The sequence below is a fragment of the Methylobacterium sp. P5_C11 genome (assembly GCF_054049775.1).
This window is the reverse complement of the sequence record NZ_JBFULS010000038.1, coordinates 1-50627: the sequence shown is the minus strand read 5'-3', so window position 1 is coordinate 50627 and position 50627 is coordinate 1. Positions and strand designations below refer to the sequence as shown.

At 69.2% G+C, this 50627-nt stretch carries 54 protein-coding genes and 1 pseudogene; 37 read left to right on the top strand and 18 right to left on the bottom strand.

What is annotated here, in order from left to right; genetic code table 11:
* The 12 genes from ACXJKQ_RS18930 to rpsQ form a co-directional block, all read left to right on the top strand.
* A partial coding sequence (locus tag ACXJKQ_RS18930) for an EF-Tu C-terminal domain-related protein (RefSeq protein ID WP_457107264.1) occupies positions 1 to 248 on the top strand: 248 nt, incomplete at its 5' end.
* An 80-nt stretch (positions 249 to 328) separates the two neighbouring features.
* Positions 329 to 637, top strand: coding sequence for a 30S ribosomal protein S10 (gene rpsJ / locus ACXJKQ_RS18925; RefSeq protein WP_043351245.1), 309 nt, complete (start codon positions 329 to 331; stop codon positions 635 to 637).
* A 51-nt stretch (positions 638 to 688) separates the two neighbouring features.
* Positions 689 to 1414 carry a 50S ribosomal protein L3 gene (gene rplC / locus ACXJKQ_RS18920; RefSeq protein ID WP_043351246.1) on the top strand — a complete coding sequence of 242 codons (726 nt, stop codon included), beginning with the start codon at positions 689 to 691 and terminating at the stop codon, positions 1412 to 1414.
* The gene (rplD, locus tag ACXJKQ_RS18915; RefSeq protein ID WP_091783715.1) at positions 1414 to 2034 is read left to right on the top strand and encodes a 50S ribosomal protein L4; all 621 of its coding nucleotides are present in this window, start codon (positions 1414 to 1416) and stop codon (positions 2032 to 2034) included. Before rplC ends, rplD begins: the two co-directional genes overlap by 1 nt.
* Positions 2031 to 2327 (top strand): 50S ribosomal protein L23, encoded by a 297-nt coding sequence (locus ACXJKQ_RS18910; protein WP_243950844.1) that lies wholly within the window; start codon positions 2031 to 2033, stop codon positions 2325 to 2327. The genes rplD and ACXJKQ_RS18910 overlap by 4 nt, the downstream gene beginning before the upstream one ends.
* A 25-nt stretch (positions 2328 to 2352) precedes the next feature.
* On the top strand, positions 2353 to 3189 hold the full coding sequence (gene rplB, locus ACXJKQ_RS18905; RefSeq protein WP_457107263.1) for a 50S ribosomal protein L2: 837 nt from the start codon (positions 2353 to 2355) through the stop codon (positions 3187 to 3189).
* Positions 3190 to 3194: 5 nt separating this feature from the next.
* The gene (rpsS, locus tag ACXJKQ_RS18900) at positions 3195 to 3473 is read left to right on the top strand and encodes a 30S ribosomal protein S19 (protein WP_012319190.1); all 279 of its coding nucleotides are present in this window, start codon (positions 3195 to 3197) and stop codon (positions 3471 to 3473) included.
* A gap of 1 nt (position 3474) precedes the next feature.
* Positions 3475 to 3861, top strand: a complete 387-nt coding sequence (rplV, locus tag ACXJKQ_RS18895) for a 50S ribosomal protein L22 (RefSeq protein WP_012319191.1) — start codon at positions 3475 to 3477, stop codon at positions 3859 to 3861.
* A 10-nt stretch (positions 3862 to 3871) separates the two neighbouring features.
* A complete protein-coding gene (rpsC, locus tag ACXJKQ_RS18890) occupies positions 3872 to 4618 on the top strand; it encodes a 30S ribosomal protein S3 (protein ID WP_012319192.1) in 747 nt (248 codons plus the stop codon).
* Positions 4619 to 4629: 11 nt separating this feature from the next.
* Positions 4630 to 5043 (top strand): 50S ribosomal protein L16, encoded by a 414-nt coding sequence (rplP, locus tag ACXJKQ_RS18885; RefSeq protein WP_012319193.1) that lies wholly within the window; start codon positions 4630 to 4632, stop codon positions 5041 to 5043.
* A 12-nt stretch (positions 5044 to 5055) separates the two neighbouring features.
* Positions 5056 to 5271 (top strand): 50S ribosomal protein L29, encoded by a 216-nt coding sequence (gene rpmC / locus ACXJKQ_RS18880; protein WP_457107262.1) that lies wholly within the window; start codon positions 5056 to 5058, stop codon positions 5269 to 5271.
* A gap of 22 nt (positions 5272 to 5293) precedes the next feature.
* Positions 5294 to 5560, top strand: a complete 267-nt coding sequence (gene rpsQ / locus ACXJKQ_RS18875; RefSeq protein ID WP_457107261.1) for a 30S ribosomal protein S17 — start codon at positions 5294 to 5296, stop codon at positions 5558 to 5560.
* Between the two features lie 471 nt (positions 5561 to 6031).
* Here rpsQ and recA read toward each other — a convergent pair whose 3' ends face one another.
* From recA to flgB, 8 genes are all read right to left on the bottom strand, one after another.
* Complete coding sequence (gene recA / locus ACXJKQ_RS18870) at positions 6032 to 7093, bottom strand: recombinase RecA (protein ID WP_457107267.1); 1062 nt, start codon at positions 7091 to 7093, stop codon at positions 6032 to 6034.
* A 207-nt stretch (positions 7094 to 7300) separates the two neighbouring features.
* On the bottom strand, positions 7301 to 10057 hold the full coding sequence (gene cckA / locus ACXJKQ_RS18865) for a cell cycle histidine kinase CckA (protein ID WP_457107260.1): 2757 nt from the start codon (positions 10055 to 10057) through the stop codon (positions 7301 to 7303).
* Between the two features lie 208 nt (positions 10058 to 10265).
* A complete protein-coding gene (flhB, locus tag ACXJKQ_RS18860; RefSeq protein WP_457107259.1) occupies positions 10266 to 11333 on the bottom strand; it encodes a flagellar biosynthesis protein FlhB in 1068 nt (355 codons plus the stop codon).
* Positions 11334 to 11386: 53 nt separating this feature from the next.
* Positions 11387 to 12148, bottom strand: a complete 762-nt coding sequence (fliR, locus tag ACXJKQ_RS18855; RefSeq protein WP_457107258.1) for a flagellar biosynthetic protein FliR — start codon at positions 12146 to 12148, stop codon at positions 11387 to 11389.
* Between the two features lie 51 nt (positions 12149 to 12199).
* A complete protein-coding gene (gene fliQ / locus ACXJKQ_RS18850) occupies positions 12200 to 12466 on the bottom strand; it encodes a flagellar biosynthesis protein FliQ (protein WP_457107257.1) in 267 nt (88 codons plus the stop codon).
* Positions 12467 to 12530: 64 nt separating this feature from the next.
* Positions 12531 to 12845 (bottom strand): flagellar hook-basal body complex protein FliE, encoded by a 315-nt coding sequence (fliE, locus tag ACXJKQ_RS18845; RefSeq protein ID WP_457107256.1) that lies wholly within the window; start codon positions 12843 to 12845, stop codon positions 12531 to 12533.
* A 32-nt stretch (positions 12846 to 12877) separates the two neighbouring features.
* The gene (flgC, locus tag ACXJKQ_RS18840) at positions 12878 to 13285 is read right to left on the bottom strand and encodes a flagellar basal body rod protein FlgC (protein ID WP_457107255.1); all 408 of its coding nucleotides are present in this window, start codon (positions 13283 to 13285) and stop codon (positions 12878 to 12880) included.
* A 65-nt stretch (positions 13286 to 13350) separates the two neighbouring features.
* Positions 13351 to 13764: a flagellar basal body rod protein FlgB gene (flgB, locus tag ACXJKQ_RS18835; RefSeq protein WP_457107254.1), complete on the bottom strand. Its 414-nt coding sequence runs from the start codon at positions 13762 to 13764 to the stop codon at positions 13351 to 13353.
* Between the two features lie 411 nt (positions 13765 to 14175).
* On the opposite strand from flgB, the gene ACXJKQ_RS18830 reads away from it, so the two are divergent.
* A complete protein-coding gene (locus ACXJKQ_RS18830) occupies positions 14176 to 15438 on the top strand; it encodes a hypothetical protein (RefSeq protein WP_457107253.1) in 1263 nt (420 codons plus the stop codon).
* A 504-nt stretch (positions 15439 to 15942) separates the two neighbouring features.
* Here ACXJKQ_RS18830 and ACXJKQ_RS18825 read toward each other — a convergent pair.
* Entirely contained in the window at positions 15943 to 17247 is a 1305-nt protein-coding gene (locus ACXJKQ_RS18825; protein WP_457107252.1) for an MFS transporter, read from the bottom strand.
* Positions 17248 to 17536: 289 nt separating this feature from the next.
* On the opposite strand from ACXJKQ_RS18825, the gene dnaN reads away from it, so the two are divergent.
* Complete coding sequence (dnaN, locus tag ACXJKQ_RS18820) at positions 17537 to 18658, top strand: DNA polymerase III subunit beta (protein ID WP_457107251.1); 1122 nt, start codon at positions 17537 to 17539, stop codon at positions 18656 to 18658.
* Positions 18659 to 18867: 209 nt separating this feature from the next.
* Positions 18868 to 20022 (top strand): DNA replication/repair protein RecF, encoded by a 1155-nt coding sequence (gene recF / locus ACXJKQ_RS18815; RefSeq protein ID WP_457107250.1) that lies wholly within the window; start codon positions 18868 to 18870, stop codon positions 20020 to 20022.
* Between the two features lie 6 nt (positions 20023 to 20028).
* On the opposite strand, the gene ACXJKQ_RS18810 is transcribed toward recF, so the two are convergent.
* A complete protein-coding gene (locus ACXJKQ_RS18810) occupies positions 20029 to 21720 on the bottom strand; it encodes a methyl-accepting chemotaxis protein (protein ID WP_457107249.1) in 1692 nt (563 codons plus the stop codon).
* 414 nt (positions 21721 to 22134) lie between these two features.
* Here ACXJKQ_RS18810 and ACXJKQ_RS18805 point away from each other — a divergent pair, with 414 nt between their 5' ends.
* Entirely contained in the window at positions 22135 to 22566 is a 432-nt protein-coding gene (locus ACXJKQ_RS18805) for a VOC family protein (RefSeq protein ID WP_457107248.1), read from the top strand.
* Between the two features lie 5 nt (positions 22567 to 22571).
* Positions 22572 to 23159, top strand: a complete 588-nt coding sequence (locus ACXJKQ_RS18800; protein ID WP_457107247.1) for a histidine phosphatase family protein — start codon at positions 22572 to 22574, stop codon at positions 23157 to 23159.
* Here ACXJKQ_RS18800 and ACXJKQ_RS18795 read toward each other — a convergent pair whose 3' ends face one another.
* The 5 genes from ACXJKQ_RS18795 to ACXJKQ_RS18775 form a co-directional block, all read right to left on the bottom strand.
* Positions 23160 to 23876: a hypothetical protein gene (locus ACXJKQ_RS18795; RefSeq protein ID WP_457107246.1), complete on the bottom strand. Its 717-nt coding sequence runs from the start codon at positions 23874 to 23876 to the stop codon at positions 23160 to 23162.
* 60 nt (positions 23877 to 23936) lie between these two features.
* Complete coding sequence (locus ACXJKQ_RS18790) at positions 23937 to 24929, bottom strand: nickel/cobalt transporter (protein ID WP_457107245.1); 993 nt, start codon at positions 24927 to 24929, stop codon at positions 23937 to 23939.
* Positions 24920 to 25594 (bottom strand): DUF1007 family protein, encoded by a 675-nt coding sequence (locus ACXJKQ_RS18785; protein ID WP_457107244.1) that lies wholly within the window; start codon positions 25592 to 25594, stop codon positions 24920 to 24922. The genes ACXJKQ_RS18790 and ACXJKQ_RS18785 overlap by 10 nt, the downstream gene beginning before the upstream one ends.
* A 94-nt stretch (positions 25595 to 25688) precedes the next feature.
* On the bottom strand, positions 25689 to 26597 hold the full coding sequence (locus ACXJKQ_RS18780) for an amino acid ABC transporter substrate-binding protein (protein WP_457107243.1): 909 nt from the start codon (positions 26595 to 26597) through the stop codon (positions 25689 to 25691).
* A 31-nt stretch (positions 26598 to 26628) separates the two neighbouring features.
* On the bottom strand, positions 26629 to 27909 hold the full coding sequence (locus ACXJKQ_RS18775) for a dicarboxylate/amino acid:cation symporter (protein WP_457107242.1): 1281 nt from the start codon (positions 27907 to 27909) through the stop codon (positions 26629 to 26631).
* A 241-nt stretch (positions 27910 to 28150) separates the two neighbouring features.
* On the opposite strand from ACXJKQ_RS18775, the gene ACXJKQ_RS18770 reads away from it, so the two are divergent.
* The 10 genes from ACXJKQ_RS18770 (at position 28151) to ACXJKQ_RS18725 (ending at position 37457) form a co-directional block, all read left to right on the top strand.
* Positions 28151 to 29068: a branched-chain amino acid ABC transporter permease gene (locus tag ACXJKQ_RS18770; RefSeq protein ID WP_020094234.1), complete on the top strand. Its 918-nt coding sequence runs from the start codon at positions 28151 to 28153 to the stop codon at positions 29066 to 29068.
* The gene (gene livM / locus ACXJKQ_RS18765) at positions 29068 to 30462 is read left to right on the top strand and encodes a high-affinity branched-chain amino acid ABC transporter permease LivM (protein WP_457107241.1); all 1395 of its coding nucleotides are present in this window, start codon (positions 29068 to 29070) and stop codon (positions 30460 to 30462) included. The genes ACXJKQ_RS18770 and livM overlap by 1 nt, the downstream gene beginning before the upstream one ends.
* Positions 30462 to 31370: an ABC transporter ATP-binding protein gene (locus ACXJKQ_RS18760; protein ID WP_457107240.1), complete on the top strand. Its 909-nt coding sequence runs from the start codon at positions 30462 to 30464 to the stop codon at positions 31368 to 31370. Before livM ends, ACXJKQ_RS18760 begins: the two co-directional genes overlap by 1 nt.
* Entirely contained in the window at positions 31367 to 32164 is a 798-nt protein-coding gene (locus ACXJKQ_RS18755; protein ID WP_457107239.1) for an ABC transporter ATP-binding protein, read from the top strand. The genes ACXJKQ_RS18760 and ACXJKQ_RS18755 overlap by 4 nt, the downstream gene beginning before the upstream one ends.
* Positions 32165 to 32169: 5 nt before the next feature.
* On the top strand, positions 32170 to 32538 hold the full coding sequence (locus tag ACXJKQ_RS18750) for a DUF6867 family protein (RefSeq protein WP_457107266.1): 369 nt from the start codon (positions 32170 to 32172) through the stop codon (positions 32536 to 32538).
* Positions 32539 to 32587: 49 nt separating this feature from the next.
* Positions 32588 to 33709 carry a branched-chain amino acid ABC transporter substrate-binding protein gene (locus ACXJKQ_RS18745; RefSeq protein WP_457107238.1) on the top strand — a complete coding sequence of 374 codons (1122 nt, stop codon included), beginning with the start codon at positions 32588 to 32590 and terminating at the stop codon, positions 33707 to 33709.
* 391 nt (positions 33710 to 34100) lie between these two features.
* Entirely contained in the window at positions 34101 to 35024 is a 924-nt protein-coding gene (locus ACXJKQ_RS18740) for an amino acid ABC transporter substrate-binding protein (protein WP_457107237.1), read from the top strand.
* Positions 35025 to 35103: 79 nt separating this feature from the next.
* The gene (locus ACXJKQ_RS18735) at positions 35104 to 35826 is read left to right on the top strand and encodes an amino acid ABC transporter permease (protein WP_457107236.1); all 723 of its coding nucleotides are present in this window, start codon (positions 35104 to 35106) and stop codon (positions 35824 to 35826) included.
* 57 nt (positions 35827 to 35883) lie between these two features.
* Positions 35884 to 36576, top strand: a complete 693-nt coding sequence (locus tag ACXJKQ_RS18730; protein WP_457107235.1) for an amino acid ABC transporter permease — start codon at positions 35884 to 35886, stop codon at positions 36574 to 36576.
* A gap of 152 nt (positions 36577 to 36728) precedes the next feature.
* Positions 36729 to 37457, top strand: coding sequence for an amino acid ABC transporter ATP-binding protein (locus ACXJKQ_RS18725; protein ID WP_457107265.1), 729 nt, complete (start codon positions 36729 to 36731; stop codon positions 37455 to 37457).
* Positions 37458 to 37614: 157 nt separating this feature from the next.
* On the opposite strand, the gene ACXJKQ_RS18720 is transcribed toward ACXJKQ_RS18725, so the two are convergent.
* Complete coding sequence (locus ACXJKQ_RS18720) at positions 37615 to 38634, bottom strand: DapH/DapD/GlmU-related protein (RefSeq protein WP_457107234.1); 1020 nt, start codon at positions 38632 to 38634, stop codon at positions 37615 to 37617.
* Positions 38635 to 38801: 167 nt separating this feature from the next.
* Between ACXJKQ_RS18720 and ACXJKQ_RS18715 the strand changes: the two genes are divergently transcribed.
* On the top strand, positions 38802 to 39269 hold the full coding sequence (locus ACXJKQ_RS18715) for a molybdenum cofactor biosynthesis protein MoaE (protein WP_457107233.1): 468 nt from the start codon (positions 38802 to 38804) through the stop codon (positions 39267 to 39269).
* Between the two features lie 251 nt (positions 39270 to 39520).
* Positions 39521 to 40666 carry an AI-2E family transporter gene (locus tag ACXJKQ_RS18710; protein ID WP_457107232.1) on the top strand — a complete coding sequence of 382 codons (1146 nt, stop codon included), beginning with the start codon at positions 39521 to 39523 and terminating at the stop codon, positions 40664 to 40666.
* 178 nt (positions 40667 to 40844) lie between these two features.
* Here the strand turns inward: ACXJKQ_RS18710 and ACXJKQ_RS18705 are convergent, their stop codons facing one another.
* Complete coding sequence (locus ACXJKQ_RS18705) at positions 40845 to 42077, bottom strand: amidase (RefSeq protein ID WP_457107231.1); 1233 nt, start codon at positions 42075 to 42077, stop codon at positions 40845 to 40847.
* A 110-nt stretch (positions 42078 to 42187) separates the two neighbouring features.
* On the opposite strand from ACXJKQ_RS18705, the gene ACXJKQ_RS18700 reads away from it, so the two are divergent.
* The 6 genes from ACXJKQ_RS18700 (at position 42188) to ACXJKQ_RS18675 (ending at position 47979) form a co-directional block, all read left to right on the top strand.
* The gene (locus ACXJKQ_RS18700; protein ID WP_457107230.1) at positions 42188 to 43186 is read left to right on the top strand and encodes an extensin family protein; all 999 of its coding nucleotides are present in this window, start codon (positions 42188 to 42190) and stop codon (positions 43184 to 43186) included.
* 704 nt (positions 43187 to 43890) lie between these two features.
* On the top strand, positions 43891 to 44352 hold the full coding sequence (locus tag ACXJKQ_RS18695; protein WP_457107229.1) for a hypothetical protein: 462 nt from the start codon (positions 43891 to 43893) through the stop codon (positions 44350 to 44352).
* Between the two features lie 2 nt (positions 44353 to 44354).
* Positions 44355 to 45017 (top strand): ribonuclease T2 family protein, encoded by a 663-nt coding sequence (locus ACXJKQ_RS18690; protein ID WP_457107228.1) that lies wholly within the window; start codon positions 44355 to 44357, stop codon positions 45015 to 45017.
* A gap of 66 nt (positions 45018 to 45083) precedes the next feature.
* A complete protein-coding gene (locus tag ACXJKQ_RS18685; RefSeq protein ID WP_457107227.1) occupies positions 45084 to 45932 on the top strand; it encodes a 23S rRNA (adenine(2030)-N(6))-methyltransferase RlmJ in 849 nt (282 codons plus the stop codon).
* 223 nt (positions 45933 to 46155) lie between these two features.
* Positions 46156 to 47433 carry a porin gene (locus tag ACXJKQ_RS18680; protein ID WP_457107226.1) on the top strand — a complete coding sequence of 426 codons (1278 nt, stop codon included), beginning with the start codon at positions 46156 to 46158 and terminating at the stop codon, positions 47431 to 47433.
* A 267-nt stretch (positions 47434 to 47700) separates the two neighbouring features.
* Positions 47701 to 47979, top strand: a complete 279-nt coding sequence (locus ACXJKQ_RS18675) for a hypothetical protein (protein ID WP_457107225.1) — start codon at positions 47701 to 47703, stop codon at positions 47977 to 47979.
* A gap of 39 nt (positions 47980 to 48018) precedes the next feature.
* On the opposite strand, the gene ACXJKQ_RS18670 is transcribed toward ACXJKQ_RS18675, so the two are convergent.
* Complete coding sequence (locus ACXJKQ_RS18670; RefSeq protein ID WP_457107224.1) at positions 48019 to 48579, bottom strand: GNAT family N-acetyltransferase; 561 nt, start codon at positions 48577 to 48579, stop codon at positions 48019 to 48021.
* Between the two features lie 191 nt (positions 48580 to 48770).
* Here ACXJKQ_RS18670 and ACXJKQ_RS18665 point away from each other — a divergent pair, with 191 nt between their 5' ends.
* Both ACXJKQ_RS18665 and ACXJKQ_RS18660 read left to right on the top strand, forming a co-directional pair.
* Entirely contained in the window at positions 48771 to 50255 is a 1485-nt protein-coding gene (locus ACXJKQ_RS18665) for a peptidoglycan DD-metalloendopeptidase family protein (protein ID WP_457107223.1), read from the top strand.
* A 191-nt stretch (positions 50256 to 50446) separates the two neighbouring features.
* Positions 50447 to 50627: pseudogene (locus tag ACXJKQ_RS18660) on the top strand (IS481 family transposase); the annotation flags it as partial.

Genomic DNA, 50627 nt, shown 5'->3' with positions numbered 1-50627 from the left:
CCAAGGAGGAGGGTGGCCGTCACACGCCGTTCTTCACGAACTACCGGCCGCAGTTCTACTTCCGCACGACGGACGTGACCGGGATCTGCACGCTGCCGGAGGGCACCGAGATGGTGATGCCAGGCGACAACGTGACCATGGACGTGGCGCTGATCGTGCCGGTGGCCATGGAGGAGAAGCTGCGCTTCGCCATCCGCGAGGGCGGCCGCACCGTCGGTGCCGGCGTCGTCGCCGCCATCAACGATTGAGCTCGAGAAAGCATCCTTAGCAGGGCGCGGCGGGGTCCAGGCCCCGCACACCCCGCCGTCCCTCTCAAGGTTCCAGGATCATGAACGGTCAGAACATCCGTATTCGCCTGAAGGCGTTCGATCACCGCATCCTCGATGCGTCGACCAAGGAGATCGTCTCCACGGCCCGGCGCACCGGCGCGACCATCCGGGGTCCGATCCCGCTCCCGACGCATATCGAGAAGTTCACCGTGAACCGCTCGCCGCACATCGACAAGAAGTCGCGCGAGCAGTTCGAGATGCGCACGCATAAGCGTGTGCTCGATATCGTCGATCCGACGCCGCAGACCGTGGACGCGCTGATGAAGCTCGACCTCGCCGCCGGCGTGGACGTGGAGATCAAGCTCTGAGTCCGCTGAGGACTTAGAGCTTACCGTTTCATCGCGCGAGGGAGAGAACCTATGCGCTCAGGCGTCATCGCACAGAAGGTCGGCATGACCCGCGTCTTTACGGACGCGGGGGAGCATGTCCCCGTCACGGTGCTCAAGATCGACCAGTGCCAGGTGGTTGCCCACCGCACCGTCGAGAAGAATGGCTACGTTGCGCTGCAGGTCGGCGTCGGCAAGGCCAAGGTCAAGAACGTCTCGGCCGCCGAGCGGGGCCGCTTCGCGGTCGCCAAGGTCGAGCCGAAGAAGAAGCTCGCCGAGTTCCGCGTTTCCGAGGACGCGCTGATCCCGGTCGGCGCGGAGATCACCGCGGACCACTTCATCCCCGGACAGTTCGTGGATGTCACCGGCACCACGACCGGTAAGGGCTTCGCGGGCGGTATCAAGCGCTGGAACTTCGGCGGCCTGCGCGCCACCCACGGCGTGTCGATCTCGCACCGCTCGATCGGTTCGACCGGCGGGCGTCAGGATCCGGGCAAGACCTTCAAGAACAAGAAGATGCCGGGTCACCTCGGCGTCGAGCGGGTCACGACCCAGAATCTCCGTGTCGTGCGCACCGATCCCGAGCGCGGCCTGATCCTGGTCGAGGGCGCGGTTCCGGGCGTGGCCGGCGGCTGGATCCAGATCCGCGACGCGGTGAAGCGCAAGCTGCCCGCCGACGTTCCGCTGCCGGGCAAGTTCCGTGAAAACGGCGCGTCCGCCCCGGCTCCCGAGGCCGCTGCGGCTGAGGAGACCGCGTGATGAAGCTCGATATCACCACTCTCGACGGCGCCGGCGCCGGTTCGGTCGAGCTGAATGAGGCCATCTTCGGCCTTGAGCCTCGCGCCGACCTGCTGCAGCGCATGGTCCGCTGGCAGCTCGCCAAGCGTCGCGCCGGCACTCATGCCGTGCAGAACCGCTCAGACGTGAACCGGACCCGCAAGAAGCTGTACAAGCAGAAGGGCACCGGTAATGCCCGCCACGGCGCGGCCTCGGCGCCGCAGTTCCGCGGCGGCGGCCGGGCCTTCGGTCCCGTGGTGCGCGACCACAGCCACGACCTTCCCAAGAAGGTCCGTGCCCTGGCCCTGCGCCACGCGCTCTCGGCCAAGGCCAAGGCCTCGACCCTAATCGTCGTCGACGACATCAAGATCGAGGATCACAAGACCAAGGGTCTCGTCGAGCGGTTCGGCAAGATGGGCCTGTCGAACGCGCTGATCATCGGCGGGGCCGAGGTCGACGTGAATTTCGGTCGGGCTGCCCGCGCCATCCCGCAGATCGACGTGCTGCCCGTGCAGGGCATCAACGTCTACGACATCCTGCGCCGCGACACGCTCGTCCTGACGAAGGCCGCCGTCGACGCGCTGGAGGAGCGTTTCAAATGAGTGCCGATCCGCGCCACTACGACATCATCGTCTCCCCGGTCATCACCGAGAAGGCGACAAACCTGACCGAGCAGAACAAGGTCGTGTTCCGGGTCGCCCCCAAGGCGACCAAGCCTCAGATCAAGGAGGCCGTGGAGAAGCTGTTCGACGTCAAGGTCACGGCCGTGAACACCCTTGTCACCAAGGGAAAGAAGAAGATTTTCCGCGGCCTCCGCGGACAGCGCTCCGACGTGAAGAAGGCGATTGTGACCCTGGCCGAGGGCCACACGATCGACGTCACGACCGGGCTCTGAGGACGGGTTTTAGGGATCCAAGCCGATGGCCTTGAAGACATTCAAACCGGTCACGCCGAGCCTGCGCCAGCTCGTGCTCGTCGACCGCCGTGAGCTCTACAAGGGCAAGCCGGTGAAGGCGCTGACGGAGGGCAAGTCGTCCTCCGGCGGCCGCAACAATTTGGGCCGCATCACCGTCCGCTTCCGCGGCGGTGGCCACAAGCGCGTCCTGCGCAACGTCGACTTCAAGCGGCGCGAGCAGCTCGGCGTCGCCGCCACGGTGGAGCGGATCGAGTACGATCCGAACCGCACGGCGTTCATCGCGCTGATCAACTTCCCCGATGGCAAGCAGAGCTACATCCTGGCCCCGCAGCGCCTGCAGCCGGGCGACAAGGTGGTGGCCGGCGAGAGCGTCGACATCAAGCCGGGCAACGCTGCGCCGGTCGGTTCGATGCCGGTGGGCACGATCGTCCACAATGTCGAGCTGAAGATCGGCAAGGGCGGCGCGATCGCCCGCTCGGCGGGTAACTACGCGCAGATCGTAGGCCGCGACCAGGGTTACGTGACCCTGCGCCTGAACTCGGGCGAGCAGCGCCTGGTTCACGGCCAGTGCTTCGCCAGCGTCGGCGCGGTCTCGAACCCGGACCACATGAACATCTCGCTCGGCAAGGCTGGGCGCAACCGTTGGCTCGGCAAGCGCCCGCACAACCGTGGCGTTTCAATGAACCCGGTCGACCATCCACACGGCGGCGGCGAGGGTCGCACCTCGGGCGGCCGCAACCCGGTCACGCCCTGGGGCGTGCCCACCAAGGGGAAGAAGACCCGGTCCAACAAGCGGACCGACGTGTTCATCCTGTCCAGCCGCCACAACCGCAAGAAGTAATCGCTATGGCACGCTCTCTCTGGAAGGGGCCGTTCGTCGACGGCTACCTCTTCAAGAAGGCCGAGGCGGCGCGGGGCTCCTCGCGCTCCGAGGTCATAAAGATCTGGAGCCGCCGCTCCACGATCCTCCCGCAGTTCGTCGGGCTCACCTTCGGTGTGCACAACGGGCAGAAGCACATCCCGGTCTACGTCACCGAGGAAATGGTCGGGCATAAGTTCGGCGAGTTCTCGCCGACCCGCACCTTCCCGGGCCACGCGGCCGACAAGAAGGCGAAGAGGCGCTGAGATGGGCAAGCAAGCCACCCCCCGCGCGCTCCCCGAGAACGAGGCCAAGGCCGTCGCGCGCATGCTGCGCGTCAGCCCGCAGAAGCTCAACCTCGTGGCGCAGATGATCCGCGGCAAGAAGGTCGACACGGCGCTCGCCGAGTTGCAGTTCTCGCGCAAGCGGATCTCAACCGAGGTCAAGAAGTGCCTCGAGAGCGCCATCGCCAATGCCGAGAACAACCACGATCTGGACGTGGACGACCTAGTCGTCTCCCAGGCCTTCGTGGGCAAGGCGCTGGTTCTCAAGCGCTTTCACGCCCGCGCCCGCGGCCGCGGCGCGCGTATCCTGAAGCCCTTCTCGAACCTCACCATCGTGGTTCGCGAAGTCCGCCAGGCCGAAGCGGCCTGAGGAGGATCTGATGGGCCAGAAAGTCAATCCGATCGGTCTCCGGCTCGGCATCAACCGGACCTGGGACTCCCGCTGGTTCGCCAACAAGGGCGACTACGCGAAGCTCATGCACGAGGACGTCGCGATCCGCGCCGCCCTCATGAAGCAGCTGAAGCAGGCGGCGGTCTCCAAGATCGTCATCGAGCGCCCGCACCGGAAGTGCCGGGTCACCATCCACTCGGGCCGTCCGGGCGTGGTGATCGGCAAGAAGGGCGCGGACATTGAGAAGTTGCGCAAGCTCGTCGGCACGATGACTAAGGCCGACGTGACCATCAACATCGTCGAGGTGCGCAAGCCCGAGATCGATGCCACCCTGGTGGCCGACTCGATCGCCCAGCAGCTCGAGCGCCGCGTCGCCTTCCGGCGCGCCATGAAGCGGGCCGTTCAGTCGGCCATGCGTCTGGGCGCCGAGGGCATCCGGATCAACTGCTCGGGCCGTCTCGGCGGCGCCGAGATCGCTCGCCAGGAATGGTACCGCGAGGGTCGCGTCCCGCTGCACACGCTGCGCGCCGATGTCGATTACGGGACCGCCACGGCGTTCACGACCTACGGCACCTGCGGCATCAAGGTGTGGGTGTTCAAGGGCGAGATCCTCGAGCACGACCCGATGGCCCAGGACAAGAAGGCCCAGGAAGAGGGCGGCCGCTCCGGCGGACGCCGTGAGCGCGATGGCGAGGGCGGCCGCGAGCGCGGACGCCGCGAGCGCGAGCACGCGTAAGGTAGGAAGCCATGCTGCAACCGAAAAAGACCCGCTTCCGCAAGCAGTTCAAGGGCCGCATCCACGGTGCGGCCAAGGGCGGCTTCGAGCTGAACTTCGGCCAGTTCGGCCTGAAGGCGGTGGAGCCCGAGCGCGTCACCGCCCGCCAGATCGAGGCGGCCCGCCGCGCGATCACCCGCGAGATGAAGCGTCAGGGCCGTGTCTGGATCCGGGTTTTCCCGGACGTGCCGGTCTCGTCGAAGCCCACTGAAGTCCGCATGGGCTCCGGTAAGGGCGCCCCGGATTACTGGGCTGCGCGCGTGCATCCCGGTCGGATCATGTTCGAGGTCGACGGCGTTGCCGAGAACATCGCCAAGGAGGCGCTCCGCCTCGGCGCCGCGAAGCTCCCGATCCGCACGCGGGTCGTCCAGCGCATCGCCGACTGAACGGAGGATATCGTGAAGTCGACCCAGAGAGTGTCTGATCTGAAGGCGTTGTCGCCGGATCAGTTGAATGACGAGTTGCTGAACCTCAAGAAGGAGCAGTTCAACCTGCGCTTCCAGGGGGCCACCGGCCAGCTCGAGAACGTCGCTCGCGTCCGTGAGGTCCGACGCGACATCGCCCGTGTCCGGACGTTGCAGCGCGCCAAGACGCTGCAGCAGCCCAAGAGCTGACGCGGGCCTCTAGGAGAACACCATGCCGAAGCGCATCCTTCAGGGCACCGTCGTCAGCGACAAGGGTGAGAAGACCATCGTGGTGAAGGTGGAGCGTCGCTTCACGCACCCGGTGATGAAGAAGACCGTGCGTCGCTCGAAGAACTACCACGCGCACGACGAGGCGAATGTCGCCAAGGTCGGGCAGACGGTGTTCATCGAGGAGTGCCGCCCGTTCTCGAAGACCAAGACCTGGAAGCTGGTCGAGGGCGACGTGGCCCAGGCCCCCGAGGCTGGCGAGGCCGCCTGATCCTGGGGCTGCGGCAGGCGCGGTCTTCCGCATCCGCCCGGTCTCTGTCGATCCGGTTGCCGAGCGGCATGCGCTCCTGAGCGCTTGGGTGACGGCAACACCAGGGTCGAACGACGAACGCCCGGAAGCAGTTCGGCTCACCCGAGTCGGATTCGCTCCGGGCGTCGTCGTTTGCGCGTTCGCCGTCAGGGGCCGGGGCTTCTCGAGGCGGAATGCCCGCCGCGGTTGGCGCGGCTGCGTCCAGAGGCGTTGCAGCGATGCCGGTGCTCCGGTTCGGCGCGACCTAGGGTGTTGCCGCCGCGCGGTCGGCCCCCGTTGCTGCATCCAGTTGCTGCATCCAGCCGCGAATGCGACGGGCGGCGGTCCCGGCGCAAAGCGAAACCCCCTCCGCGACCCTCAGGTCCCGGAAGGGGTTGCGACCGCCTTCAATGCTTGGCGATCCGGGTCGTCGACGGGTTCGGCCGCGAGCGCCTAGGCGTCGCCCTCTTCGAGATCGTCGGCCGTCGGCGTTGCGTTCTCCAGGATCTTCTCGGCCACCAAGCCGGAATTCTGCCGGATCGAGGCCTCGATCTTGGACGCAATCTCCGGGTTGTCGCGCAGGAAGCCCTTCGAGTTCTCGCGACCCTGGCCGAGGCGCTGGCTATTGTACGAGAACCAGGCGCCGGACTTCTCGACGATGCCGGCCTTCACGCCGAGATCGATGAGTTCGCCGACCTTCGACACGCCCTCGCCGAACATGATGTCGAACTCGACCTGCTTGAACGGCGGCGCGACCTTGTTCTTCACCACCTTGACGCGGACCTGATTGCCGATCGCCTCGTCGCGATCCTTCAGGGTCGAGATCCGGCGGATGTCGAGGCGCACGGAGGCGTAGAACTTCAGGGCGTTGCCCCCCGTGGTCGTCTCCGGGCTTCCGTACATCACGCCAATCTTCATCCGGATCTGGTTGATGAAGATCACCATGCAGTTCGACCGCGAAATCGAGCCGGTGAGCTTGCGCAGGGCCTGGCTCATCAGGCGTGCCTGGAGTCCGGGCTGACTCTCGCCCATCTCGCCTTCGATCTCAGCCCGCGGCGTGAGCGCGGCCACCGAATCGACCACGAGGACGTCGATGGCGCCGGACCGCACCAGCGTGTCGGTGATCTCCAGGGCCTGCTCGCCCGTGTCGGGCTGCGAGATCAGCAGGTCATCGAGGTTGACGCCGAGCTTGCGGGCATAGACGGGGTCGAGGGCGTGCTCGGCATCCACGAAGGCGCAGACACCGCCCTTCTTCTGGGCCTCCGCTATCGTGTGCAGTGCCAGCGTGGTCTTGCCGGAGGATTCGGGACCGTAGATCTCGATCACGCGCCCGCGCGGCAGGCCCCCGACGCCCAACGCGATGTCGAGCCCGAGGGAGCCGGTGGAAATGGTCTCGACCTCCTGGACCTTGTCGTTCTTGCCGAGCCGCATGATCGAGCCTTTGCCGAAGGCGCGCTCGATCTGGGCCAGGGCGGCGTCAATGGCCTTGGACTTGTCCTTGTCCACCGGGGGCATGTCGACCACTTTCAATGCGGGCTGGGCCATCTGGCGGGCTCCTTATGAAGGGGTTGGGCGCAGTTCACAACGCGCGCCAACACCCGCTTTGTGTACCTGTTTTGTTCTCTTTCGGCAAGGGCCGGTGGGTGGTTTCCCGCGGAGAGCGGGTGGCACGGGCTCCGCACGAGCCCGCGCCGTTCCGAAGGGTTCGGGCGCGCCCGTCCCTCAATCGGCCATGGTCTTCTTGACGGTCTCGACCAGCTGCTTGAGGCTGAAGGGCTTGGGCAGGAAGTTGAAGGTCTCGCCCTCCGGCAGGTTCTTGCGAAACGCATCCTCGGCGTAGCCGGAGACGAAGATCACCTTCAGGTCGGGCTGGTGCTTGCGGACCTCCCGCAGGAGGGTCGGTCCGTCCATCTCGGGCATGACCACGTCCGAGACCACGAGGTCGATCGGCTGGCTGCCTTCGCGGACGATGGCCAGCGCCTCGAGGCCGGAGGCGGCCTCCAGCACGGTGTAGCCACGGGCCGAGAGCGCCCGGCTGTTGACGGCGCGGACGGGGTCCTCGTCCTCTACGAGGAGGATGGTCCCCTGCCCCGTATGATCGGCCGCGGGCTTGCGCGGCGCTGGCTTCTCGCTCTTGGTCGCGGTGCCGGGCGCCGCGCCGGGCTCGCCAGGCTTGGCGTCCGACTTCGGCGAGGCGGCGATCGCCGTGAGGGGCTCCGCCCGCGGCAGGGTGGTGTCGGAAGGCAGGGACGGCACCTCCTCGGGCTCCGCCACGGGCACGTGCCGCGGCAGGTAGATCCGGAACGCCGTCCCCTCCCCGATCTTCGACTGCACGTCGATGGTGCCGCCGGATTGCTTGACGATGCCGAACACCGTCGACAGGCCGAGTCCCGTGCCCTTGCCGATCTCCTTGGTGGTGAAGAACGGCTCGAAGATCTTCTCCATCAGCTCGGGCGGGATGCCCTGGCCGGTATCGCGCACCTCGATCAGCACATGGTCGCCAGCCGGCGCCCCGCCACGTCCCTCGGCGCCGCTGGCTGCTCCCGGATCGGTGACGTTCTCGGTGCGGATCATCAGCTTGCCGCCCTCCGGCATGGCGTCCCGGGCGTTGACCGCGAGATTGACGATCACCTGCTCGAACTGGTTGACGTCGGCCTTCACCGGCCAGACCTCGCGGCCGTGCTTCAATTCGAGGGCGACGCGCTCGCCGAGGAGGCGCTTGAGCAGGAGCGTGAGTTCGGAGAGCGCCTCCCCGACGTTCATCACCTCCGGGCGCAGGGTCTGACGGCGGGAGAACGCCAGGAGCTGGCGGACGAGGCCCGCCGCCCGGTTGGCGTTCTGCTTGATCTGCATGATGTCCTGGAACGCCGGATCGGTCGGCCGGTGGCTCGCGAGCAGCAGGTCCGAGTAGCCGATGATCGCCTGCAGCACGTTGTTGAAATCGTGCGCGATGCCGCCTGCCAGCTGGCCCACCGCGTTCATCTTCTGGGCCTGGGCGACCTGCTGCTCCAGCTGCCGCTGCGCCGTCGTGTCGAGGGCGTACAGGATCACCCGCTCGGCTTCGTCGGTCTGCTGTCCCGGATCGCCGCCGTCGGCCGGGCTGAGCCAGACCCGGGCCGAGCGGCCGCCCGGTCCCGACAGCTGGACCTCGATGGGTTCCGGATCGGTCCGGCCGCTCGCCGCACGGGCGAGCCCGGCCTCCAGGGCGGTGCGGTCGGCCACCGAGTCGCCGACGTTCGGCTCGACCCGGGGCGTGCCCTCCCCGTCGAGGGCGCCGTCGTCGGCCTGGCGCGGCACGGTTCCGAACAGCCGGGTGAACGAGGCGTTCGCCCGGGCGATGCAGCCGGCGCGGTCGAGGGTCGCGATCGCGATCGGCGAGTTGTTGAGGAAGCGGGCGAGGCGCACCTCGGCGGCGCGCTGCGGCTCGTCGGTCTCGGCCCCGGCCGACCGGTTGATCACGAAGGTCCGCGACGACCCGGGCTTGCCGTCCTTGCCGAAGGCGACCCGATGATAGAGCCGCACCGGCAGGGTGTGGCCGTTGCGGCGGCGCAGGTCGAGGTCGAAGCGGTCGGTCCGCACCTCGCCCGGCAGGCCTGCGGTCCGGACGAGGACGTCCGCCTCCGGGGCGATCTCGGTCAGATGCGGGCCGCCGGGGCCGACGCTGGCGAGGTCGTAGCCGAGCCAGGCCGCGAGGGTCGCGTTCATGTAGACGATGGCGCCGGCCGGATCGATCGACAGGAAGCCCGCTGGGGCGTGGTCGAGGTAGTCGATGGCGTGCTGGAGTTCCTGGAAGACGTTCTCCTGCCGCTCCCGCTCGGCGGTGATGTCGGCCACGGTCCAGAGCGAGGCGGCCCGGCGTGGACGGGCGAGCGGCCGCACCGAGACCCGGTACCACCCGAAGCCGCGATCGCCGGCTGTCGGCCCGAGCGGCGGCGACATCCGGACCTCCTCGGTATGGGCGCGGGCGTCGCGCGAGGCCTGCGACAGGCGATAGACGGCCTCAGAGACCTCCGGGGAGCCGACGAGGATGCGTTCCACCGGCACGAGGTTGGAGAAGGTGTTGCCGCTGGCGATCCGCAGATAGGCCTCGTTGGCGTAGATCAGGCGGCCTCCTTCCTCGACGACGAGCTGCCCGTCGGGCGAGGCATCGACGATGCCCTTGGTGATGTCGTCCCGGGCGGCGCTGCCGCTCAGCTGCAGCGCCCCGATGGCGAGGGCGAACAGGAAGAACACGCCCGCCATGGCCAGCAGGGCGAGCAGCCACACGATGAGCGACTGGGCCTGTTCGTTGGCCACGAAGGACAGGCCGATGGCCGCCCCGACGAGGAGGCCGGCGAGCACGAGCAGCAGCCCGACCCGACCCGGCTGCTCCGAGCGGTCGATCGAGCCCGTCCCCACCAGGGCAGACGCCTGCGAGACCGGAAGACCCGAATTCTGCGGGCTCGCGGCGGGCGCCGGAGGTCCAGTGACATCGGCCATCGGCTTCATTCCAGAACAGTCACCCGGTTGGGCTTGCCGGCCATAACAGGACACGCGCGGGGCGGCACCACTCTCGTCGCGCCAAGCCTCGCTACAGCCTCGCGAAAAAAGGTGGAGGAAGCGTGGCCTTCCGACACGGCGACCGTCTCCGGCTCACAATGCCGTCCGGTTCCACGCGCCTCACGGTCCCGGCTGTCGCCCGCGCGCCCTACGCCGCCCGCTTCCGCAGGCGCAGCACGAAGCCGATGACTTCCGCCACCGCCCGGTAGTGCTCGGCCGGAATCTCGCGGTCGATCTCCACGGTGGCGTGGAGCGCCCGGGCGAGCGGCGGGTTCTCGATCAACGCGACGCCGTGCTCGGCGGCCACTGCGCGGATCCGCAGCGCCAGGGCATCGACGCCCTTGGCGACGCAGACGGGCGCGCCCATGCCGGTCTCGTAGCGCAGCGCCACCGCGTAGTGGGTCGGGTTCGTCACCACCACGGTGGCAGTGGGGACCGCAGCCATCATGCGCTTCTTCACCCGGGCCATCCGCAGCTGCTTCAGGCGCCCCTTGACCTCCGGGTTGCCCTCCGACTCCTTCATCTCCTGCTTGAGTTCCTCCTTCGACATGCGAAGGCGCTTGCGCCAGCGGAACCGGGCGTAGAGCGCATCGCCGAGCGTGATCGCGAGGTGCATGCACAGCATGCCGGCGAGCAGCCGCAGGCTGAGGGACAGGATCGCCGGCAGGGACGCCGCCGGGTCCAGGCGTGCGAACACCTCCAGCCGGTCGCGGTCGTTCCACAGCACCACGCCGCCGACGATGCCCACGGCGCCGATCTTGGCCAGACCCTTGCCGAACTGGAACAAGGCCTCGACGCCGACGAGCCGCTTCACGCCCGCCATCGGCGAGAGGCGCGAGAATTTCGGCATCAGCGTCTCGGTGGTGAAGACCAGGGGGTGCTGCAGGAGTCCCGCGGCCAACCCGGCCACGATGGCCGCCCCCACGGGTACGGCCACCGCCTGGAGCCACAGCCACAGTCCGTGCGTCATGGCCGCCCGCATCGCCGTGGCGTCGTCCGGCAAGGTGGAGGCGTTGGCGAGGTAAGCCTTGAGACCGTGCAGCAGGTTGGTGGCGATGCCGGGGGCGGCGACCAGCAGCGTCAGGGTGAACGCGCCCAGCATCGCGAAGGTGTTGATCTCGCTGCTGGTCGCGACGTCGCCGCGCTCGATGGCCTGATCGAGCCGCCGTTGGGACGGCTCCTCGGTCTTGTCCTCGTCGTCGGTATCGTCGGCCATCGGGCGTCGCTCTCAGCGCGGACGAGGGATCGGGGTGCGGGCGGCGCGGCCGCTCAGCGGCCGACGTAATCCCCGAGATACCGGCCCAGATCGTCCAGGAACACGCCCATCATGACGCCCAGGCAGCCCATCAGGATCAGCATGCCGATCAGGACCGAGGCCGGGACCGCCAGGAAGAAGACCTGCAACTGCGGCATCAGCCGCGAGAGCACGCCGAGCCCGAGGTTGAATAGGATTCCGAAGGCGATGAACGGACCGGAGATCTGCACCGCCAGGGTGAAGCCCCGGGCGAGGGCCTTCGTGGCCAGCATCAGCGCGTCCGAGAAGGCCGGGACGCCGTCGGGCGGCAGCACCTCGTAGCTGCGGGCCACACCCTCGATCGCGAGATGGTGCAGGTCGGCGGCGAAGATCAGCGTGATCCCGAGCAACGACAGGAAGTTGCCGATCGCCACCTGCTGGCCGCCCTGGCTCGGATCCACCGACATGGCGTAGGACAGGCCGACCTGCGCCGAGATGATCACACCGGCGGTCTGCAGGGCTGCGAGGACCATGCGCACGGTCAGCCCGAGCACCAGGCCCACGATCGTCTCGCCGAACAGGAGCCCGATCAGCCGCGGGCCGGCTACGCCCTCCGTCCCGCCGAGCAGCGGCCGCACGGTCGGAAACAGCACCAGGGTCGTGAGCAGCGCGAAGGCGAGGCGCAGGCGCGGCGACACGGTCTGCTCGCCGATGCCCGGCATCAGCATGATCAGCGTGCCGATGCGCGCGAAGGTGATCAGGTAGGCCGAGGCGATGCCGGGCAGGAGCAGGTTCATCGCCGCCCGTATGGCACGCGCGGTCCTCGCCTGTCGCGGCCGGCCCGCGCATCAGCCGCCGGCCGCGATGCGGGCTGCGATGCGGGTCATGTAGCCGGCCATGGCGTCGCCCATGAAAGGCAGCATCAGCAGCAGGGTGGCGAACACCGCCACGACCTTCGGCACGTAGATCAACGTCTGCTCCTGGATCTGCGTGAGAGCCTGGACCAGGGAGACGGCGAGCCCGACCGCGAGGGCGACCAGCATCAGCGGCCCGGCGACCTTGAGGAAGACGAAGATGCCGTCGCGGGCGATGTCGAGGATGGCGAGGCCGGTCATGGGGATGCGATCTGTGCAAGGGGCATGGGCGGTGGCGCGGGTGGAGGACGTGCCGGACGGCCGTTCAGATCTGCATGCGCATGATCTCCTCGTAGGCGGAGATCATCCGGTCGCGAACCGCCACCATGGTCTGGAGGGCGGTCTCGCTCTCGGCCACCGCGGTGACCACATCCACGACATTCGCCTTGCCGGTGGCGGCCGAGACGGCCTGGGCGTCGGCCCGGCGGCCGGTATCGCCGACGCTGTCCAGGGTCTGCCCGAGCATCTGCATGAAGTCGGTGCCGGTGCCGGTCGTCGGCTGCACCCGGGGCGCGGGCCGGCCGCCGGCGAGGCCCTGGACGGCCGCGTAGGCACCCGCCGCGAAGTTGCTCGAAGCCATCGCCATGCGTCCTTGCTAAGCGTCCCGACCGGTCACTTCAGGATCCCGAGGGTCTGCGCCAGCATCTTGCGGGTGGCGCTGACCATGTTGAGGTTCGCCTCGTAGGAGCGCTGGGCCTCGCGCAGGTCCATGTTCTCGATGAGCGCGTTGACGTTGGGCATCTGCACCTCGCCCTGGGCGTTGGCCGCGGGGTTGCCCGGCTCGTACTTCGTCCGGAAGGCCGATGGATCGCGCTTGACCCGTCCGGCTTCCACGAGCCGGGCGCCGGTCTCGTCGTCGAGATGGCTCGTGAAGCTCGGGATCTTCCGGCGGTAGGGCTGCGCCCCGGCGGAGGCCGGCGCGGAATCGGCGTTGGCGATGTTCTCCGCGATGATGCGCATCCGGCCGGACTGGGCCTTGAGGCCGGAGGCCGCCACCGCCAGCGACTTGCTGAATTCCATGGTTCGGGACCCTCTATCCTACCGCGACCGTATGGAGACGGCGCTCGACTGCCGGCGGCCGCGCGTCAGCTCTTGCCGATCGCGATCTTCAGGGTGGTGAGGCTGTGCTGGTAGAGGGAGGCGGCCAGCTGATAATCCGACTGGTTGTCGCCGGCCTTCATCATCTCGTCCTCGAGGTTGACGCCGTTGCCGCTGGGGCGGATCTCGAAGCCCTTCGCGCGCTTGGAATCCGTCCCCACCCCCTGCCCGGCCGGAGCCATGTGGCCGGGGCTCGTCAGGGACAGGCTGGCCGCGGTCGCTGACGCGGTCGCGGCCAGGGCGCCGCTGGCCCGGTCGAAGTGCGGCTCCACGAGGTCGCGGGGCTTGAAGCCCGGCATGTCGGCGTTGGCCACGTTCTCGGCGATCAACCCCTGGCGCGCCTGCGCCCATTGCATCCGCGTGCGCAGCATGCCCAGCACGGGCAGGTCGGTGAGGGCCAAGGTCGCCTCCGCTGTGGCGTGGCCGCGCCGGAACGAGCGGGCTCGGCAAAATCTGCCGCGCGCATGGTTAACGCCGCGTTAAGCCGTTCGACGCCGTCGACCCGGTCTCGTGACCGGTGCTCTCGGGAAGGCGAGGTTCGTCCCCGCTTCGCGTGCGAAGGCGCCGTTCGGATCGCGGAGCCAGGGAGAGATATGGTGGGAGGTGCATCGCGCGCCGGTCCACAGGGGATCGTCGATGCGCGATGGCGACGCGCCGGTCCCTGATCCTCGCCCTATTGTCTTGATCGCCGACAATTAAAAGGTCTGTTAACGAACTCTTAACGTCGTTTGCCCTGCCGCCCCCCCGGCGTGGTAAGGATGAAGCCGTGCCGGCACGCATCCGCGGCGGCCGGAACGGACGAGTGCGTAACCTTGCGATGGCTGCAATTCGTGTTCGGCTCTGACGGCTCCCCCATCGTCCAGTATATTGTCATTTTCGCCGTCATCTTCACGGCGCTGGCGGCCATCGTGTTCACGGTGCGCCGGCTGACGGGCCGAAGCCTGGCGCTCCCGGGGCGTACCGGCAATCGCGGGCGGCAGCCGCGTCTCGGGATCGTCGACGTCTACGAACTCGACCGCGCTCGGCAACTGATCCTTCTGCGCCGGGACAACGTCGAGCACCTGCTGCTCGTGGGCGGCCCCAACGACGTGGTGGTCGAGCGCAACATCCAGCGCAGCCAGCGACCGCTGCCCGAGGCGGCCCTTCGGCCGGAACTGACGACCGAGCCTCTCGCCGAGCCGCTCCAGGACCCGCTCGTCCAGGGCGGTCGCCTGCCCGAGCCGCCGCGGGTCCTGCCCGAGTCAGCGGGGCGCCGCGCGGAGCCCCTGTTCGATCCGGGCTTTGAGATGCCGGTGGTGGTACCGCCGCCGGTGCCGCGTTCTGCGGCTGGCCCGTCGGTGCGGCTCCCCCTCGATGCCGCCCTGCTCGTTGGCGATGAGCCCGGCCAGGATATCCCCGCGCCCGTGCCACTCGCCCCGCCGCCGGCACCATTGCGCCCGCCGGCGCCTCCTCTGGTGGCAGAGCCGCCCGCCCCCCCTGCGCGCGAGCCGACCATCCCCCGGCGGATCCTGAGCCGGACCGCACCGCCCCTCGTCGAACCGCGGCCCGATCCCGCCTCCGAGCGCAAGCCGGAGACGGTACCCGCGGAGTTGGAGCCCCCCCGTCCGGCGCCGGCCCTCGCCGTGCCCTCCGAGCGCCGGTCGGTCGATCCGGTCGTCCTGTCCGACATGGCTCGACAGCTTCAGGCCGCTCTGTCGCGCTCGTCCTCGGCGGTGACCCCGGCGCCCCAGATCGCGCCGTCCCCCGCCCCGACCCAGGGCGTCGATCCGGTCGCGGCCGCAATGGCCTCCGCCCCCGCTGATCCGGGGCCGCCCCTTGCTGCCCAGCATGTGGCGACCCCGCCCTCGCCCCCAACCAAGGCGCCGAGCGTTCCTGTACCCGCGCCGCCGCCTCCCGCGCCGCCTGTGCCTCCGGCTATGCCGAAGGCCGCTCCGGTCTTCGCGCCGCCGCCGCCGGCACCCCCGCCCGCCGTAGAGCCCCCGGAAGCGAAGTCATCCGGCAACCCGTTCTCCGTGGAGGAGATCGAGGCTGAGTTCGCCCGCCTTCTCGGCCGCCCCCTCGACAAGCGGAGCTGAACGCCCGCATCGCGGCGCAATGCAGTCTGTCCGCGAGGCAGGCACGCCCATAAACGGGGTCCGTCGCGTTTCGCCTGCAGGGCCGTCGGAATGCGTCTCGGTCGGCGGAGCAGGGCGACGAGACCTGCCATTAACCATCGGTTAACCCTCATCCGGGACGTTCGGTCGCGGAGGTTGTCCGATGCTCGCAACGAACGCCGAAACCGCTCACCGCAGTCGCGCCTACAGGGCCTTCAGGCTCGACCGGGCCGGCCGGGTCTTCGCGGCCGAGATCGTGCCAGCCGAGGACGACACGCAGGCGCGCCGCCGCGCCCGGGCGATGGTCGAACGCGACGCGATCGAACTCTGGGAACGGACCCGGTTCCTCGGGCGCTTCGAGCCCGTCGTGTCCGATGGGCTGGATCCCTCGGCCCAGCTGGAACGCAGAAACCGGAACCGGCTTCGCGGGGGCGGGGGGCGATCCTTCGGTCTTGAGGGCGCACCGAGCCGCGCAGCCGCGTGCCGTCAGCGCCCAGCGGTTTCCTGCATCGCCAGGACCGCGAGGAAGCTGAGGATCGCGGCCGCCGACAGGTAGAACCCGACGAAGCCGATCCCGCCGAACGCCACGAGTTCCTGCGCGATGTAGGGCGCACCTGAGGCGCCCAGGATCCCCGCGAGGTTGTAGGTGACCGAGGCACCCGTGTAGCGCACCCGCGTCGGGAACAGCTCGGGCAGGACGGCACCCATCGGCCCGAACACCCAGCCCATCGTCAGGAGGCTGAGGCACAGGAAGCCCAGGACGGGCGGCCAGGTCCCGCTGCCGGCGGCGTGACCGAGCATCGGCCCCATCAGGAAACCCAGCAGGAACGTCACCGCCATCCCGGAGAGCAGGACCGGCCGGCGCCCGAAGCGATCGGCCGCGGCACCCGACACCACGGTGCCGAGCGCCATGAAGCAGACCGCGATGCACTCGAACAGCAGGAAGGTCGGCCGGCTGTAGCCGAGGGTCCCGGTGCCGTAGCCCAGGGCGAAGACGGTGGAGAGGTAGAACACCGCGTAGACCGCCACCATCGCGAGGGTGCCGACCAGGACCGAGCGTCCATGCTGCGTCAGCATCGTCGCGAAGGGGACGCGCTCCGGCCGCGCCTCGCTGAGCGCCGCCCTGAAGGCGGGCGTCTCGGTCAGCTTGAGGCGGACATAGAGCCCGACGCCCACGAGCGCCGCGGAGGCCAGGAACGGCAGGCGCCAGCCCCAGGCCTGGAAGCTCGCCGGCGACAGGCCGAAGCTGAGGGCCAGGAAGCCGAGATTGGCCAAAATGAAGCCCACCGGCGCGCCGAGCTGCGGGAAGATTCCGTACCATGCCCGCCGACCCGGCGGCGCGTTCTCGACCGCCAGGAGCGCCGCTCCGCCCCACTCGCCGCCGAACCCGATGCCCTGGCCGCAGCGCAGGACGCAGAGGGCGGCGGGCGCCCACCAGCCGGCGGCGGCATAGGTCGGCAGGCAGCCGATCAGGACCGTGGAGAGACCCATGATCAGCAGCGACGCCACCAGCGTCGCCTTGCGGCCGACGCGGTCGCCGAAATGCCCGAACAGGGCCGCGCCCACCGGCCGCGCGATGAACGCGATGGCGAAGGTCGCGAAGGCGCTGAGCTGCTGGACGCCGGGTGCGCCCGCCGGGAAGAAGACAGGGCCGATCACCAGGGCGGTGGCGGTGGCGTAGATGTAGAAGTCGAAGAACTCGATCGCCGTGCCGACGAAGCTCGCGGCGAGGATCCGGGCGGCGCTCGGTGCGGCAAGCGGCGTGCCTGCGGTGTCGACGGTCTGCAACATGATCGGGGTGCGGAAGGAGGGGGCCGGGGCGATTGCGGCGCTTTCGCACGGGGCGGCCCACGCGGGTACCCCGGTTTCGGCATGGGTGCCCGACGGGGCTGCCGGACTTGTCCGACCCTCTCGGCTGCCCGACCGGGTACCCGACAGGGCCGGGCGACGGGGGCTCGGAGGTCGCTGTGCGGCGCACCAGCGGCGGCCTTGCGTTCCCCGGTCCCGTTCGCCAAGCTGAACGGCCATATTCCGCGACGGCTGCCGGCCGCGGCGCCGTCCACATCACTTGAGTATTGCGATGAGAGTCACTGTCGAGCGCGCGGCCCTGCTCAGGTCGCTCGGCCACGTGCACCGGGTCGTCGAGCGCCGCAACACGATTCCGATCCTGTCGAACGTGCTCCTGCGGGCGGAAGGGTCGGGGCTCCAGCTGCGGGCGACGGATCTCGACATCGAGGTGACCGAGAGCGTGCCGGCCGACGTGTCGGATGCGGGCGCCACCACGGTGCCGGCGCACGTGATCTACGACATCGTGCGCAAGCTCCCCGACGGCGCGCAGGTCTCCCTGGAGACCGGTGGCGAATCCGGCCAGATGACGATCCGGTCCGGCCGCTCGCGCTTCGCCCTCGGCGCCCTGCCGGAGGGCGACTTCCCGGATCTCGCCGCCGGCGAGATGCCGCACGGCTTCGAGATCGCCGCCGCCGACCTGAAGCGGCTGATCGAGAAGACCCAGTTCGCGATCTCCACCGAGGAGACCCGCTACTACCTCAACGGCATCTACCTGCACACGCTGGAGACCGAGGGCGGCCCGGTGATGCGGGCGGTGGCCACCGACGGCCACCGGCTCGCCCGCGTCGAGCTTCCGGCCCCGCAGGGCAGCGTCGGCATGCCGGGCGTGATCGTGCCGCGCAAGGCGGTCGCCGAGATCCAGAAGCTCCTCGACGACGGCGGTGAGACCGTCGCGGTCGACCTGTCGCCCGCCAAGATCCGCCTGCGCTTCGCCGGCGGCCTGACCCTGATCTCCAAGCTGATCGACGGCACCTTCCCGGATTACCAGCGGGTGATCCCGGCCAACAACGACAAGCGGCTGACCGTCGAGCGCGACGCCTTCGCCAAGGCCGTGGACCGGGTCTCGACGATCTCGTCGGAGCGCGGCCGCGCCGTCAAACTCGGGCTCGTCGAGGGTCGCCTCGCGCTCTCGGTGAACAACCCGGATTCGGGCAGTGCCACCGAGGAACTCGATGTCGACTACGAGGCGGCCAATCTCGATATCGGGTTCAACGCCCGGTACCTCCTCGATATCACCGCGCAGCTCGAGGGCGACACCGCCCTGTTCAAGCTCGCCGATCCCGGTTCCCCGACCCTGATCCAAGACCGCGAAGGCGCGCCGGCGCTGTACGTGCTGATGCCGATGCGGGTGTGAGACCGCCGCGGCACGTCCTGTTCCTGCCCTCGTCCTGGGGTGCCGGAGCGTAGCGGGGGCCTCGCGAGAGGTCGCCAGAGTGCGACATGGGTTCTGGAGCCCTCCTGCGAGGCCCGCCGACGCGGACACCTCAGGAGGAGGGTGTTGAATGGGATGTCAGATAGGAAGGGACGGTTGAGCGCGGTGCGGCTCGACCTCCGGGTTCACCGATGAGCGATGTCGTCGATCCGCGGGTCGAGCCCAACGGGTCGGATCTGCGCGTCACCCGCCTGATCGCCCGCGATTTCCGCAATCACGCCGATCTCGAGCTGAGCCCAACGGCCCGGTTTGTGGCGCTGGTCGGAGAGAACGGCGCGGGCAAAACCAACCTGCTCGAGGCGCTCTCGCTGTTCGTGCCGGGCCGGGGCCTGCGCCGGGCGGAATTCGCCGCGATGGCGCGCGATGGCGGTCCGGGAGGGTTCGCGGTCTCGCTCACCCTCGACCGGGATGGCGCCGAGCACCGGCTCGGTACGGGTCTCGAGCCGCCGGGTCCCGACGGGCGGGCGAGCCGGCTCTGCCGGATCGACGGCGCCACGGCCTCCTCGCCGGTGGCGTTCAGCGAGTTCCTGCGGGTGGTCTGGCTGACCCCCGACCTCGACGGGCTGTTCCGCGGGGCGGCCGGGGACCGGCGGCGGTTCCTCGACCGTCTCGTGCTGGCAGTCGATGCCGCGCACGGCGCCCGGGTCTCCGCGATGGAGCGGGCTCTGCGCTCGCGCAACCGCCTGCTGGAGGAGCGGCCCGACGACGACCGTTGGCTCGACGCGGTGGAGCGGGAGGTCGCCGAGCTGGGCGTCGCCGTGGCCCTTGCCCGCCGGGAGACCGCCGAGCGCCTCGACCGGCTCATCGCCGAGACCCGGGACGACGGGCAGCCCTTTCCCTGGGCCTCCATCCGCCTCGAAGGCGACCTCGACGACCTCGTGGCGGTCTGGCCCGCCATCGAGGCGGAGGACCGCTACCGCATGGCGCTGCGCCACGGCCGCAACCGGGACCGGGCCGCCGGCCGCACCCTGATCGGGCCGCAGAGCAGCGACCTCGTGGTCCGCCACGGTCCCAAGGACGTGCCGGCGGGAACGGCGTCCACCGGGGAGCAGAAGGCGCTGCTGATCGGGCTCGTCCTCGCGCATGCCCGGCTGGTGCGGGCCATGAGCGGGATCGCGCCCCTCATCCTCCTCGACGAGGTGGCGGCCCATCTCGACCCGCGGCGGCGGGCCGGCCTGTTCGAGGCCCTGGAGGCGCTGCCGGGACAGGTCTGGATGACCGGCGCCGACCCGGATGCCTTCGCGCAGGCCGGCGCCCGGACCCAGGTGCTCCGGATCGGGGCCTGACGGGCCTCAGGCCGCCCGCACCGTGCTCAGGAAGCGGGAGACCTCCGCCCCGAGATGCTCGGACTGGCGCGACAGCTCACCCGCCGCGCCGAGCACCTGGGCGGCAGCCGCGCCCGTCTCCTCGGAGGCCTTGGCCACGCCGGTGATGTTGCTGGTGACCTCGTCGGTGCCGGTGGCGGCCTGGGAGACGTTGCGCACGATCTCCTGCGTGGCCGCGCCCTGCTGCTCCACCGCCGCCGCGATCGTGGCCGCCACCCCGTCGATTTCGCGGATGCGCGCCGTGATCGTGTCGATGGCCGAGACCGCCTGACCCGTCACGCCCTGGATCTGGCCGATCTGTTGGCTGATCTCGTCGGTCGCCCGGGCGGTCTGGGCCGCCAGCTCCTTCACCTCGGAGGCGACGACCGCGAAGCCGCGGCCCGCCTCGCCGGCGCGGGCAGCCTCGATCGTGGCGTTGAGGGCCAGGAGGTTGGTCTGACCGGCGATGTTCGAGATCAGCCCGACCATGTCGCCGATGCGGGTGGCCGCCTGGCTCAGGGCCTGCACGAGGTGCTGGGTCTGATCCGCCTCCCCGACCGCCGTCTGCGCGAGGCCGGCCGAGCCCAGGACCTGCCGGCCGATCTCCTGCACCGACGTCCCCAGCTCCTCCGCCGCGGCTGCTACGGTCTGGACGTTGGCGGCGGCCTGCTCGGCCGCGGCCGCCACGGTGGTGGACTGGCTGGCGGTCTCGGTGGCGCTCGCCGTCATGGTCTGGGCGGTGGCCTGAAGCTCGGTGGCCGAGGACGATACCATCCCGACGATGCTCCCGACCGCCCGTTCGAACCCGTCCGCCAGTTCCAGCATGGTGCGCTTGCGTTCGGCCGCCGCGGCCTCGTCGGCGAGGCGCTTGACCTCGGCCTCCTCGGCGGCCTTGCGCGCGACCATGGCCTTGATGCCCTCGACCGCCTTGCCCACCGCCCCGATCTCGTCCCGGCGCTGCGCTTCCGTGATCTCGGCGTCGATCTCGCCCTGGGCCATCCGCTGCAGGACCTTGACCAGGCGGTCGAGCGGGCGCGTGATTCCGATCGTCGCGATCACGACCGCAGCGAGCAGGCCGGCCAGCATTCCGAGGGCGCTGACGATCATCAAGGTCTGGCGGGTGGTGTTGGTCTGGTCGGTCAGGTCGTCCGAACCCTTCTGCATGTAGGCGTTAATATCCTCTGCGAGGGCGTTGCCGTCGGCCAACATGCTGGAAAAGACCGGATCGATCGCCGAATGCACCAGCGCGATGGCTTGATCGTTCTGGTTGGCGGAACCGAGCCGGCGGACCTCGCTCACGTCCCGGACGTAGCGCTCGACGCGGGCGGACTGCTCGTCGATGCGCGTGGCGAAGCTCGGCGCGTGCGCGCGGAAGACCGGGAGCAGCTCCTTCACCTTCGGTAGAGCGGCCTCGAAGCCCCTGTTGGCCTCCTGCATCTGGGAGGGCTCGGTCTCCGCGACGACCCGGTACACGTAATAATTGAGTTCGATCATCAGGCGGTTGAGCCGGCGCGCCTCGGCGACGGCCGCTGCCTCGTTCACGATGAAGCGACTGTATCCGTCGTCGATCGTGGTCATTCGCGACTGTGCGTACCAGACACAGCCGCCGACGATCAGGCTGATCAACGCGATGACGGTGGCCAGTTTGGGCAGAACCTTGATGTTTGACAATCGTAGCACGGTCTTCGGGCCCCGTTCGAAATCAATGACGCACGGCTGAGTGTCGGCGGGATCGATCTTGGCTATCATGAGTAAAAAAATCCTAATTTTGCGTTTTTGTCAAGACATGATTGTTACGTCGCCTTCAAATCAACGTTCTGTGTCATGAATAATAATCGATTGCATTTCGAATAGAACCGATGTTTGACTTGAAAACATACTTTTTAGCTCTTAAAATCTCGAATTGTAGTCTAGACGCCGCATATTTGTGATCAGAGCGTTCCGCGCCTATTGGGTTCATGACACCGCTGCAGCCTCATCGGCGGGGCATGGTGCCGGACAGGCATGCCCGGGGCGCCAACCTTTTCAGCGTCCGGCGGGACGCCACATAGGGGGCTCGGCACGTCGCCAGCGTGCTCACGGAATCACGAGCGCATGTCCAAGCCCGTCCACGCCATGATCCGCGTTCTCGAAGAGGAGCGCGCGCGCGACTACTACACTCGTGCCTTCGGGCTCGAGCTTTCCGACCGGTTCGACTTTCCGGACTTCACCCTCATTTACCTGCGCGACCCGAATTCACCGTTCGAACTGGAACTCACGGTCAATAAGGGGCGCGACAAGCCCTACGACCTCGGCGACGGCTATGGTCACATCGCCTTCGTGGTCGACGACCTCGACGCCGAGCACGCGCGGCATCGGCGCGAGGGTTTCACGGTCACCGACGTCAAGACGCTCAAGCACGCGGACGCGGTGCTCGCCCGGTTCTTCTTCGCGACGGATCCGGACGGCTACAAGATCGAGGTCATCCAGCGCGGCGGCCGTTTCGCCTGGCCGTCCCCGCCTCGCCCCTTCGAGACGCATCCTTGAGAACCATGCCGGACACGCCACGCATCCTCTGCATCCGCCACGGGCAATCCACGTTCAATGCCGCGCACAGGTCGGGAGGCGGGGATCCCGGCTTCCCCGACGCCCGCCTGACCGAACTGGGGAAGGCCCAGGCCCGGGCGGCGCGGGACCGGCTCCGGGCGCACCCGTTCGACCTCGTGGTCGTGTCGCCCCTGACCCGTGCCATCGAGACCGCCGCGATCCTGTTCGGCGACCATCCGCGCCAGCCGCGCGTGCTGGTCGAGGTGCTGCATCGGGAATGCCAGGAGAGCAGCTGCGACGTCGGTCGGGCAGCCTCAGAGATCGCCGCCGAGTTCCCGCACCTCGATGTCGGGCATCTGCCGGAGGTCTGGTGGCACGCCGAGCCGGGCTCGGAGGTGGGCGGCTATCCGGTCGAGCCGCGTCCCCTGTTCGACGCCCGCGTCGCCGCGTTCCGGGATTGGCTGCGCGCCCGGCCCGAGCGGGCCATCGCGGTCGTGGGGCACGGGACGTTCTTCTACCATCTGACCGGCACGTTCCTGGAGAATTGCGGCTCCATCGCGCTCGATCTCGACGCCGCGCCCGCCGCGGCCTGATCAGGCGGGGGCCAGCGCGCGGGCCGCGTCGAGGCGCGCTTGGGCTCCGGCGAGGGCGACCTCGGGCGCCTGGCGGCCGATCGCGAGGGCAGTCGAGAGGATCGCGCAGGCCTCGCTCCAGGTGCCGGGCACGAATGGGGCCGCCCCCTCGGCGACCTCCGCGGCGCAGCGCGCATCCGTGCCGGCCCGCTCCGCCGCCGTGGCCGTTCGGGCGACCGCGGCGGTCAGCGCCCCCTCACGCCAGCGCCGCGCTTGGGCGGCGGCCTGGGACAGCGCGCCGCCCCGCCAGGCCGCGGCGGTCGCCGCGGCACGTGCGGCGGTCAGATCCGGCGCTCCGGCACAGGCCTCCGCCTCCTCCGCCATCCCGGCGATTTGGCACAGGGGCGCGAGGATCCGCCGGATGCTCTCCAGGGCGAGACGCCGGGTTCGGGCGGCCTCGATCTCCGGCGTGTCGGCGCTGCCCGACAGACGCAGCACGAAGGCCATCAGCTGCGGCCGCGCCTCGTCCGGCATGGCATCGTTGAGCCCGAGGGCATAGGCGGCGACCGGCCGCGAGAAACAGGGCGGACAATCCGCGCTGGAGCGGATCGCCCGATAGGGCAAACCCGCGGCGACGATCGCCGCCTCGTTGATGCAGGTTCCGCCGTCGGGGCCGGGGAACGGGTGCGATCCGGTGAGCAGGCGCCAGTTCAGGATGGTCTCGAAGTCGGCGTGCATCGGTGCGTCCCCGTCTCGAGCGTGCAGCGTCGCATGCCGTGGCCCGGATGGCGAGGCCCCTCAGCCAGCGAGACCCGGCGCGAGGCCCGAGAGCATCGCCGCACCCAGAACCAGCACGAAGGCTGCGGCCACGAGTTCGAGCCCGCCGACCGCCAGGACTCCCGCCCGTCCGCGGCCGCCTGCAAGACGCAGGGCCGCCCGCTTGGCGAAAACCGCCAGGCAGGCCAGGGCCGTGGTGGTGAGCGCCGTGCCGAGCGCCATGGCCAGCACCGCCAGGATGCCCGCCCCAGGCACCCCCTGCGAGACCGCGAAGACCAGCACCAGAACCGCGCCGGCACAGGGACGCGAGCCCGCGGCCAGCACCACCCCCGCCCGCTCGCGCCAGGTTTCCAGGCGCTCGATCGCCTGCGGTTCGGGTAGATGGCTGCAGCCGGGGCCGCAGGCCGCCCGGAGATGGACGAGGCGTCCGGCCTTGCGCCAGGTCAGCACCAGCCCGATCAGCGCCACGAGGGCGAAGCTCACGGTCTCGATCAGGGTCCCGGCCCGGGTGATGCTCGCCGCGGTGGCGTCGAGGATCAGGCTGCCGATCCCGACGATCGCTCCGGCCACGAGGGCCTGAAGCAGGGCGGCGCACAGGCTGAGGATGCAGCCGCGCCGCAGCGCCCGCTCGCCGGCCAGGATGTAGCCGGCGATCACCGCCTTGCCGTGGCCCGGCCCTGCGGCGTGGAACACGCCATACGCGAAGGCGAGCCCGACCAGCGGGCTCCAGCTGCCGCCACCCCGGAGCGCGCCCACGGCTGCATTGAGGCTGCGCGAGAAGCTCGCCTGCAGCGCGAGGATGACGCCGCCGATGCCCGTGGCGGCCGGAGCGGCCTCCCGGAAGCCGATCCCGAAGGGCGAGCGCGGCGGCGGCGCGGCGAGGCCGGGGGCGACGAGCCACGCGATCCCTGCCGCCACCAGCGTCGCAACCGCGACGGCGAGGGCCATGACGCCGAGCCTCAGCCCCAGCCGCCCCGTCCCGGCGGGCGCGGCGATCCCGATGCCTACGGACATGCGACCAGGACCCGGCTGGCGAATTGGACGCCGTAGGTGGAGGCGGCGGTGAGCGCCTCGAAGAACGCCTCGGTCATGCCCGGGGATCCGGTCTCGGCGGTTTTCGGCTGCTCGGTCTTCGGGCGGGTCACGGTGGCGGCGCAGCCCTGCGGCGCACCGGCGAGGGTCGCGGCATCGGCCCCCTCGGCGAACGAGAAGGCGACGAAGTAGGTCGGGTCGTAGACCTCGAGCGCGGCGACGCCGCGTCCCTGCTGGACCGGGGTCTTGAGCGGCAACAGGAAGGTCATGACCAGGGCCTTGTCCGCCATGTGCGCGGCCGGCTCCTTCGGCTCCGCGAAGGCCTGCTCCTTTCCGCCGATCTTCAACTTCGTGAAGTAGCCGAACTCGGCGAGGTTGGTGGTGTTCTCGGCCGCGAGCCCGGCGAGTTCGTCCGGGCTCAGCGCGCCGTCCTTGTTGATGTCGAGGCCCTGCGTGACGAAGGCGGTGTATTCGGGATCGAAACTCCAGGTGTCCCGGACGCCGATCAGCTTCCCGCCCTCGTAGACGAGCTGTGCCTTGGCCGTCACCCAGACGTGGGGATGGGCCGAGGCGGCCGAGGCGGCGCAGGCCAGGAGGGCGCCCAGTGCGGCGGCCAGGGGTTTCGGACAGTGCGCGGCGATCAGCATGGGCGGGGGCGCGCTCGCGGCATGAGGGGATTGCGGCCCCTCTCCTCGCCCTCCGGTTGGGCAAAAGCGAGGCGCCCTGCCCGGCCGCGGCCGCTCACTCGCCGCCGTCGAGGCCCATCAGCTGGAAGCTCACCCGCAGATCGTTCGACATCGGGATGTCGAGGCGCTCACCGTTGGGCAGGCGCTTGAGGAACCAGCGCTCGTAGGTCCAGCGCAGCGCCCGCGACTCCGCGAGACGCGTGAAGGTCTGCGTCACGATCCCGGCGAGTTCCGGATCGTCCTTGCGGAACATGATGCCGTAGGGCTCGTAGGAGAGCTTGTCGGGCAGCACCGTGTAGTTCGCTCCGCCCTGCGCGTCCGTGGCGATCATCCCGTAGAGCAGCACGTCGTCGGTGGCGAAGGCATCGGCTTGGCCGGCCTTGACCATCGCGTAGGAGGCGGCGTGATCGGGGGCGGTCACCACCTTCGCGTCGATCCGTAGCCGGACGAGCAGGTCGCGCACGGCCTTCTCGTTGGTGGTGCCGGCCGTGACAACCACGGTCTTACCGCCGAGGTCCCGGTAGGAGGCGATGCCCGCCCCCCGCTTCACCAGCAGCTGCGTGGCGCTGATGTAATCCACCGGCGAGAAGGCGACCTGCTTGCGGCGCTCGGCGTTGGCGGTGGTCGAGCCGCATTCGAGGTCGATCTTGCCGGACGTCACCGCCTCGATGCGGGTCTCGGCGGTCACCGGCGCGTAGCGGATCTTCACCGGTCGCCCGATGGCCGCCTGGATGTCGTCGGCGATCTCGCCGCAGAGGTCGATCGCGTAGCCGATCGCCCGGGGGCTGCCGTCCGGCTGCTGGCCCTCCACGAAGGAGAACGGCACCGAACTCTCGCGGTAGCCGAGCACAATCTCGCCGCGCTCGGCGACGCTCTTGAGGGTGCCGGTGAGAACCTCCACCGCCGCGGCGGGCGACGCCACCGTCAGCGCCAGCGCCAGAAGTGTCACGGACCGCATCGCCATCACCCGCCCTCCCCGAGCGTCCGCGCCACCCCTACTCCGCCGGCGAGGGTACGGTCCCGACGTGATCGAGCCGCTGGTCGGTGGCGGTGAGCTGGCCCTCCCACTTGGCGACCGCGACGGTGGCGACGCTGTTGCCCAACACGTTGGTGGCCGACCGGCCCATGTCCAGGAACTGGTCGATGCCGATGATCAGCAGCAGTCCGGCCTCCGGGATGTTGAAGTGGCTGAGGGTCGCCGAGATAACAACCAGCGAGGCGCGCGGCACCCCGGCCATGCCCTTCGAGGTGACCATCAGCAGCAGCAGCATCGTGAGCTGCTGACCCCAGGTCAGCGGGATGTTGTAGGCCTGCGCGATGAACATCACCGCGAAGGTGCAGTACATCATCGAGCCGTCGAGATTGAACGAGTAGCCCATCGGCAGCACGAAGGAGGTGATGCGGTTCGGGACGCCGAATTTTTCGAGGTTCGTCAGCATCTTCGGGTAGGCGGCCTCGCTCGACGCGGTCGAGAAGGCGAGCACGAAGGGCTCCTTGATCAGGTTGAACAGCCGCATGATGCCGCCGCCGCCGAGCATCAGGAAGCCGACGCCCATCAGCAGCGCCCAGAGAACGCCGAGGCCGATGTAGAACTCCACGAGGAACTTGCCGTAGGTCACGAGCACGCCGATGCCCTGCGTGGTGATCGTCGCCGCGATGGCGGCGAACACCGCCACGGGGGCGAACATCATCACGTAGCCCGTCACCTTGAGCATCACGTCGGCGAGGCCCTCGATGCCCTGAGCCAGGAGGCGGCCCTTCTCGCCGAGGGCGGCGAGGCCGACGCCGAAGAAGATCGAGAACACCACGATCTGCAGGATCTCGTTGTTGGCCATCGCCTCGACCGCGCTCTTCGGCACGAGGTGCGTGACGAACTCCTTGAGGGAGAGCGAGGCCGCCTTGAGGCCGGTCCCGGCGCCGGCATCGGGCAGCGGCAGGTTGAGGTTCTGGCCGGGCTGCATCAGGTTGACCATGATGAGGCCGAGCATCAGCGAGCAGAACGAGGCGCCGACGAACCAGAGCAGTGCCTTGCCGCCGACCCGCCCGACCGAGGCGGTGTCCCCGAGATGCGCGATGCCGACCACCAGCGTCGAGAACACCAGTGGCGCGATGATCATCTTGATCAGGCGCAGGAACACGTCGGAGACCAGGGCGATGTAGCCGGCGATCTCCTTGGCGGTCTGCGGATCGGGCCAGGTGATGCTGCAGGCGTAGCCCACCGCGATCCCCAGGAGCATGCCGACGAAGATCATCGTCGTGAGTCGCGAACCTGCCATCGGTACTGCTCCTCGCCTGCGCCCGGGATGAGCGAGCATCTCAATTCGTAAACGTGTCGCAGGAACTACGCCACACGCAAGCCCGGGCAGGGTGCGTTACTGGTACGGTCGACTGTTTTCACGCGACGCTCGGGCGGGGATGAAACCTGTGGCCGCCGTGCTACGGCTGCGGTACGGGACTTGCGCCGCCGCGTTGCCTGCGGTCTTCGTAGGCGGCCGAGCAAACCGCGCGCGAGAGTTCATGGACGTCTTCGTACAGCAGTTGATCAACGGGCTGACGCTCGGCTCGATCTACGGCCTGATCGCCATCGGCTACACGATGGTGTTCGGCATCATCGGCATGGTGAACTTCGCCCACGGCGACGTCTTCATGGTCTCCTGCTTCATCGCGCTGATCACCTTCCTGCTTCTGACCGTGTGGCTCGGGGTCAGCTCCATCGCCCTGGCCTTCCTGGTGGTTCTGGTGGTCGCCATGGTGCTCACCGCCCTGTGGGGCTGGGCGATCGAGCGCGTGGCCTACCGGCCCCTGCGCGGCTCGTTCCGCCTCGCGCCGCTGATCTCGGCGATCGGCGTGTCGATCTTCCTGTCGAACTTCGTGCAGGTGGTGCAGGGCGCGCGCAACAAGCCGACCCCTCCGATGCTCTCGGGGGGCATCACCCTGTTCGAGCGGGACGGCTACGCGGTGTTCCTGGCCTGGAAGCAGGTGCTGATCATGGCGGTGACCGCCGTGCTGCTCACCGGGTTCTGGTACCTCGTGCAGCGCACGCCCTTCGGCCGGGCGCAGCGCGCCTGCGAGCAGGACCGCAAGATGGCCGCCTTGCTCGGCATCGACGTCGACCGCACGATCTCCCTGACCTTCGTCCTGGGCGCCGCGCTGGCGGCCGTCGCGGGCGTCCTCTACCTCATGTACTACGGCGTCGTGTCCTTCTCGGACGGGTTCGTGCCCGGCGTGAAGGCCTTCACGGCGGCGGTGCTCGGCGGCATCGGGTCCCTGCCCGGCGCCGTGCTCGGCGGCCTGATCATCGGCCTGATCGAGACCTTCTGGTCCGCCTACTTCTCCATCGAGTACAAGGACGTCGCCGCCTTCTCGATCCTGGCGATCGTCCTGATCTTCATGCCCTCGGGCATCCTGGGCCGGCCCGAGGTCGAGAAAGTCTGATGGCCCGCTCCCAGGCTGCGCTTCCCGAATCCGCGATGGCCGGCATCCTGCGCGATGCCGCCCTCTACGCCCTCGTCGCCTTCGGCCTGTGCGTGCCGATCATCGCCTACCGCACCGATCCCGGACCGGGCAGCGAGCTGGTGCTTGTGCCGCGCTGGGGGCTGGTGGCGGCGCTCTGCGCGGCGGTCTTCGTGCTCCGCCTCGTCCAGCGCCTCGTGCTGCTGCGGCGGGACGCGCGGCGGGCGCTGACCCCCTCCCCGGCCCAGGCCACGGAGGCGGTCCATGGCGAGCCCGATGCCGGTCAGAAGACCTCGAAACTCGGCCTCTGGCTGTTCATCGGCATCGCCCTGACGCTGCCGATCATCTCGACCCTGGTGACCGGCGGCCTGTCCTCGGCCCGCTACTGGATCGACCTCGGCATCCTGATCCTCACCTACGTGATGCTCGGCTGGGGCCTCAACATCGTGGTCGGCCTCGCGGGCCTCCTCGATCTCGGCTACGTCGCCTTCTACGCGGTCGGCGCCTATTCCTACGCCCTGCTGTCGACCACGTTCGGCCTGTCGTTCTGGATCTGCCTGCCGCTCGCCGGCCTGTTCGCCGGACTGTGGGGGATGATCCTCGGCTTCCCGGTGCTGCGCCTGCGCGGCGACTATCTCGCCATCGTCACCCTGGCCTTCGGCGAGATCATCCGTCTCGTCCTGATCAACTGGACCGACGTGACCGGGGGCGGGGCCGGCATCTCGTCGATCCCGCGAGCGACCTTCTTCGGAATCCCGTTCACGGCGGGCGAGGACGGGTTCGCGGCGCGGTTCGGCATCCCGTACGATTCGATGCACCGACTCGTGTTCCTCTACTATCTCATCCTCGGACTGGCGCTCGTCACTAACTTCGTCACCCTGCGCCTGCGCCGCCTGCCGATCGGGCGTGCCTGGGAGGCCCTGCGCGAGGACGAGATCGCCTGCCGCTCGCTCGGCATCGACACGACGGCGACGAAGCTCACGGCCTTCGCCCTCGGGGCGGCCTTCGGCGGGATCGCCGGCTCGTTCTTCGCCGTGCGCCAGGGCTTCATCAGCCCGGAGAGCTTCAACTTCCTCGAGAGCGCCATCATCCTGGCGATCGTCGTGCTCGGCGGTATGGGCAGCCAGGTCGGCGTCGCCATCGCCGCAGTGGCGATGGTCGGCGGCCCGGAGATGCTTCGCAACCTCGGGTTCCTGAAGGCGGTGTTCGGCGAGGGCTTCGACCCCAGCGAGTACCGCCTGCTCCTGTTCGGGCTCGCCATGGTGGCCATGATGGTCTGGCGGCCCCGCGGACTGATCTCGGTCCGCCTGCCCTCGGTGTCCCTGGGCGAGCGCCGCGCCGTCTCGGGCGCCCATGTCAGCGAGGGTCACGGCTGATGCCGGCGCATCCCGACACCCGGACCGCTCCGGCTCATGCTCTGCCGGTGCTCGCGGTCGAGCACCTGACCATGCGGTTCGGCGGGCTGACCGCCGTGTCCGACCTGTCCTTCGAGGCCCGGCGCGGCGACATCACCGCCCTGATCGGCCCGAACGGAGCCGGCAAGACCACCGTGTTCAACTGCATCACCGGCTTCTACAAACCCACCGAGGGCATGCTGCGGCTCGCCCATGCCGACGGCACCACGCACCTGCTGGAGCGGCTGCCGAACCACAAGGTCAACCGCACCGCCCGGGTGGCCCGCACCTTCCAGAACATCCGCCTGTTCCAGGGCATGACGGTGCTGGAGAACCTCTTGGTCGCCCAGCACGCGCCGCTGATGCGCGCCTCCGGCTACACGGTCCTGGGGCTGCTCGGCCTCAAGACCTACCGGGATGCGCAGGAGGCCGCGATCGAGCGCGCCAAGGCGTGGCTGACGCGCATCGACCTGATGGCGCGGGCCGACGACCCGGCCGGCGCGCTGCCCTACGGCGCGCAGCGGCGCCTGGAGATCGCCCGGGCGATGTGCACGGACCCGGTCCTGCTCTGCCTCGACGAGCCGGCCGCCGGCCTCAACCCCCGGGAATCGGCCGAGCTGAACGGGCTCCTGCGCCACATCCGCGACGAGCACGACACCTCGGTGCTGCTGATCGAGCACGACATGTCGGTTGTGATGGAGATCTCCGACCACGTGGTCGTGCTGGATTACGGCGTGAAGATCGCCGACGGCTCTCCCGCCGAGGTGCGGGCCGACCCGAAGGTGATCGCCGCCTATCTCGGCGTCGAGGACGAGGAGGTCGAGGCGGTGGAAGCCGAGGTCGGGATCACCGTGCCGCATGCCGAAGCCTCCGCGGGATCCAGGGCATGAGCGTCGCCGGCATCAACGTGCTGGTCGAGGAGACCCGGGCGATCCAGGCGGGCCGCAAGCCGCCGCTCCTCGCGGTGCGCGACGTCTCGACCTATTACGGCAGCGTCGCCGCCCTGCGCGGCGTCGACCTCGACGTCGCCGAGGGCGAGATCGTCACGCTGATCGGCGCCAACGGCGCCGGCAAGTCGACCCTGATGATGACGATCTTCGGCAGCCCCCAGGCGCGCTCGGGGACGATCACTTACGACGGGCGCGACATCACCCGGATGCCGACCCATGCCATCGCCCGGCTCGGCATCGCCCAGTCGCCGGAGGGGCGCCGGGTCTTCCCGCGCATGAGCGTCTACGAGAATCTCCAGATGGGCGCGGCGCTCCACGACGGACGCTTCTTCACCGAGGATCTGGAGAAGGTCTGCACCCTGTTCCCGCGGGTGAAGGAGCGCCTGAACCAGCGCGCCGGCACCATGTCGGGGGGCGAGCAGCAGATGCTGGCCATCGCCCGGGCGCTGATGAGCCGCCCGCGCCTGTTGCTCCTGGACGAGCCGTCGCTCGGCCTCGCGCCGCTGGTGGTGAAGGGGATCTTCGATGCGATCCGGGAACTGAACAAGACCGAGGGGATGACGATCTTCCTCGTGGAGCAGAACGCCTACCACGCCCTGAAGCTCGCCCATCGCGGCTACGTGCTGGTCAACGGTCGCGTGACCATGAGCGGCACCGGGCGCGCGCTCCTCGACGATCCGAACGTGAAGGCCGCCTATCTGGAAGGGGGCCATTCCGGCCCGGTGGGCGCATGAGCATGCTGCAAGGGATCCTCTACGAAGAGCCGTCGGCCTGGCTGTTCCTGCTCGTCACCGTCGTGATGGGCGGCTGGGCCGGCTGGATGGCGGCCCGGGGCATCGCACGGGGCTGGCGGCCGTTCTGGCAATGCGCGCTGGCGCTGCTGCTCGTCGCGGCGGCCGTGCGCTTCATCCATTACGCCCTGTTTTCGGGCACGCTGCTGTCGCTGCACTACTATGCGGTGGACGCGATCGTGGTCATGATCATCGGCGCGGCGGGTTTCCGCTACACGCGGACGCGCCAGATGACGAGCCAGTATCGCTGGCTCTACGAGAAGACCTCACCGCTGACGTGGCGCGAGCGGGCGCCCGAAGCGGGCGAGGTCCGATGAGTGCGGCCGGATCCGCACGTGCGGTCCTGACACTAAGGGGAAGTACGCGATGAGATCGATTCTGCTGGCTGGGCTCGCCCTCGGCGCGATGGTGGCGGCCGCGCAGGCTGCCGAGGTCAAGCTCGGCGTCGCCGCACCGATCACCGGCAACAGCGCCGCCATCGGCACGCAGCTGAAGAACGGCGCGAGCCAGGCGGTGGAGGACCTCAACAAGGCCGGCACCCTGAAGGGCACGACACTGACGGTCACGGTGGGCGACGACGCCTCCGACCCGAAGCAGGGCGTCTCGTTGGCCAACAAGTTCGCCAGCGACGGCGTCAAGATGGTCGTCGGCGACTACAATTCCGGCGTGTCGATCCCGGCGTCCGACGTCTATCTCGATGCCGGCATCATCCAAGTCACGCCCGCCTCCACGAACGTGAAGTTCACCGAGCGCGGCATGTGGAACACGTTCCGCACCTGCGGCCGCGACGACCAGCAGGGCGCGGTGGCCGGCACCTACCTCGCCGATCACTTCAAGGGCAAGAAGATCGCCTTCGTCCACGACAAGACGCCCTACGGCAAGGGCCTGGCCGACGAGACCCTGAAGGCCCTCAAGGCCAAGGGTGGCAAGGACGCGATGTTCGAAGGCATCAACCCGGGCGAGAAGGACTACTCGGCCCTCGTCTCCAAGCTGAAGTCTGCCAATGTCGACGTGGTCTATTTCGGTGGCTACTACACCGAGGCCGGGCTGATCCTGCGTCAGATGCGTGACCAGGGCCTCAAGGCGCCAATGATGGGCGGCGACGGCATGGTCGACCGCGAACTCGTGGCGATCGCAGGTCCCGCCGCCGAGGGCACGCTGACCACCTTCCCGCCGGACGCCCGCAAGAACCCGAACGCCAAGGCCGCGCTCGCCGCCTTCAAGGCCAAGAACATCGATCCCGAGGGCTACACGCTCTATTCCTACGCGGCCGTGCAGGTCCTGGCGAAGGCGATGGCCGAGACCGGCTCCAGCGACGGCAAGAAGCTCGCGGAGTGGCTGCACCAGGGCAAGCCGGTAGACACCGTGGTCGGCCCGATCGCCTACGACAAGAAGGGCGATATCACCCGGCCCGACTACGTCATGTACGAGTGGAAGAAGGGCGCCGACGGCAAGATCGACTACAGCGGCAACGAGCTGACGAAGTAAGCGTCGGCGATACCGCGCCGATACCGGGTCGACGCCGTCCTGCGGGCAATGCAGGGCGGCGTCTGCGTTTCCTATGCCGTGAATTCGTCAGCCTTGATGCCGGATCCGTGCTCCACCCCGGGTGCGTGCGCCTAGGAAGTGTGCATGATGCCGCTGGCGCGAGCGACAGGCCGGCTCGGCGCCTGGGAGGAGGCCATGGGGACGGCAGTGATCGCATCTGCGGGCGTCCGCACGGCCTCGGCCGCGATCCATCCGTACTCGGGCGCAAGTCCGAGCGCCGTCGCGACCCGTCTCCCGGCACCATCATTGCAAAGGCGTCGCCCGTGCGGCCGGGCTCATGAGCCCAGCCGCCAGCCGATACCGTTCGGCCCGATCCAGGAGTTCCGTACCGATGCAGTCTGATATCGCTCGCCGCGGCCTTGCCGCGGCGCTGGGCCTGAGCCTTGCCCTCGCGCCCCTGAGCCTCCGGGCCGAGGAGCTGACCGGCACCCTCAAGAAGGTGAAGGACTCCGGAGCCATCGTCATCGGCTACCGCGACGCCTCCGTGCCGTTCTCGTATCTCGGCGGAGACCAGAAGCCGGTCGGCTACGCCATGGACATCTGCTACAAGATCGCAGACGCCGTGAAAGCCAAGCTCAACCTCCCGAACCTCGAGGTGAAGCTCAACCCGGTCACCTCCGCCACGCGCATCCCGCTGATGGCGAATGGGACGATCGACCTGGAATGCGGCTCGACGACCAACAACGCCGAGCGCGAGAAGCAGGTGTGGTTCACCAACTCGCACTTCCTGACCGCCACGCGCTACGTCTCCAAGAAGTCGGCCAACCTGCACACGATCGAGGACCTGAAAGGCAAGACCGTCGTGTCGACCTCGGGCACCACGAACATCAAGCAGATCAACGAGGCCAACACGGAGCGCAAGCTCGGCCTGACGATCCTGCCCGCCAAGGACCACGCCGAGGCGTTCCTGATGGTCGAGACCGGCCGCGCCGCCGCCTTCGTGATGGACGACGTGCTGCTCGCCTCGCTGGCCGCCTCCTCGAAGGACCCCTCGGCCTACGAGATCTCCACCGAGGCCCTGTCGAAGCCTGAGCCCTACGGCATCATGCTCCGCAAGGACGACACGGAGTTCAAAAAGGTCGCGGACGACGCCACCGCCAAGCTCTACACCAGCCCCGACGGCAAGGCGCTCTACGACAAGTGGTTCACCAAGCCGATCCCGCCGCGCAATATCAACCTGAACCTGCCGATGAGCGCGGAGATGAAGAAGCAGTTCACCACGCCGATCTCGAGCCCCGATCCGGCGGCCTACTGAGACCCGGTCCACGCGATCATGCGCACCGCGGGCGCCGGCCCGCGGTGCGTCTCTATAGGGTCACGGTAGAAGCGGCACGATGAACTACAACTGGAACTGGCGGATCTTCTTCGACGCCTCGCCGGAGGGCAACGGCACGTATCTCGACATGCTGCTCTCCGGGCTCATGTGGACGATCACGACCGCGCTCTGCTCCTGGGTGATCGCCTTCTTCCTGGGCTCCCTGGTCGGCGTGCTGCGCACCCTGCCGTCGAAGTCCGCCAACGCGATCGGCACGGCCTACGTGGAGGTGTTCCGCAACGTGCCGCTGCTGGTGCAGATGTTCCTCTGGTACTTCGTGCTGCCCGAACTGGTCCCGACCCGGATCGGCGACGCGATCAAGCAGATGCCCGACGCGCCGTTCTACACGGCGGTGGTGTGCCTCGGCTTCTTCACCGCCTCGCGTGTCGCCGAACAGGTCCGCGCGGGCATCCAGTCGTTGCCGCGCGGGCAGCGCATGGCCGGCACCGCCATGGGCTTCACCACCTACCAGACCTATCGCTACGTCCTGCTGCCGAACGCATACCGGATCATCCTGCCGCCGATGACCTCGGAATTCCTCAACAACCTGAAGAACACGTCCGTGGCGCTCACCATCGGCCTCCTGGAACTCACCGCCCGAGCCCGCTCGATGCAGGAATTCTCCTTCCAGGTGTTCGAGGCCTTCACGGCCGCCACGATCCTCTACGTGATCATCAACCTCGTGGTCGTCACGGCGGCGACCTTCCTGGAGAAGGCGGTCGCCATCCCCGGCCAACGCTGAGGGCCGCACGCGCCCGATCCTCCGACGCCGCCCGACGGCCACCGCGAACAGGCCCCGATGCTCTCGAATTTCGACTTCTCCGTCATCGTCTCGTCCCTGCCCTACCTGTTCGGTCAGGGCATGGTCTTCACCGTGACGCTCACCGCTATGGCGGCCGCGGGCGGTGTCGTCATCGGCACCCTGCTGGCGATGGCGCGGCTGTCGGGCATCGCAGGGGTCACCCATCTCGCCAAGGGCTACGTCGAGCTGTGCCGCTCGCTGCCCCTGGTGCTGGTGATCTTCTGGTTCTACTTCCTGGTGCCATATATCGGCGCCTACGTGACCGGATCCACGACGCCGATCCAGGTCGGTGCCTTCCCCTCGGCGCTGATCACCTTCATGGCCTTCGAGGCCGCGTATTTCTCGGAGATCATGCGGGCCGGCATCCAGTCGATCCCGAAGGGCCAGACGGCCGCCGCGCAGGCGCTCGGCATGAACTACTGGCAGACCATGGGCAACGTCGTCCTGCCGCAGGCCTTCCGCAACATGCTGCCGCTCCTCCTGACGCAGACCATCGTGCTGTTCCAGGACACCTCCCTGGTCTACGTCCTCTCGCTGACCGACTTCATGGGCGCCGCCTCCAAGGTGGCCCAGCGCGACGGCCGGCTCGTCGAGATGTATGTCTTCGCCGCCATAGTCTATTTTCTGATCTGCTTCTCGGCCTCGTTCCTGGTGCGCCGCCTGCAGCGCCGCGTGGCCATCATCCGCTGACCGACCTTGGAGACCGCATCATGACCTCGTCCCCGATGCCGGCCCCGACCGCCGCAGAACCCGCCGCCGACGCGACCCACGCCCCGAAGGATGCCGGCCTGCAGCCGGGCAGCCTGATCGGCGGCACGCCGGTCGTGGCGCCCGGCGAGACGATGATCGCCATCGACAACATCAACAAATGGTACGGCGATTTCCAGGTCCTGACGAACTGCACCACCAAGGTCGCCAAGGGCGAGGTCGTTGTGGTCTGCGGTCCCTCGGGCTCGGGCAAGTCGACCCTGATCAAGTGCGTCAACGCCCTGGAGCCGTTCCAGAAGGGCCAGATCACGGTGGCCGGCACCAAGGTCGCCGACAAGGCGACCAACCTGCCCAAGCTCCGCTCCCGGGTCGGCATGGTGTTCCAGCATTTCGAACTGTTCCCGCACCTGTCGATCACGGAGAACCTCACCATCGCCCAGCGCAAGGTTCTGGGCCGCAGCGCCGAGGACGCCAAGAAGCGCGGCCTCGATCTGCTGGCCCGGGTGGGGCTCAGCGCCCATGCCGACAAGTTCCCGGGCCAGCTCTCGGGCGGCCAGCAGCAGCGCGTGGCGATCGCGCGGGCTCTGGCCATGAACCCGGTGGTGATGCTGTTCGACGAGCCGACCTCGGCGCTCGACCCCGAGATGGTCGGTGAGGTGCTCGACGTGATGGTCGAACTCGCCAAGGAGGGCATGACCATGATGGTCGTGACCCACGAGATGGGCTTCGCCCGCAAGGTCGCCGACCGGGTGATCTTCATGGATCGCGGCGAGATCGTCGAGGATGCCAGGAAGGAGGACTTCTTCGGAAGCCCCCGGTCCGAGCGCGCGCAGACCTTCCTGTCGAAGATCCTGCAGCATTGAGCCGGGCGTCGCCCGGAACGCCCTCGACCCCAATGGCTCGAGGGCGGGACGCGCGAGGCGGGAGAACCGGATCGTGCCCGCATCCCGTGCTGCCGAGGCCCGCACTGCGCGCTCCCCCCGATGAGGCCGCTGTCGGGTGCGGTCGGTCGGACGAGCGCTAACCCAGCGCCTCCTGCGCGGCGCGGTACTCCCGGCCATGCTGGCAGTAGCCCTCGACGATGCGGATCATCATGGCCCGCTTCTCGGCGTCGAGGGGCGCCAGGATCCGGGCGGGGCGTCCGCCCCAGAGATAACCGGCCTCCAGGATCTGGCCGGGATCGGTGGTGGCACCGGCCGCCAGCATGACGTCGTCGGCAATCAGCGTGCCGGACGCGATCGCGGCGCCGATGCCGATCAGGGAACGCGCGCCGATCCGGCAATCGGCGATCCGGACGTTGTGGGCGATGGTCGTGTCCCGTCCGATCACGACACCCTCGCCCCGGGTGCGGATGACGGTGTTGTCCTGGATGTTCGCGTCCGCGCCGACCACGATCGGCCCGGCTTCGGCGTTGAGTTCGCAGCAGAACAGCACGCTGGACCCGGCGCCAAGGCTCACCCGGCCGCGCAGCCGTGCCGTGCGGGCCACGAACACGCTGGCCTCCACCTCCGGCGCTTCCCCGGGCGGGACGGCGGGGCCGTCGCCCATTCGCTCGCGCAGCCGCTCCGCACGCTCGGCGACCTCGTCGGGCGTGATCGGGCGGCTCGGCCGGGCCGGGCTGCCGGCATAGGCGTAGCCGCCGGGCAGGTTAGCCCGGGGGAACACGGTCGATCCCGCCTCGATCACCGCGCCGTCGCCGATCTCGGCCCCGTCGAGGATCACCACGTCGTCCTCGATCACCACGTCGGAGCCGACCGTGCAGGCATGCACGACGCTGTTGCGCCCGACCGTGACGCGGTCGCCGACCTGCGTGCCGTGCGTCAGGGTGGCGATGTGCACCGTCGAGCGGTGGCCGAGCCAGAAACGGTCGCCGAGGGTGACGCGCTGCCCGTCCGCGCGGATCACCGCCTCGTCGCCGATCCAGGCCTGCGCGCCGATGCGGGCGGCCCCGATCACCGTGCTGCCGCGTCCGCACCAGACGGGACGGCTCGCGAAATCCGGCAGGACGCCTTCATGGGCCAAAATCAGTTCGGGGGTCACGCGGATATCCTTCTCCAGCGGCCGTCCGGAGCACGCAGGGTGAGCCGGGCGGTCGCGAACCGCGCGCCGGGCCGGCAGGGCGCGACGGATCGTGTCATATAGAGCCGGGAGCGGGTGTGACAGGCACGGCACTGGCCGGCACGATCGCGGACTCTTATGGATCGGTCATGAACGCCCCCGTTCCGAGCATCGCCATCCAGGCCGATCCCTTCGACACCGCGGCCGAGATCGCCCGGATGAGCGCCGAACTCGGCGGCCGGGCCGGCGCCGTCGTCACCTTCACGGGCCTGTGCCGCGACGAGGACGGGCGCTTGGCGGCCCTCGAACTGGAACACTATCCCGGGATGGCCGAGGCCGAGATCCTGCGGGTCGCCGAGGCCGCGATGGCGCGCTGGCCCCTCCAGGCCCTGCGGGTGATCCACCGGCACGGGCTGGTGCGCCCGGGCGACGGCATCGTGCTGGTCGTCACGGCCGCGAGCCACCGGGCGGCGGCGTTCGAGGGTGCGGATTTCCTGATGGATTACCTGAAGACCCGGGCGCCGTTCTGGAAGCGCGAGCACCTCGCCGACGGCACCACCGGCGGCTGGGTCGAAGCAACGGCCCGAGACGACGCCGCGGCCGGGCGCTGGTCCTGACCGCCTCAGTCGCTCGGCGCATCGAGCCGCAAGGCGGCGAAGGCGCCGACGCAGGAGATCCCGGCAGGACCGCGCTGCTGAACGCCTCGCCGGTATCGAAGGCCCGGCCCAGGCCGAGGGAACGAACCGCCGCGTCGCTGCAGCTGTCCAGGCGGGCTCCCCTGGATCGGCCGGCGCTCGACGGAACCCACGGCCCGCACTTGACCTCGACCGCCCCGCGGCGTTCGTGAGCCCGCGGTGCAGGAGCAGTGATGTCGGATAGCAGCCTTCGGGACTTGGACGGCCCGGTTGGGCCGTGGCGCGGCGCGGCCCCGCTCGCCGCCTCCGGCATCGCCGTGGTGTGCTTCGTGGCGGCGCTGGCGCTCGCCTGGCTGTCGGTGGGCACGCTTCTCCTGATCTTCGCCGGTGTGCTCCTCGGCGTGTTCCTCGACGGCCTGACGCGCGGGCTCGGTCGTGTGCTGCCGCTGCCGCGGGCGCTGCGGCTGGCCGTCGTCAGCCTCGCCGTCGCGACGGCGGTGATCAGCTTCGGGACTTACGGCGGCGCCACCATCGTCCAGCAGGGCCGCGACCTCGGAACGACCATCAAGGACCAAGCCGGCACGGTGTCGGGCTGGCTCTCCGAACGGGGCATCGACGTGCCGAGCCTCGCGCCGAAGGGGGGCGGCAAGGACGGGTCCACCGATTCGGGTCAGAAAGAGGGCGGCCTCGGCGGCCTCGCCTCCGGTCTGCTGAAGGGCGGCGGGTCCTTCGTGTCGGATGCCGGGAGCGTCCTCGGCCCGGCCGCAGCGGTGATCCTCGGTCTGTTCGACGCCCTCGGCAACGTTCTGGTGATCGCCTTCCTGGGTCTCGCCTTCGCGGCCGACCCGAAGGCCTACCGGGACGGGGTCTTGCGGTTCGTGCCGCCGGCGAAGCGCTGGCGCGCCGCCCACGTCCTCGACGGGGCGGGTGAAACCCTGCGGCACTGGCTGTTCGGCCAGCTGATCATCATGGCGGTGATCTTCCTGTGCACCTGGGCGGGCCTCGCCTTCCTCGGGCTCGGCGGCGCTCTGATCCTGGGACTCCAGGCGGGGCTGCTCGCCTTCGTGCCCACGGTCGGGCCGCTGGTCGCGGGGCTCGTCATCATCCTCGCCGCGCTGGCCTCCGGCGCGAAGGCGGTGATCGGCGCGATCGGCGTGTATCTCGCGGTCCAGTGCCTGGAGAGCTACGGCCTGACGCCGTTCATCCAGAAGCGCGCCCTGGACATCCCCCCGGCGACGATTTTCGCCGGACAGCTGATCCTCGGCGTCATCTTCGGGCTCTGGGGGATCGCGCTGGCCCTGCCGCTCATGGCGGTGATCAAGGTTCTGCTGGAGCAGCTCTACGTGGAAGACACGCTCCACGAGTCGGCGAACAGCTGAGCCCGGACGCGTGATACAGAGGCACGCGCTGCCCGGCATTTGTTCGGACGACCTTAGGGCTGACCCGGCCGCTTCACGCGACACGGGCCATCGCCCTCGAAGAGCCTCGTGCTGACGGACGGGGCGCGCCTGCGGCCGCCGCGTCGCACGCGGCGGCGCGTGCAGCCCCTCTCGGGTCTCAGCCGCGCAGGGCGTCTTCGATCATCCGGGCGACGGCCAGAGCCCGGCCGTCGTCGCCGAACCGGCCGATCACCTGCACGCCCACCGGCAGGCGTTGGCCCGGGACCGGCACGTTCACGCAAGGCACGCCCATCAGCGTCCAGAGCTGGTTGAAGCGCGGGTCGCCCGTCGAGGCGAGCGTCGCGGGGGCGGATCCCGGGGCCGAAAAGGTCAGGATCGCGTCGTAATCCGCGAACAGGTCCTTGAGCACCCGGCGGGCGCGGTGGCCGTGGCGGCGGGCGTCGTCGTATTCGGCCGGACCGTAGGCGGCCCCGGCATCGAGGTGTTCGCGGACCCGCGGCGGCAGGGCGTCGGCTTGGGTGTCGTATTCCCAGGCGAGCGCCAAGCGTCCCTCGTAGTTCTGGATGATGCGGTGACGCTCCCAGGCCTGTGCCAGCTCCGGCGGCAGGGCGAGGTCGTGCACCCGCGCCCCGGCCCGCTCTGCCGCCTGCCGGGCGCGCACCAGGGCGGACTCGGCATCCGGCTCGGGCGCCTCCGCGAAATCCTGACGGACCAGAGCGATCCGCGGCGCCGAGCCCGCCTCGGCCCGGTCGATCTCCGGGCGTCCGGTGACCAGCGCCAGGGCGTGGGCGACGTCTGCCACGCCGGCAGCGAACAGCCCGACCGTATCGAGCGCCCAGGAATAGGTCTTCACCCCGACGGTGGGGATCAGCCGGAACGACGGCTTCACCGCCGCGCAACCGCAGTAGCTGGCCGGCCGGATCACCGATCCCGCCGTTTGCGTTCCGAGCGCCAGGGGCAGCATCCCGGCACCCACGGCGGCGGCGGAGCCCGCCGAGGAGCCCCCCGGGGTGTGGCCGGGATCGTGCGGATTGACCGTGCCGGTCGGATCGCTGCTCGCGAAGGCCGTCGTGGTGGTCTTGGCCAGGGCCACGGCGCCGAGACTCTTCAGGCGGGCGACCACGGCGGCGTCACCCCGTGGCATCCAGCCCGCATAGATCGACGAGCCCATCTGGGTCGGGAGGCCGGTGCTGTCGATGATATCCTTGACGCCGACTGCGATCCCCGCGAGCGGCCCGGAATCCGGGATCGCCGGGGCCGGGTCGAGCGTCACGAGGGCGTGCAGCTCGGGTTCCCGCGCGGCGATGGCCGCGCGGCAGAGATCGATCGCGCCCGCGGGCGTCAGGGTGCCGGCGACGATGCGGGCGCGGAGGTCGAGAAGTGAAAGCATAATGCATTCAGTCTGCGGTCCGCTGCGCTGTCAACTGAGACGCCACAGGCCGCGGCATTCCCGAAACGCCGTTGACGAACGCTTTACGCGAAAGTGCGCATCGTCCGGGCATGTGGCGTGGCGTATCCCTGTTTTCGGCCCTGGCGCTGTTCGGCGCAGGGCTCACCGCGTGCTCGATCAATCATTTCGAGCGGCGCGAGCCGTGGCGCGATCAGGCGGAGCAGGTCTGCCTGGCCAAGAAGCTCGTGGAGCCCTCGGAGTTCATCACGCCCATCGCGGCGATGGACGGCCCAGGACCCTGCGGCATGCAGCAGCCCTTCCGGGTGACGCGGCTGGCCGGCGGCACGGTCCTGATGAAGCAGCGAATGACGTTGGGCTGTCCGGCGCTGGCCGAGGCCGAGGCGTGGCTCGCCGACACGATCCAGCCGGCCGCCAACCTCTATTTCGGCGTGCCGGTGGCCGAGATCAACGCCGGCTCGTATTCCTGCCGCGGCCGCAACAATCAGCCCGGCGCCAAGCTCTCCGAGCACGGGTTCGGCAATGCGATCGACGTGATGTCGATCAAGCTCGCCGACGGCCACGTCATTACCGTGAAGGGCGGCTGGCGCGGCACGGAGGCCGAGCAGGGCTTCCTGCGGGAGATCTTCCTCGGCGCCTGCCAGCGCTTCAGCACCGTGCTGGCACCCGGCTCGAACGTCTTCCACTACGACCACATCCACGTCGACCTCGCCCGGCACGACCCGCGCGGTCTGCGGCGGATCTGCAAGCCGTTCATCAAGTTCACGCCGCAGCTCGGCACCGGGGTGGAGCGTCCGCTGAGCCGTCCGGTTCCGCCGCAGCGCCAGCCTGCCGACCCGCAGGCCCCGGCGGATGTGGAGGAGGACGATCCCTACGGCGTGGCGCCGATGTCGAAGGCCGGGGGCGCGACTCAAGTCGCCCGGGCGCCGGCACGCCCGCTCGACCGCCCGGCCGCGGCTTCGGCCTACACTTCCGCGTCTCCGGTCCGGCCCGCGCCGCGGATCGCGACCGCCGCCCCGGAGGAGCCCGCGCCGGATTACGATGAGCCGCTGCAGCTCGGCGCGCCGCCGAGCGCGGGGCCGATCTACTGAGAGTGGGGCTCGACCTGTTCGAAGCGCGCCGATCGGTCGTCTCGCTTCAGTCTCAAGGAGCAGGGCGAGCGCCCCGTTCACGAATGGGTCACGAGCGGCGATTCGGAACCGCTCGACCCGAGGCCGTCATGGTCGCGGCGAGCCGCCGCTTGGGCGGTACGGAGCGTGCGCAGCGTTCTCCGGCGCCCTGGCGCCGAGGAAGACCGCGTTGATCTCGGAAGCGACGTCCCCCAGGCCGACAGGGCCGCAGCCGACAATCTGCCCGATGCCATCCCTGGCAAGCGCGAATTGGCCGCCGGGCACCCGCTGATCGGTCGGGGTCGGTGCCGAAAGACGAATCGTCGCGAGCGGGAACGACGCGCTGGTCTGTCGAGCCGTGCAGGATGGCGTCGCGTTCGTCCGGGGCCTCGATCGCGGTCGCGACCTGGAGATCGCGGCATGCGATGCCTGACGGGCCTGCACGCTTGAATGCGGCGCCTGGGCTTTGTGTCTCCGTGGAGGGGTGCCGCCCTCAACCGGCCGGTTGGCGATCGAAAGACGGCGACGAACGGGGTCCCTCCGTTTCCGAGATCAGGCCGCCGACTGTAGCGGCCGCGCCGCACAAGCTGCCAAAGCGTGGCGGCCAGATCGTTGGAGCTTGACTGGCGGCACGGCGGCGGCATCGTTCCATGATGCAGGACCGCACATCCGTCGAGGCACGCGCCATGCGCCCGATCCGTCACGGCCTCGCCCTCGGGCTGGCCCTTCTCTCCCTGGCCCAGCCGGCGCTCGCGCGCTCCGCCCGCGAGGACATCGAGCCCGCCGAGGAGCGGATCTTCCCGTTCGACGCGCAGATCCCCGCCTGCCAGGACCCCTCGGTGCTGGAGCGGGTTTCGACCAACTTCGCCGAGAAGGAGGCGAAGTTCTGGAACTCGTCGATGACGATCCTGTCCTTCGACACGATCGAGCGCACGGCCTGGCGGCCCTGGGGGTTGGACACCTACCCGCGCCGGTTCTGCTCCGCGACCGTGACCACTTCGGACGGCGTCCGCCGAAAGGTCGACTACTCGGTCCGAGAGAGTCTGGGCATTATCGGGGCGACCTGGGGCGTCGAGTTCTGCGTCCATGGGCTCGACCGCGAACTCGCCTACGCGTACGCCACCGCCTGCCGGATGGCGCGTCCCTGAGGATGCGCCGCCTCGCCGCCTGCCTCGCCGGCCTGCTGCTCGCCGGTCCGGTCGCCGCCCAGGATTACGGCGGCTTCGCCCGGCGGGGCACCCCCGGAGAATTCGACTTCTACGTTCTGGCCCTGTCCTGGTCGCCGACCTACTGCGCCACGACGCGCGAGCGCCGGGACGACGCCCAGTGCGCCCCCGGCCGCGGCCTCGGCTTCGTCGTGCACGGCCTATGGCCGCAATACGCCCGCGGCTACCCGGAGAACTGCTCGGCGGTGGTTCGGTCGCCGACCCGGCAGGCCATCGAGGTGGCCGGGCAGGTCTACCCGAGCGAGGGTCTCGCCCGCTACGAGTGGCGCAAGCACGGCACCTGCTCGGGCCTCGATCCCACCGCCTATTTCACGGCCGCCCGCGAGGCCCGGCTGGCGGTGACGATCCCCGACGGCCTCAACGGCGGTTCTCCGCCTCAGTCGCTGGCGCCGATCGAGATCGCCCGGCAATTCGTGGCCGCCAACCGTGGCCTGCGCCCCGACATGATGGCGGTCACCTGCACGCGCGGGCAGCTGCAGGAGGTCCGGATCTGCTTCGGCAAGGATCTGCGCGGCTTCACGCCCTGTCCCGAGGTCGCCCGCGGTAATTGCCGTGCGCCCGAGGTGACCCTCGGCGCCGCGCGCTGAGTTTTTTCGGCGATTTCGGCGCCGGACCCTGGACCCGGCGCGCGGGATCCGCTTGAGGGCGCTGCCATGAACTATCGGCACGCCTTTCACGCCGGCAATCATGCCGACGTCCTCAAGCATCTCGTGCTGGCGCGGGTGCTCGACCACCTGCGCCTCAAGGACAAGCCGTTCCGAGCCCTGGACGCCTTCGCGGGGCTCGGCGTCTACGATCTTGAGGCCGACGAAGCGGCCCGCACCGGCGAGTGGCGGGACGGCTGGGGGCGGATGGATGCCCCCTTCGCTCCCGACGTCGAGGCGCTGCTCGCGCCCTATCGGGCCGCGGTGGCGGCGGTGCGGGCGCGTCATGGCACCAGCGCGTATCCCGGCTCGCCGGCCGTGATTCGCGAGGCGCTGCGCCCTGGCGACAAGGGCGTGTTCGTCGAGCTGCATCCAGCGGACGCCGCGACGTTGCAGGACCGCTACGCGCGCGACCCGCGCGCCAAGGTGCTGAACCTCGACGGCTGGACCGCGATCAACGCCCAGATCCCGCCTCCCGAGCGGCGGGGGCTCGTGCTGATCGACCCGCCTTACGAGGTTCCCGGCGAGGTCGAGCGTCTCGGCGCCCACCTTGCCCGGGCGGTGGCGAAATGGCCGACCGGCCTCTTCCTCGCCTGGTATCCGATCAAGGACGCCGCCGCCCTCGATCGGATGGTCCGCGACCTCGACGCCGCCCTGTCCCGCCCGGCCCTGCGCCTCGACTTGCTGATCGACCGACCGGACGACCCGACGCGGCTCAGCGGCAGCGGTCTGATCGTGGTCAATCCACCCTGGCGGCTCGCCGACGAGGCGATGCTGTTCCTGCCAGCCCTCGCCGAACGGCTGGCCCGGCATGACTTCGGAGGGTTTCGCTGCGATCCCATCGGCCCAACGGCGTGACACGGCAGCATTGGCCGGCGCCCTGGAAGCTGTTCGGGCCGGAGGGAAAGGAAAAGCCCGGTCTCTCGGAGGGAATGTGGCGACAAAGACACATTTCTGCGCCGAACGTACGCAGCGATACGGATATGCCTAAAAAGTATGCAAATGCTTGTTGTTTGATTTTGTGTCATTCGCCCCGCGATGTCAGCTTGGCCGTGGACGAATCCGAACGAGCCGCAACATCATGCTGAAGCGATCCACCCTTGCCGGCCTGGCCACCCTGCTGCTGTCCTCCACCAGCATCCTGGCGGCCGATCTGTCGGCTCCGGCGCCGGTGCCCGTGCCGCCCCCGGCTGAGCCCTGCAAGGCCACGCTGCTCGGCCCGACTTATAGCGGCGTGATCAAGGCCAACCCGAGCCCGACCTGCTTCGCAGCCGGCCCCCTCGGCGACCTCTACGTGGGCGGTGCCGTCACCGGCTACGGCTACACCCAGTCCAACCCGTTCGCGTCGTTCTCGACGCCGGCGGCCCCCAACGACCGCGACCGGGCCGCGCGGTTCGACTTCTCGAACATCCAGGGCGTCATCCAGAAGCCTGAGGGCGCGTTCCAGTTCTACATCCAGGCCGGCGGCTACTCGATCCCGCAGCTCGGATTCCCGACCCTCGGCACCTTCACCCAGACCGATCTCCTGTTCGGGCCGGTCCCGGTCGCCTTCGGCAAGATCCAGATCAACGATGAATGGTCGGTCCAGGGCGGCCGGATGTTCACCCTGATCGGCACCGAATTGCTGTTCACCTATCAGAACCTGAACATCAACCGCGGCCTCCTGTTCGTGCAGGAGAACTTCATCAACCAGGGCGTGCAGGTCAATTACAGCAGCGGCCCGCTCTCGGTGTCGGTCGCCGGCACGGACGGTTTCTTCTCCAACGAGATCACGTGGTTCACCGGCAACGTTGCCTACAAGCTCGACGACTACAATACGATCGGCGTCAATGGCGGCCTGAACGTCGGCCGGACCAACGCTCTCGACCGCAGCCCGCGCTATCAGTTCGCGACGCCGAACCTCCAGCAGAACAGCGGCATCTTCAATATCAACTACACCTACGCGAACGGTCCGTGGATCATCTCGCCGTACTTCCAGTTCACCAACGTCGAGCGTGATCTGCGCGTCGGGATCGGCAACTCGGCCTCGACCTACGGCGGCGCGCTGCTGGCGGCCTACTCGTTCACCGACAACTTCTCCCTGGCCGGCCGTGTCGAGTACACCGAGCAGACGGGCGTGCGCGGCTCCGGCGGGACGAACCTGCTGGGCTTCGGCGCCGGCAGCAACGCCTTCTCGGTCACCGTCACACCGACCTTCACCTTCGACCGCTACTTCTTCCGGGTGGAGTACGCGCACGTCGAACTCGGCGGGATCACCCGCGGCAACCTCGCGGAGGGCACGCTGGGCACCGGCTTCGGCCGCACCGGCAACCGCACCTCGCAGGACCGCTACATGGTCGAGACCGGCATCACCTTCTGATCCTGCATCGCCCCATTTCAAGGATCTGTCGAGAGCAAACCCCCGGCCAAAGGCCGGGGGTTTCTTTTTGGTTGGTAGTATCATTCGAATACGCCCGGTAAAGGCTGTAAGCTTGCATTATTACCGGTTCAATAATCTTGGATAATACGAATTTTACACGAATAAGAATTCGTGCAATCCGTCGCCACCGTGAATTTGACTTGATCGTCTCTTGATTCGTCCCGTATAGCCCATGCCGGATTGCGGCCTTCGTTGGGGAAGGGGCGGATGGTTTCGATCGCAGCGTTGTCGGCGACCTTGTGGAGCCTCGCCGTGCCGGGCATGACGCCGAAGGCGTTGCGCGCCGCGGTTCGGGAGAAGCATCCCGATGCTGCGCGGAAGGACGTGGTGCGTGCAGCGTTCCACGCGCTGATCGAGGGCCGTCCCCGGGACGATCGCGGCTTGGACGCTCTCCACAGCTTCGCTCTGGCGGAGCGCGCGCAGGACGACGAGACACCCTTCGCGATCGGCGCGCGGCGCCCGAAGATCCGCCGTCGCGGCGCATGACGGGCGCTGTACGGACCGGGGCCGCCGGACATCGGAGCGTCAGACCCGCCTGAGCAGGCGGCGGCCCGGGCGGTGACCCTCCTCGCCGGTATCGCGAAAGCCCAGCTTCTCTAGGAGCCCCCAGGAGGCGACGTTGGCCGGCCGGCACTCCGCGACGACGATGCGGGCCGGGAAGCGTTCGCCGAGGCAGCCAAGGATCGCCGAGACGGCTTCGTAGGCGAAGCCGCGTCCGCGGGCGGCGCCTCCGATCCAGTAGCCGATCTCGATCGTGCCGGTGCCGCGCAGATGCGTTCCAATGACGCCGACGAGCTCGAGGCCGGCCGCATCCGCCTGCCCTCCGGCTTCAGGCGGCGCGCCACCGCGAATCCAGGCGCCGAGGAAGCAGTCCCGGCCCCGTGCACCACTGCGGATCAGATCCTCGGCATCCTGCAGGGTGAAGGGCGTCGGGAGAAAGTCCACCGCCGCGGTGATCGCCGGATCGTCGGTAAGCCGGCGCAGGGCTGGCGCATCGGTGCGGCGCAGGGCGGCGATCGAGAGGCGCGCGGTCTCGATTGCGGGCAGGTCGGCAAGGGTGTCGCGCGCGCCGCGGATGGTAAACATCCTATCGATGTGGGGTGCCGGCCGGTCAGGAAAAGACTCGGTCCCGACCGGCTGAACCCAGCCCGGTACCGCGCGAAAGCCGGGCGATCGCCTTCGCGCCAGGGTCGCAGAACGCCAGAACGGGAACGGTTGCTTAACCTGAATCCGTCTTCATTGGCGCATCAAGTTGCGTCAGGCAAACGGGTGCGTCGATGCGGGTGCGCGGTACGGGTCAGATGTTGCGGACGCTGTCGCGCGTGACGCTCATCGGCATCATCGGCGGTGCGGCCGCCGCCTGTTCCTCGGACGCGTCGCGGCTGAGCAACCCATTCTCGAATCCGTTCGACTCGGAACCGGCCGCCACCGGCAGCCTGCCGGACGGGACCCTCAAATCCGTGCCGACGGTTCGCACTGGTCGCATCCAGTCGGAGGCGCTGAGCCCGCCCGGCGCCCCGCGCCCGGCCGCGGCTGCCACCCCCGCCCAGACCCATTCCGCTGCCCCCGCGACGCGCGTCGCCTCGACGGGCACGGTCGGCTGGAGCGCCCAGGGCGGCACCCAGATCACGGTGTCGCAGAACGACAGCCTGAACCAGATGTCCACCCGCTTCGGCGTGCCCGCATCGGCGATCCTGTCCGCCAACGGCCTCACCAGCGCGAGCCAGATCACCCCCGGCCGGCAGATCGTGATCCCGGTCTACCACGCCTCCGGGTTGAACCCCGCCGCCGCCCCGATGACCGGCCGTCCGGCCCGGGCCGCCGAGGAGAAGCGCGAGGACGCCAAGCAGGTCGAGGCCAAGATCGCCGCGAAGCGCGAGGAGGCCAAGGAGAGCGCAAAGGAATCCGCCAAGGAAGCGGCCAAGGAAGCGGCCAAGCGCGAGGAGGCCGCCAAGCGGGCGGCCGCCGAAAAGGACGCGGAGCGCAAGGAAGCGCTCGCCCGCGATGCCGCCGCCCGCAAGGTCGCCGACGCCAAGCCCCGCAAGGACGCCTCGGTGAAGGACGGCGACAAGCCGCGGCATGTCCGCCCCGGGCAGGTCGCCAAGGCCGACGAGAAGAAGGCCGACGAGAAGAAAGCCGATCCGAAGGCCGAGGCGAAGGCGAAGGCCGAGGCGAAGGCCCAGGAAGCCAAGGCTGATGCCAAGGCCGCCGCGAAGGCGGAGGCCACGCAGAAACTCGCCGAGGCCAAGGCCGCCAAGGAGGCTGCGCAGAAGGCCGCAGCCGCCGAGAAGACCGAGAAGGTCGCCGCCAAGGAGACGGCCAAGCCCGCTCCGGTCGCGGCGGCCGCCCCGGCCAAATCCGAACCCGCAGCCACCGGTTCGGTCGCCGAGGCGTCGGAGAGCTTCCGCTGGCCCGCCAAAGGTCGGGTGATCTCGGGCTATGGCAGCTCCGGCAACGAGGGCATCAACATCGCCGTGCCGGAAGGCACGCCCGTCAAGGCCGCCGAGGAAGGCACGGTCGCCTATGCCGGCTCCGACGTGAAGGGCTACGGCAAGCTCGTCCTGGTTCGCCACGCCAACGGCTACGTCTCGGCCTACGCCCATAACGGCGAGATCGACGTGAAGCCCGGCGACAAGGTCAAGCGCGGCCAGACCATCGCGAAGTCCGGGGCTTCCGGCAACGTGACCTCGCCGCAGCTCCACTTCGAGATCCGCAAGGGCGGCGCCCCGGTCGATCCCATGTCCCAGCTCGCCAGCAACTGAGCGGCGTCGACGAACCGGATAAGGCGGTCCCGAGAGGGGCCGCCTTTTGCGTTGTGCCCGCCCCTCGCATCGATCCAAACGGAAACGTCCGTGCAGTTTGGAAAAATCGATGCCCCAACGAGGCCTAGTTGTGCAGTCCCGCGGTGTGGTGGCATCAATTTAGCTGTAACCGCCGCACACCGGGAGGCGTTATGGGACAGGTTCTTCACGGCTGCGCCACGACCACGCACGCGGTCAGAGCAACGCTACAGCGATCGAAAGCTCCGCTCAAAGATCTTGCCGCCCAGCATGGACTGAACCCCAAGACAGTCGCGAAGTGGCGTAAGCGAGCCTTCGTGCATGACGCGGCGATGGGACCGAAGACGCCGCGCT

Bases quoted from the DNA above. Each gene is read 5' to 3' on its own strand.
- ACXJKQ_RS18775 (WP_457107242.1), bottom strand. From the start codon at position 27,909: ATGGCAGGTTCGCGACTCACGACGATGATCTTCGTCGGCATGCTCCTG.
- ACXJKQ_RS18790 (WP_457107245.1), bottom strand. From the start codon at position 24,929: ATGTCCGTAGGCATCGGGATCGCCGCGCCCGCCGGGACGGGGCGGCTG.
- ACXJKQ_RS18705 (WP_457107231.1), bottom strand. From the start codon at position 42,077: ATGCTTTCACTTCTCGACCTCCGCGCCCGCATCGTCGCCGGCACCCTG.
- rplD (WP_091783715.1), top strand. From the start codon at position 1,414: ATGAAGCTCGATATCACCACTCTCGACGGCGCCGGCGCCGGTTCGGTC.
- ACXJKQ_RS18665 (WP_457107223.1), top strand. From the start codon at position 48,771: ATGCGGGTGCGCGGTACGGGTCAGATGTTGCGGACGCTGTCGCGCGTG.
- fliQ (WP_457107257.1), bottom strand. From the start codon at position 12,466: ATGACCGGCCTCGCCATCCTCGACATCGCCCGCGACGGCATCTTCGTC.
- recF (WP_457107250.1), top strand. From the start codon at position 18,868: ATGAGCGATGTCGTCGATCCGCGGGTCGAGCCCAACGGGTCGGATCTG.
- ACXJKQ_RS18715 (WP_457107233.1), top strand. From the start codon at position 38,802: ATGAACGCCCCCGTTCCGAGCATCGCCATCCAGGCCGATCCCTTCGAC.
- rpsS (WP_012319190.1), top strand. From the start codon at position 3,195: ATGGCACGCTCTCTCTGGAAGGGGCCGTTCGTCGACGGCTACCTCTTC.
- ACXJKQ_RS18675 (WP_457107225.1), top strand. From the start codon at position 47,701: ATGGTTTCGATCGCAGCGTTGTCGGCGACCTTGTGGAGCCTCGCCGTG.
- ACXJKQ_RS18805 (WP_457107248.1), top strand. From the start codon at position 22,135: ATGTCCAAGCCCGTCCACGCCATGATCCGCGTTCTCGAAGAGGAGCGC.
- rpsC (WP_012319192.1), top strand. From the start codon at position 3,872: ATGGGCCAGAAAGTCAATCCGATCGGTCTCCGGCTCGGCATCAACCGG.
- ACXJKQ_RS18670 (WP_457107224.1), bottom strand. From the start codon at position 48,579: ATGTTTACCATCCGCGGCGCGCGCGACACCCTTGCCGACCTGCCCGCA.
- rplC (WP_043351246.1), top strand. From the start codon at position 689: ATGCGCTCAGGCGTCATCGCACAGAAGGTCGGCATGACCCGCGTCTTT.
- ACXJKQ_RS18680 (WP_457107226.1), top strand. From the start codon at position 46,156: ATGCTGAAGCGATCCACCCTTGCCGGCCTGGCCACCCTGCTGCTGTCC.
- ACXJKQ_RS18785 (WP_457107244.1), bottom strand. From the start codon at position 25,594: ATGCTGATCGCCGCGCACTGTCCGAAACCCCTGGCCGCCGCACTGGGC.
- rpsQ (WP_457107261.1), top strand. From the start codon at position 5,294: ATGCCGAAGCGCATCCTTCAGGGCACCGTCGTCAGCGACAAGGGTGAG.
- ACXJKQ_RS18695 (WP_457107229.1), top strand. From the start codon at position 43,891: ATGCGCCCGATCCGTCACGGCCTCGCCCTCGGGCTGGCCCTTCTCTCC.
- ACXJKQ_RS18740 (WP_457107237.1), top strand. From the start codon at position 34,101: ATGCAGTCTGATATCGCTCGCCGCGGCCTTGCCGCGGCGCTGGGCCTG.
- ACXJKQ_RS18685 (WP_457107227.1), top strand. From the start codon at position 45,084: ATGAACTATCGGCACGCCTTTCACGCCGGCAATCATGCCGACGTCCTC.
- ACXJKQ_RS18700 (WP_457107230.1), top strand. From the start codon at position 42,188: ATGTGGCGTGGCGTATCCCTGTTTTCGGCCCTGGCGCTGTTCGGCGCA.
- rpsJ (WP_043351245.1), top strand. From the start codon at position 329: ATGAACGGTCAGAACATCCGTATTCGCCTGAAGGCGTTCGATCACCGC.
- rplB (WP_457107263.1), top strand. From the start codon at position 2,353: ATGGCCTTGAAGACATTCAAACCGGTCACGCCGAGCCTGCGCCAGCTC.
- ACXJKQ_RS18710 (WP_457107232.1), top strand. From the start codon at position 39,521: ATGTCGGATAGCAGCCTTCGGGACTTGGACGGCCCGGTTGGGCCGTGG.
- ACXJKQ_RS18735 (WP_457107236.1), top strand. From the start codon at position 35,104: ATGAACTACAACTGGAACTGGCGGATCTTCTTCGACGCCTCGCCGGAG.
- ACXJKQ_RS18690 (WP_457107228.1), top strand. From the start codon at position 44,355: ATGCGCCGCCTCGCCGCCTGCCTCGCCGGCCTGCTGCTCGCCGGTCCG.
- ACXJKQ_RS18800 (WP_457107247.1), top strand. From the start codon at position 22,572: ATGCCGGACACGCCACGCATCCTCTGCATCCGCCACGGGCAATCCACG.
- ACXJKQ_RS18825 (WP_457107252.1), bottom strand. From the start codon at position 17,247: ATGTTGCAGACCGTCGACACCGCAGGCACGCCGCTTGCCGCACCGAGC.
- fliE (WP_457107256.1), bottom strand. From the start codon at position 12,845: ATGGCTTCGAGCAACTTCGCGGCGGGTGCCTACGCGGCCGTCCAGGGC.
- recA (WP_457107267.1), bottom strand. From the start codon at position 7,093: ATGCCCCCGGTGGACAAGGACAAGTCCAAGGCCATTGACGCCGCCCTG.
- ACXJKQ_RS18725 (WP_457107265.1), top strand. From the start codon at position 36,729: ATGATCGCCATCGACAACATCAACAAATGGTACGGCGATTTCCAGGTC.
- ACXJKQ_RS18795 (WP_457107246.1), bottom strand. From the start codon at position 23,876: ATGCACGCCGACTTCGAGACCATCCTGAACTGGCGCCTGCTCACCGGA.
- ACXJKQ_RS18730 (WP_457107235.1), top strand. From the start codon at position 35,884: ATGCTCTCGAATTTCGACTTCTCCGTCATCGTCTCGTCCCTGCCCTAC.
- rplP (WP_012319193.1), top strand. From the start codon at position 4,630: ATGCTGCAACCGAAAAAGACCCGCTTCCGCAAGCAGTTCAAGGGCCGC.
- ACXJKQ_RS18760 (WP_457107240.1), top strand. From the start codon at position 30,462: ATGCCGGCGCATCCCGACACCCGGACCGCTCCGGCTCATGCTCTGCCG.
- flgC (WP_457107255.1), bottom strand. From the start codon at position 13,285: ATGGAATTCAGCAAGTCGCTGGCGGTGGCGGCCTCCGGCCTCAAGGCC.
- ACXJKQ_RS18745 (WP_457107238.1), top strand. From the start codon at position 32,588: ATGAGATCGATTCTGCTGGCTGGGCTCGCCCTCGGCGCGATGGTGGCG.
- ACXJKQ_RS18780 (WP_457107243.1), bottom strand. From the start codon at position 26,597: ATGGCGATGCGGTCCGTGACACTTCTGGCGCTGGCGCTGACGGTGGCG.
- dnaN (WP_457107251.1), top strand. From the start codon at position 17,537: ATGAGAGTCACTGTCGAGCGCGCGGCCCTGCTCAGGTCGCTCGGCCAC.
- ACXJKQ_RS18910 (WP_243950844.1), top strand. From the start codon at position 2,031: ATGAGTGCCGATCCGCGCCACTACGACATCATCGTCTCCCCGGTCATC.
- flhB (WP_457107259.1), bottom strand. From the start codon at position 11,333: ATGGCCGACGATACCGACGACGAGGACAAGACCGAGGAGCCGTCCCAA.
- fliR (WP_457107258.1), bottom strand. From the start codon at position 12,148: ATGAACCTGCTCCTGCCCGGCATCGCCTCGGCCTACCTGATCACCTTC.
- livM (WP_457107241.1), top strand. From the start codon at position 29,068: ATGGCCCGCTCCCAGGCTGCGCTTCCCGAATCCGCGATGGCCGGCATC.
- ACXJKQ_RS18770 (WP_020094234.1), top strand. From the start codon at position 28,151: ATGGACGTCTTCGTACAGCAGTTGATCAACGGGCTGACGCTCGGCTCG.
- ACXJKQ_RS18755 (WP_457107239.1), top strand. From the start codon at position 31,367: ATGAGCGTCGCCGGCATCAACGTGCTGGTCGAGGAGACCCGGGCGATC.
- rplV (WP_012319191.1), top strand. From the start codon at position 3,475: ATGGGCAAGCAAGCCACCCCCCGCGCGCTCCCCGAGAACGAGGCCAAG.
- cckA (WP_457107260.1), bottom strand. From the start codon at position 10,057: ATGGCCGATGTCACTGGACCTCCGGCGCCCGCCGCGAGCCCGCAGAAT.